Source organism: Pseudomonas sp. GW456-12-10-14-LB2 (assembly GCF_002884345.1).
Classification (GTDB): Bacteria; Pseudomonadota; Gammaproteobacteria; order Pseudomonadales; family Pseudomonadaceae; genus Aquipseudomonas; species Aquipseudomonas paraglycinae.
In genome coordinates this window covers 225,415-280,114 of record NZ_POHV01000001.1, presented here as the reverse complement: position 1 = coordinate 280,114, position 54,700 = coordinate 225,415, and the positions used below count along the sequence as shown (strand labels likewise).

At 59.5% G+C, this 54,700-nt stretch carries 63 protein-coding genes (2 of these 63 running past the window's edge); 42 read left to right on the top strand and 21 right to left on the bottom strand.

Annotation, left to right across the window (positions count from 1 at the left end):
- From fusA to bfr, 32 genes are all read left to right on the top strand, one after another.
- Positions 1–419, top strand: partial view of an elongation factor G gene (gene fusA / locus C1X29_RS01410; RefSeq protein WP_011336173.1) — the 3' portion only. 1,687 nt of this gene lie to the left of the window's left edge; 419 of the gene's 2,106 nt are visible here — the last part of the coding sequence; the start codon falls outside the window, past its left edge; the stop codon is at positions 417–419.
- Between the two features lie 31 nt (positions 420–450).
- Entirely contained in the window at positions 451–1,644 is a 1,194-nt protein-coding gene (gene tuf, locus C1X29_RS01405) for an elongation factor Tu (RefSeq protein WP_102716685.1), read from the top strand.
- A 157-nt stretch (positions 1,645–1,801) separates the two neighbouring features.
- On the top strand, positions 1,802–2,113 hold the full coding sequence (gene rpsJ, locus C1X29_RS01400) for a 30S ribosomal protein S10 (protein ID WP_003186070.1): 312 nt from the start codon (positions 1,802–1,804) through the stop codon (positions 2,111–2,113).
- Positions 2,114–2,193: 80 nt separating this feature from the next.
- Positions 2,194–2,829 (top strand): 50S ribosomal protein L3, encoded by a 636-nt coding sequence (gene rplC / locus C1X29_RS01395; RefSeq protein WP_007955641.1) that lies wholly within the window; start codon positions 2,194–2,196, stop codon positions 2,827–2,829.
- A 12-nt stretch (positions 2,830–2,841) separates the two neighbouring features.
- Positions 2,842–3,444 carry a 50S ribosomal protein L4 gene (gene rplD, locus C1X29_RS01390; protein ID WP_003228735.1) on the top strand — a complete coding sequence of 201 codons (603 nt, stop codon included), beginning with the start codon at positions 2,842–2,844 and terminating at the stop codon, positions 3,442–3,444.
- Complete coding sequence (rplW, locus tag C1X29_RS01385) at positions 3,441–3,740, top strand: 50S ribosomal protein L23 (RefSeq protein ID WP_002555488.1); 300 nt, start codon at positions 3,441–3,443, stop codon at positions 3,738–3,740. The genes rplD and rplW overlap by 4 nt, the downstream gene beginning before the upstream one ends.
- A gap of 14 nt (positions 3,741–3,754) precedes the next feature.
- Positions 3,755–4,579: a 50S ribosomal protein L2 gene (gene rplB / locus C1X29_RS01380; RefSeq protein ID WP_008018194.1), complete on the top strand. Its 825-nt coding sequence runs from the start codon at positions 3,755–3,757 to the stop codon at positions 4,577–4,579.
- A gap of 16 nt (positions 4,580–4,595) precedes the next feature.
- A complete protein-coding gene (gene rpsS, locus C1X29_RS01375; RefSeq protein WP_003228731.1) occupies positions 4,596–4,871 on the top strand; it encodes a 30S ribosomal protein S19 in 276 nt (91 codons plus the stop codon).
- 11 nt (positions 4,872–4,882) lie between these two features.
- Positions 4,883–5,215, top strand: a complete 333-nt coding sequence (gene rplV, locus C1X29_RS01370) for a 50S ribosomal protein L22 (RefSeq protein ID WP_003103908.1) — start codon at positions 4,883–4,885, stop codon at positions 5,213–5,215.
- 13 nt (positions 5,216–5,228) lie between these two features.
- Positions 5,229–5,915, top strand: a complete 687-nt coding sequence (gene rpsC, locus C1X29_RS01365; protein ID WP_003176422.1) for a 30S ribosomal protein S3 — start codon at positions 5,229–5,231, stop codon at positions 5,913–5,915.
- Positions 5,916–5,927: 12 nt separating this feature from the next.
- Positions 5,928–6,341, top strand: coding sequence for a 50S ribosomal protein L16 (rplP, locus tag C1X29_RS01360; RefSeq protein WP_003228729.1), 414 nt, complete (start codon positions 5,928–5,930; stop codon positions 6,339–6,341).
- Positions 6,341–6,532: a 50S ribosomal protein L29 gene (rpmC, locus tag C1X29_RS01355; protein WP_002555481.1), complete on the top strand. Its 192-nt coding sequence runs from the start codon at positions 6,341–6,343 to the stop codon at positions 6,530–6,532. The genes rplP and rpmC overlap by 1 nt, the downstream gene beginning before the upstream one ends.
- Positions 6,533–6,534: 2 nt before the next feature.
- A complete protein-coding gene (gene rpsQ, locus C1X29_RS01350; protein ID WP_003194644.1) occupies positions 6,535–6,801 on the top strand; it encodes a 30S ribosomal protein S17 in 267 nt (88 codons plus the stop codon).
- Between the two features lie 23 nt (positions 6,802–6,824).
- Positions 6,825–7,193: a 50S ribosomal protein L14 gene (gene rplN, locus C1X29_RS01345; RefSeq protein WP_002555479.1), complete on the top strand. Its 369-nt coding sequence runs from the start codon at positions 6,825–6,827 to the stop codon at positions 7,191–7,193.
- A gap of 11 nt (positions 7,194–7,204) precedes the next feature.
- Positions 7,205–7,519 (top strand): 50S ribosomal protein L24, encoded by a 315-nt coding sequence (gene rplX, locus C1X29_RS01340; RefSeq protein WP_003186046.1) that lies wholly within the window; start codon positions 7,205–7,207, stop codon positions 7,517–7,519.
- Positions 7,520–7,539: 20 nt separating this feature from the next.
- A complete protein-coding gene (rplE, locus tag C1X29_RS01335) occupies positions 7,540–8,079 on the top strand; it encodes a 50S ribosomal protein L5 (RefSeq protein WP_003210069.1) in 540 nt (179 codons plus the stop codon).
- Positions 8,080–8,092: 13 nt separating this feature from the next.
- The gene (rpsN, locus tag C1X29_RS01330) at positions 8,093–8,398 is read left to right on the top strand and encodes a 30S ribosomal protein S14 (RefSeq protein WP_007955639.1); all 306 of its coding nucleotides are present in this window, start codon (positions 8,093–8,095) and stop codon (positions 8,396–8,398) included.
- A gap of 209 nt (positions 8,399–8,607) precedes the next feature.
- Entirely contained in the window at positions 8,608–9,000 is a 393-nt protein-coding gene (gene rpsH, locus C1X29_RS01325) for a 30S ribosomal protein S8 (protein WP_011336171.1), read from the top strand.
- Positions 9,001–9,012: 12 nt separating this feature from the next.
- Positions 9,013–9,546 carry a 50S ribosomal protein L6 gene (gene rplF / locus C1X29_RS01320; protein ID WP_011336170.1) on the top strand — a complete coding sequence of 178 codons (534 nt, stop codon included), beginning with the start codon at positions 9,013–9,015 and terminating at the stop codon, positions 9,544–9,546.
- A gap of 10 nt (positions 9,547–9,556) precedes the next feature.
- A complete protein-coding gene (gene rplR, locus C1X29_RS01315; protein WP_003186037.1) occupies positions 9,557–9,907 on the top strand; it encodes a 50S ribosomal protein L18 in 351 nt (116 codons plus the stop codon).
- Between the two features lie 3 nt (positions 9,908–9,910).
- Entirely contained in the window at positions 9,911–10,411 is a 501-nt protein-coding gene (gene rpsE, locus C1X29_RS01310; RefSeq protein WP_007955637.1) for a 30S ribosomal protein S5, read from the top strand.
- A 2-nt stretch (positions 10,412–10,413) separates the two neighbouring features.
- Positions 10,414–10,590 carry a 50S ribosomal protein L30 gene (rpmD, locus tag C1X29_RS01305; RefSeq protein WP_003176408.1) on the top strand — a complete coding sequence of 59 codons (177 nt, stop codon included), beginning with the start codon at positions 10,414–10,416 and terminating at the stop codon, positions 10,588–10,590.
- A 3-nt stretch (positions 10,591–10,593) separates the two neighbouring features.
- Positions 10,594–11,031 (top strand): 50S ribosomal protein L15, encoded by a 438-nt coding sequence (gene rplO / locus C1X29_RS01300; RefSeq protein ID WP_003228720.1) that lies wholly within the window; start codon positions 10,594–10,596, stop codon positions 11,029–11,031.
- A complete protein-coding gene (gene secY, locus C1X29_RS01295) occupies positions 11,032–12,360 on the top strand; it encodes a preprotein translocase subunit SecY (protein WP_003228718.1) in 1,329 nt (442 codons plus the stop codon).
- A 27-nt stretch (positions 12,361–12,387) separates the two neighbouring features.
- Positions 12,388–12,504, top strand: a complete 117-nt coding sequence (rpmJ, locus tag C1X29_RS01290; RefSeq protein ID WP_002555468.1) for a 50S ribosomal protein L36 — start codon at positions 12,388–12,390, stop codon at positions 12,502–12,504.
- Between the two features lie 130 nt (positions 12,505–12,634).
- Entirely contained in the window at positions 12,635–12,991 is a 357-nt protein-coding gene (gene rpsM / locus C1X29_RS01285; RefSeq protein ID WP_009045849.1) for a 30S ribosomal protein S13, read from the top strand.
- A gap of 30 nt (positions 12,992–13,021) precedes the next feature.
- Positions 13,022–13,411, top strand: a complete 390-nt coding sequence (gene rpsK, locus C1X29_RS01280) for a 30S ribosomal protein S11 (RefSeq protein ID WP_002555466.1) — start codon at positions 13,022–13,024, stop codon at positions 13,409–13,411.
- Between the two features lie 18 nt (positions 13,412–13,429).
- A complete protein-coding gene (gene rpsD, locus C1X29_RS01275; RefSeq protein WP_003176404.1) occupies positions 13,430–14,050 on the top strand; it encodes a 30S ribosomal protein S4 in 621 nt (206 codons plus the stop codon).
- A 22-nt stretch (positions 14,051–14,072) separates the two neighbouring features.
- Positions 14,073–15,074 carry a DNA-directed RNA polymerase subunit alpha gene (gene rpoA / locus C1X29_RS01270; protein ID WP_003186012.1) on the top strand — a complete coding sequence of 334 codons (1,002 nt, stop codon included), beginning with the start codon at positions 14,073–14,075 and terminating at the stop codon, positions 15,072–15,074.
- Positions 15,075–15,116: 42 nt separating this feature from the next.
- Positions 15,117–15,503, top strand: a complete 387-nt coding sequence (rplQ, locus tag C1X29_RS01265; RefSeq protein WP_007955635.1) for a 50S ribosomal protein L17 — start codon at positions 15,117–15,119, stop codon at positions 15,501–15,503.
- Positions 15,504–15,741: 238 nt separating this feature from the next.
- Entirely contained in the window at positions 15,742–17,196 is a 1,455-nt protein-coding gene (locus tag C1X29_RS01260) for a catalase (protein WP_102686411.1), read from the top strand.
- Positions 17,197–17,345: 149 nt separating this feature from the next.
- Positions 17,346–17,813 (top strand): bacterioferritin, encoded by a 468-nt coding sequence (gene bfr / locus C1X29_RS01255; protein WP_102686410.1) that lies wholly within the window; start codon positions 17,346–17,348, stop codon positions 17,811–17,813.
- A 65-nt stretch (positions 17,814–17,878) separates the two neighbouring features.
- Here the strand turns inward: bfr and uvrA are convergent, their stop codons facing one another.
- Positions 17,879–20,713 carry an excinuclease ABC subunit UvrA gene (uvrA, locus tag C1X29_RS01250; RefSeq protein WP_085747593.1) on the bottom strand — a complete coding sequence of 945 codons (2,835 nt, stop codon included), beginning with the start codon at positions 20,711–20,713 and terminating at the stop codon, positions 17,879–17,881.
- Between the two features lie 191 nt (positions 20,714–20,904).
- On the opposite strand from uvrA, the gene C1X29_RS01245 reads away from it, so the two are divergent.
- Together C1X29_RS01245 and C1X29_RS01240 are read left to right on the top strand one after the other, a co-directional pair.
- Positions 20,905–22,302 carry an MFS transporter gene (locus C1X29_RS01245; protein ID WP_102716684.1) on the top strand — a complete coding sequence of 466 codons (1,398 nt, stop codon included), beginning with the start codon at positions 20,905–20,907 and terminating at the stop codon, positions 22,300–22,302.
- Between the two features lie 9 nt (positions 22,303–22,311).
- On the top strand, positions 22,312–22,830 hold the full coding sequence (locus tag C1X29_RS01240; RefSeq protein WP_003228709.1) for a single-stranded DNA-binding protein: 519 nt from the start codon (positions 22,312–22,314) through the stop codon (positions 22,828–22,830).
- Positions 22,831–22,906: 76 nt separating this feature from the next.
- Here C1X29_RS01240 and C1X29_RS01235 read toward each other — a convergent pair whose 3' ends face one another.
- From C1X29_RS01235 to C1X29_RS01205, 7 genes are all read right to left on the bottom strand, one after another.
- Positions 22,907–24,064, bottom strand: a complete 1,158-nt coding sequence (locus C1X29_RS01235) for a glutathionylspermidine synthase family protein (RefSeq protein WP_085747595.1) — start codon at positions 24,062–24,064, stop codon at positions 22,907–22,909.
- A gap of 2 nt (positions 24,065–24,066) precedes the next feature.
- The gene (locus tag C1X29_RS01230; RefSeq protein WP_085609134.1) at positions 24,067–24,759 is read right to left on the bottom strand and encodes a DUF1190 domain-containing protein; all 693 of its coding nucleotides are present in this window, start codon (positions 24,757–24,759) and stop codon (positions 24,067–24,069) included.
- 17 nt (positions 24,760–24,776) lie between these two features.
- Entirely contained in the window at positions 24,777–25,202 is a 426-nt protein-coding gene (locus tag C1X29_RS01225) for a DUF350 domain-containing protein (RefSeq protein WP_007955627.1), read from the bottom strand.
- Between the two features lie 13 nt (positions 25,203–25,215).
- A complete protein-coding gene (locus tag C1X29_RS01220; protein WP_085747596.1) occupies positions 25,216–25,866 on the bottom strand; it encodes a DUF2491 family protein in 651 nt (216 codons plus the stop codon).
- Between the two features lie 125 nt (positions 25,867–25,991).
- Positions 25,992–26,690, bottom strand: a complete 699-nt coding sequence (locus C1X29_RS01215) for a PspA/IM30 family protein (RefSeq protein ID WP_102716683.1) — start codon at positions 26,688–26,690, stop codon at positions 25,992–25,994.
- A gap of 17 nt (positions 26,691–26,707) precedes the next feature.
- Positions 26,708–27,376: a YjfI family protein gene (locus C1X29_RS01210; RefSeq protein WP_085747598.1), complete on the bottom strand. Its 669-nt coding sequence runs from the start codon at positions 27,374–27,376 to the stop codon at positions 26,708–26,710.
- Between the two features lie 153 nt (positions 27,377–27,529).
- Entirely contained in the window at positions 27,530–28,084 is a 555-nt protein-coding gene (locus C1X29_RS01205; RefSeq protein WP_102686406.1) for a cysteine hydrolase family protein, read from the bottom strand.
- A 101-nt stretch (positions 28,085–28,185) separates the two neighbouring features.
- On the opposite strand from C1X29_RS01205, the gene C1X29_RS01200 reads away from it, so the two are divergent.
- The 4 genes from C1X29_RS01200 (at position 28,186) to C1X29_RS01185 (ending at position 34,764) form a co-directional block, all read left to right on the top strand.
- Positions 28,186–29,160: a GlxA family transcriptional regulator gene (locus tag C1X29_RS01200; protein WP_102716682.1), complete on the top strand. Its 975-nt coding sequence runs from the start codon at positions 28,186–28,188 to the stop codon at positions 29,158–29,160.
- Positions 29,161–29,231: 71 nt separating this feature from the next.
- Positions 29,232–32,639: a hypothetical protein gene (locus tag C1X29_RS01195; RefSeq protein ID WP_102716681.1), complete on the top strand. Its 3,408-nt coding sequence runs from the start codon at positions 29,232–29,234 to the stop codon at positions 32,637–32,639.
- A 270-nt stretch (positions 32,640–32,909) separates the two neighbouring features.
- Positions 32,910–34,016 (top strand): DUF3182 family protein, encoded by a 1,107-nt coding sequence (locus C1X29_RS01190; RefSeq protein ID WP_102716680.1) that lies wholly within the window; start codon positions 32,910–32,912, stop codon positions 34,014–34,016.
- The gene (locus C1X29_RS01185; protein ID WP_007955615.1) at positions 34,006–34,764 is read left to right on the top strand and encodes a S9 family peptidase; all 759 of its coding nucleotides are present in this window, start codon (positions 34,006–34,008) and stop codon (positions 34,762–34,764) included. The genes C1X29_RS01190 and C1X29_RS01185 overlap by 11 nt, the downstream gene beginning before the upstream one ends.
- Here the strand turns inward: C1X29_RS01185 and C1X29_RS01180 are convergent.
- From C1X29_RS01180 to C1X29_RS01160, 5 genes are all read right to left on the bottom strand, one after another.
- Complete coding sequence (locus C1X29_RS01180) at positions 34,752–35,753, bottom strand: lysylphosphatidylglycerol synthase domain-containing protein (protein ID WP_102716679.1); 1,002 nt, start codon at positions 35,751–35,753, stop codon at positions 34,752–34,754. The two genes, C1X29_RS01185 and C1X29_RS01180, sit on opposite strands and share 13 nt — an antisense overlap.
- The gene (gene clsB, locus C1X29_RS01175; protein WP_085747603.1) at positions 35,750–37,036 is read right to left on the bottom strand and encodes a cardiolipin synthase ClsB; all 1,287 of its coding nucleotides are present in this window, start codon (positions 37,034–37,036) and stop codon (positions 35,750–35,752) included. Before clsB ends, C1X29_RS01180 begins: the two co-directional genes overlap by 4 nt.
- Positions 37,033–37,830: an endonuclease/exonuclease/phosphatase family protein gene (locus tag C1X29_RS01170; RefSeq protein WP_102716678.1), complete on the bottom strand. Its 798-nt coding sequence runs from the start codon at positions 37,828–37,830 to the stop codon at positions 37,033–37,035. Before C1X29_RS01170 ends, clsB begins: the two co-directional genes overlap by 4 nt.
- Complete coding sequence (locus C1X29_RS01165; RefSeq protein ID WP_102716677.1) at positions 37,827–38,753, bottom strand: DUF72 domain-containing protein; 927 nt, start codon at positions 38,751–38,753, stop codon at positions 37,827–37,829. Before C1X29_RS01165 ends, C1X29_RS01170 begins: the two co-directional genes overlap by 4 nt.
- A 100-nt stretch (positions 38,754–38,853) precedes the next feature.
- Complete coding sequence (locus C1X29_RS01160) at positions 38,854–40,065, bottom strand: MFS transporter (RefSeq protein ID WP_102716676.1); 1,212 nt, start codon at positions 40,063–40,065, stop codon at positions 38,854–38,856.
- Positions 40,066–40,458: 393 nt separating this feature from the next.
- Here C1X29_RS01160 and C1X29_RS01155 point away from each other — a divergent pair, with 393 nt between their 5' ends.
- Positions 40,459–42,564, top strand: coding sequence for a mechanosensitive ion channel family protein (locus C1X29_RS01155; RefSeq protein WP_102716675.1), 2,106 nt, complete (start codon positions 40,459–40,461; stop codon positions 42,562–42,564).
- On the opposite strand, the gene C1X29_RS01150 is transcribed toward C1X29_RS01155, so the two are convergent.
- The gene (locus C1X29_RS01150) at positions 42,558–46,853 is read right to left on the bottom strand and encodes a DEAD/DEAH box helicase (RefSeq protein WP_102716674.1); all 4,296 of its coding nucleotides are present in this window, start codon (positions 46,851–46,853) and stop codon (positions 42,558–42,560) included. The two genes, C1X29_RS01155 and C1X29_RS01150, sit on opposite strands and share 7 nt — an antisense overlap.
- A 178-nt stretch (positions 46,854–47,031) precedes the next feature.
- Here C1X29_RS01150 and C1X29_RS01145 point away from each other — a divergent pair, with 178 nt between their 5' ends.
- Both C1X29_RS01145 and C1X29_RS01140 read left to right on the top strand, forming a co-directional pair.
- Complete coding sequence (locus tag C1X29_RS01145; RefSeq protein WP_011336149.1) at positions 47,032–47,916, top strand: sugar nucleotide-binding protein; 885 nt, start codon at positions 47,032–47,034, stop codon at positions 47,914–47,916.
- On the top strand, positions 47,909–48,838 hold the full coding sequence (locus C1X29_RS01140; protein ID WP_102716673.1) for an NAD-dependent epimerase/dehydratase family protein: 930 nt from the start codon (positions 47,909–47,911) through the stop codon (positions 48,836–48,838). The genes C1X29_RS01145 and C1X29_RS01140 overlap by 8 nt, the downstream gene beginning before the upstream one ends.
- Before the next feature lie 177 nt (positions 48,839–49,015).
- Here the strand turns inward: C1X29_RS01140 and C1X29_RS01135 are convergent, their stop codons facing one another.
- The 5 genes from C1X29_RS01135 to C1X29_RS01115 form a co-directional block, all read right to left on the bottom strand.
- Positions 49,016–49,714 (bottom strand): OmpW family protein, encoded by a 699-nt coding sequence (locus tag C1X29_RS01135; RefSeq protein ID WP_074691639.1) that lies wholly within the window; start codon positions 49,712–49,714, stop codon positions 49,016–49,018.
- A gap of 158 nt (positions 49,715–49,872) precedes the next feature.
- Positions 49,873–50,391 (bottom strand): DUF3299 domain-containing protein, encoded by a 519-nt coding sequence (locus tag C1X29_RS01130; protein WP_064384123.1) that lies wholly within the window; start codon positions 50,389–50,391, stop codon positions 49,873–49,875.
- An 11-nt stretch (positions 50,392–50,402) separates the two neighbouring features.
- Positions 50,403–51,668 (bottom strand): ABC transporter permease, encoded by a 1,266-nt coding sequence (locus C1X29_RS01125; protein WP_064599744.1) that lies wholly within the window; start codon positions 51,666–51,668, stop codon positions 50,403–50,405.
- Between the two features lies 1 nt (position 51,669).
- Positions 51,670–52,380 carry an ABC transporter ATP-binding protein gene (locus C1X29_RS01120; protein WP_011336144.1) on the bottom strand — a complete coding sequence of 237 codons (711 nt, stop codon included), beginning with the start codon at positions 52,378–52,380 and terminating at the stop codon, positions 51,670–51,672.
- A 14-nt stretch (positions 52,381–52,394) separates the two neighbouring features.
- Complete coding sequence (locus C1X29_RS01115) at positions 52,395–52,988, bottom strand: DUF2796 domain-containing protein (RefSeq protein WP_007955585.1); 594 nt, start codon at positions 52,986–52,988, stop codon at positions 52,395–52,397.
- A gap of 135 nt (positions 52,989–53,123) precedes the next feature.
- Between C1X29_RS01115 and C1X29_RS01110 the strand changes: the two genes are divergently transcribed.
- Entirely contained in the window at positions 53,124–53,483 is a 360-nt protein-coding gene (locus C1X29_RS01110; RefSeq protein ID WP_102716672.1) for a hypothetical protein, read from the top strand.
- A 4-nt stretch (positions 53,484–53,487) separates the two neighbouring features.
- Here C1X29_RS01110 and trxA read toward each other — a convergent pair whose 3' ends face one another.
- Positions 53,488–54,360: a thioredoxin gene (gene trxA, locus C1X29_RS01105; RefSeq protein WP_102716671.1), complete on the bottom strand. Its 873-nt coding sequence runs from the start codon at positions 54,358–54,360 to the stop codon at positions 53,488–53,490.
- Between the two features lie 39 nt (positions 54,361–54,399).
- Positions 54,400–54,700, bottom strand: partial view of a methyltransferase gene (locus C1X29_RS01100; protein WP_085747612.1) — the final stretch only. The gene runs 356 nt beyond the window's last position; 301 of the gene's 657 nt are visible here — the last part of the coding sequence; the start codon falls outside the window, past its right edge; it ends in the stop codon at positions 54,400–54,402.

Sequence of the window (54,700 nt, the reverse complement as noted above, 5' to 3'; positions counted from 1 at the left end):
TTGTTGCCGGCTATCCGCTGATCGGCCTGAAGGCTACCGTGTTCGATGGTTCTTACCACGACGTCGACTCCAACGAGATGGCGTTTAAAGTGGCTGCTTCCATGGCGACCAAGCAACTGGCCCAGAAGGGCGGTGGTGAGTTGCTCGAGCCGATCATGGCGGTAGAGGTTGTTACGCCTGAAGACTATATGGGTGATGTGATGGGCGACCTTAACCGTCGTCGCGGCATGATCCAGGGTATGGAAGACACAGTGTCCGGCAAGGTTATCCGTGCCGAAGTTCCACTGGGTGAGATGTTCGGTTATGCGACCGACGTTCGTTCCATGTCTCAGGGTCGCGCAAGCTACTCTATGGAATTCAAAAAATACGATACGGCTCCGTCGCACATCGTCGAATCCGTTACCAAAAAACAAGGCTGATTCAGCCCCTTTAGGCTAGGAGTTAATTGTCGTGGCTAAAGAAAAATTTGATCGTTCCCTACCGCACGTAAACGTTGGCACCATCGGCCACGTTGACCACGGTAAAACCACTCTGACCGCTGCTCTGACTCGCGTCTGCTCCGAAGTTTTCGGTTCGGCCGTAGTTGAGTTCGACAAGATCGACAGCGCTCCAGAAGAAAAAGCTCGCGGTATCACCATCAACACCGCGCACGTTGAGTACAACTCGAACATTCGTCACTACGCTCACGTTGACTGCCCAGGTCACGCTGACTACGTGAAGAACATGATCACTGGTGCTGCGCAGATGGACGGCGCGATCCTGGTTTGCTCGGCCGCTGATGGTCCGATGCCACAAACCCGTGAGCACATCCTGCTGTCCCGTCAGGTAGGCGTTCCGTACATCGTGGTTTTCCTGAACAAGGCTGACCTGGTAGACGACGCTGAGCTGCTGGAACTGGTTGAGATGGAAGTTCGCGACCTGCTGTCCACCTACGACTTCCCAGGCGACGACACTCCGATCATCATCGGTTCGGCTCGTATGGCGCTGGAAGGCAAAGACGACAACGAAATGGGCACCACCGCTGTCAAGAAGCTGGTGGAAACTCTGGACAGCTACATCCCAGAGCCAGAGCGTGCTATCGACAAGCCTTTCCTGATGCCAATCGAAGACGTGTTCTCGATCTCGGGTCGCGGTACTGTTGTGACCGGTCGTATCGAGCGCGGTATTGTTCGCGTTCAAGACGCCCTGGAAATCGTTGGTCTGCGTGACACCACCACCACCACCTGCACCGGTGTTGAGATGTTCCGCAAGCTGCTGGACGAAGGTCGTGCTGGCGAGAACTGCGGCGTTCTGCTGTGTGGCACCAAGCGTGACGACGTTGAGCGTGGTCAGGTTCTGGTTAAGCCGGGTTCGGTTAAGCCGCACACCAAGTTCACCGCAGAAGTTTACGTTCTGAGCAAGGAAGAAGGCGGCCGTCACACTCCGTTCTTCAAAGGCTACCGTCCACAGTTCTACTTCCGTACTACTGACGTGACTGGTAACTGCGAGCTGCCAGAAGGCGTTGAAATGGTAATGCCAGGTGACAACATTCAGATGACTGTTACCCTGATCAAAACCATCGCGATGGAAGACGGCCTGCGTTTCGCAATCCGTGAAGGCGGCCGTACCGTTGGTGCTGGTGTCGTAGCTAAAATCATCGAGTGATCTCTTTATTGAGTCAGCTTTGATGAGTTGAAAAAGCCCCCGCTTAGCGGGGGCTTTTTTATTGGGTTGACACCTATCTGGGGCGTCTATAGAATTGCGCCTCCTTTTAACGGGCGTATTGCGCCCGGTGGGAATAGCAGCCGGAGTCTGAAATCCAATGCAAAATCAGCAAATCCGTATCAGGTTGAAGGCTTTTGACCATCGCCTGATCGACCAATCAACCCAGGAAATCGTGGAAACCGCGAAACGTACTGGTGCTCAAGTGCGTGGTCCAATTCCACTGCCTACCCGTAAAGAGCGGTTCACCGTTCTGGTTTCCCCGCACGTCAACAAAGACGCGCGTGACCAGTACGAGATCCGCACTCATAAGCGCGTTCTGGACATCGTCCAGCCAACGGATAAAACCGTTGATGCACTTATGAAGCTTGATCTTGCGGCCGGTGTGGAAGTGCAGATCAGCCTCGGCTAAGACTCGGTCTTGGTCGTGTAACGCTCTGAAATGGGCGGCCATAGCGGGTGAAAGCCCCGTACACTCATGAGGTTTACAACATGACTATTGGTGTAGTCGGTCGTAAAGCGGGTATGACCCGTATTTTCACCGAAGAAGGTGTCTCCATTCCGGTCACGGTCATTGAGATCGAGCCGAATCGCGTCACCCAGTTCAAAACTGAAGAAACCGATGGCTATCGTGCAGTGCAAGTCACTGTCGGCGAGCGTCGTGCTTCCCGTGTAACAGCTGCTCAGGCTGGCCACTTCGCCAAAGCGAACGTTGCCGCTGGTCGTACCGTAATGGAATTCCGCCTTGAAGAAGGCGAGTACCAGGCCGGCGATCTGATCAACGCTGAAATCTTCGCTGCTGGTCAACTGGTTGATGTAACCGGTCAGTCCAAAGGTAAAGGCTTCCAGGGTACGATCAAGCGTTGGAATTTCCGCGGGCAAGATAACACCCACGGTAACTCCGTATCCCACCGCGTCCCAGGCTCTATCGGCCAGTGCCAGACTCCTGGTCGTGTATTCAAGGGCAAAAAAATGTCCGGTCATATGGGCGCTGAGCGCGTGACCGTGCAGTCCCTGGAAGTAGTGCGCGTGGACGCTGAACGCAATCTGTTGCTGGTCAAGGGTGCTGTTCCTGGCGCTACTGGCGGCAACCTGGTTGTACGTCCAGCAGCCAAGGCTCGCGGTTAAGGGGAAGCTGACATGCAATTAAATGTAAATGACGCTCAAGCGATCGAAGTTTCCGAACTGACATTTGGCGGCGAATTCAACGAGACGCTGGTTCACCAAGCAGTCGTGGCCTACATGGCCGGCGGCCGTCAAGGTAGCAAGCAGCAAAAGACCCGTTCCGACGTTCGTGGTGGCGGTAAGCGCCCATGGCGTCAGAAAGGTACTGGCCGTGCTCGTGCCGGTACTATCCGTAGCCCAATCTGGCGCGGCGGCGGCACCACTTTCGCAGCTCGTCCACAGGATCACTCGCAGAAGCTGAACAAGAAGATGTATCGCGCAGCAATGCGTTCCATCCTTGCTGAGCTGGTGCGTACTGATCGTCTGGTCGTGGTTCAGGATTTCGCAGTTGAAACTCCGAAAACCAAAGACCTGCTGGGCAAACTGAACAACATGAGCCTGACCGACGTTCTGATCGTGTCGGACGCTGTTGATCAGAACCTGTACCTGGCTGCTCGCAACCTGCCACACGTAGATGTACGTGACGTGCAAGGTTCCGATCCAGTTAGTCTGATCGCATACGACAAGGTGTTGATCACCGTGTCGGCCGTGAAGAAATTCGAGGAGCTGCTGGGATGAACCAGGAACGCGTATTTAAAGTTCTGCTTGGCCCGCACGTTTCCGAGAAGGCTACGGTTCTGGCAGACAAGAAAGGCCAGTTCGTTTTCAAGGTTGCTACTGACGCAACCAAGCTGGAAATCAAGAAGGCCGTCGAAAGCCTGTTCAGCGTGAAAGTTGAGCGTGTTACTACCCTGAACGTTCTGGGTAAGAGCAAGCGCACCGCTCGCGGTCTGGGCAAGCGTAATGACTGGAAGAAGGCAGTTATCTCCCTTCAGCCAGGCCAAGATCTCGATTTCAGCAGCAGTGCTGAGTAAGGAAGGGGTGCATCATGGCAATCGTTAAATGCAAACCGACTTCCCCTGGCCGCCGTTTTGTGGTCAAGGTGGTCAACCAGGAGCTGCATAAAGGCGCTCCTCACGCACCGCTGCTCGAGAAAAAATCGAAGACTGGTGGTCGTAACAACAATGGCCGTATTACCACTCGTCACATCGGTGGTGGTCATAAGCAGCATTACCGTATGGTCGATTTCCGTCGCAACGACAAAGATGGCATCGTCGCCACTGTTGAGCGTATCGAATACGATCCAAACCGTACTGCTCACATCGCACTGCTCTGCTACGCAGACGGCGAGCGCCGCTACATCATCGCCCCTAAAGGCGTGAGTGCTGGCGACACGCTGATCGCAGGTGCCCTGGCTCCAATCAAGCCAGGTAACGCTCTGCAACTGCGCAACATTCCAGTCGGTTCTACCGTACACGGCATCGAACTGAAGCCAGGTAAAGGCGCACAGATCGCTCGTTCCGCTGGTGCTTCGGCTCAGCTGATCGCTCGTGAAGGCGTTTACGTGACCCTGCGTCTGCGTTCCGGTGAAATGCGTAAAGTATTGGCTGAGTGCCGTGCGACCCTGGGCGAAGTCTCGAACTCCGAGCACAGCCTGCGTTCGCTGGGTAAAGCTGGTGCCAAGCGCTGGCGTGGCGTTCGCCCAACCGTTCGTGGTGTTGCCATGAACCCGGTTGACCACCCACATGGTGGTGGTGAAGGTCGTACCTCTGGTGGTCGTCATCCGGTATCGCCATGGGGCTTCCCGACTAAGGGCGCGAAGACTCGTGGTAATAAGCGTACCGACAAAATGATCGTCCGTCGTCGCAAGTAAATAGAGGGATACGACAGTGCCACGTTCTCTGAAAAAAGGTCCTTTTATTGATCTTCACCTACTGAAGAAGATCGAAGTGGCGGCGGAAAAGAACGATCGCAAACCAATTAAGACTTGGTCGCGTCGTTCGATGATCCTGCCACAAATGGTCGGTTTGACCATCGCTGTACACAACGGTCGTCAGCACGTCCCAGTTCTCGTAAACGAAGACATGGTCGGCCACAAACTGGGCGAGTTCGCCGGTACCCGCACTTATCGCGGGCACGTGGCAGACAAGAAAGCCAAGCGTTAAGGGGTAAGGAAATGGAAGTAGCCGCTAAGTTGTCGGGCGCTCGAATCTCCGCCCAGAAAGCCCGCTTGGTCGCCGACCAGATCCGCGGGAAGAAGGTGGGCGAAGCGCTCAACCTGTTGGCTTTCAGCAGTAAGAAAGCCGCCGAGATCATGAAAAAAGTGCTGGAGTCGGCCGTAGCCAACGCCGAGCATAACGAAGGCGCAGACGTTGATGACCTGAAGGTCAGCACCGTTTTCGTCAACGAAGGGCGTTCGCTGAAGCGCATCATGCCACGTGCCAAAGGCCGTGCTGATCGCATCGTCAAGCGGTCTTGCCATATCACTGTCAAGGTTGCTGACAAGTAACGGAGTCGAAGAGATGGGTCAGAAAGTACATCCCATTGGCATTCGCCTGGGAATCGTCAAGGAGCACACCTCCGTCTGGTACGCAGACGGTCGGACTTATGCGGACTACTTGTTCGCTGATCTGAAGGTGCGTGAATACCTCCAAGACAAACTAAAAAGCGCGTCCGTAAGCCGTATCGATATCCATCGTCCGGCCCAAACTGCACGCATCACCATCCACACCGCTCGTCCAGGTATCGTTATCGGGAAGAAAGGTGAAGATGTTGAGAAGCTGCGTCAGGACCTGACCAAGCAAATGGGTGTGCCTGTGCACATCAATATCGAAGAGATCCGCAAGCCGGAACTCGACGGTATGCTGGTTGCGCAGAGCGTAGCTCAGCAGCTGGAGCGTCGTGTAATGTTCCGTCGCGCCATGAAGCGCGCTGTACAGAACGCCATGCGCATTGGTGCCAAAGGCATCAAAATCCAAGTGAGCGGTCGTCTCGGCGGTGCTGAAATCGCACGTACTGAATGGTATCGCGAAGGTCGTGTGCCACTGCACACCCTGCGTGCCGACATCGACTATGCCAACTACGAAGCTCACACCACTTACGGTGTGATCGGTGTAAAGGTTTGGATCTTCAAAGGCGAAGTAATTGGTGGTCGCCAAGAAGAGCTGAAGCCACAAGCACCAGCGCCTCGTAAAAAAGCTGCTAAGTAAGGGGTACGCCAAATGTTGCAACCTAAGCGTACGAAGTTCCGCAAGCAGATGACCGGCCACAACCGTGGTCTGGCACTGCGCGGTAGCAAAGTCAGCTTCGGCGAGTTCGCGCTGAAGTCTGTAGCTCGTGGTCGTCTCACCGCTCGTCAGATCGAGTCAGCGCGTCGTGCTCTGACCCGTCACGTAAAACGTGGCGGCAAGATCTGGATCCGTGTATTCCCGGACAAGCCGATCTCCAAGAAGCCTCTCGAGGTTCGTATGGGTAAAGGTAAGGGTAACGTGGAGTACTGGGTTGCCCAGATTCAGCCAGGCAAAGTCCTGTATGAAATCGAGGGTGTTTCTGAAGAGCTGGCGCGTGAGGCTTTCGCCCTGGCTGCTGCAAAGCTGCCGCTCGCCACCTCCTTTGTTAAACGGACGGTGATGTGATGAAAGCGAATGAACTTCGTGAAAAATCCGCACAGCAGCTGAACGAGCAACTGCTCGGCTTGCTGCGCGACCAGTTCAATCTGCGCATGCAGAAAGCAACTGGCCAGTTGGGGCAGTCTCATCTGCTCTCGCAAGTTAAGCGTGACATCGCTCGCGTGAAGACTGTGCTCAACCAGCAGGCAGGTAAGTGATCATGGCTGAAGCCGAAAAAACTGTCCGTACGCTGACTGGCCGTGTTGTCAGCGACAAGATGGACAAAACCATCACCGTTCTGATCGAGCGTCGCGTTAAGCACCCGATCTACGGTAAATACGTTAAGCGTTCGACTAAGCTGCACGCGCACGACGAAACCAATCAGTGCCACATCGGCGACAAAGTCACTATTCGTGAAACTCGTCCGATGGCCAAGACCAAGTCTTGGGCGCTGGTTGATGTTCTCGAACGCGCTGTGGAAGTCTAAGGGCTAGGGGTCGGAGAAATTATATGATTCAGACTCAATCCATGCTCGATGTGGCCGATAACAGCGGCGCTCGCCGCGTTATGTGCATCAAGGTGCTGGGTGGCTCCCATCGTCGTTACGCTGGTATCGGTGACATCATCAAAGTTACCGTGAAGGAAGCAATTCCTCGCGGTAAGGTGAAAAAAGGCCAAGTGATGACTGCTGTTGTAGTCCGCACTCGTCACGGCGTACGTCGTGCTGATGGCTCCATTATCCGCTTTGATGGCAACGCTGCTGTTCTTCTGAACAACAAGCAAGAGCCGATCGGCACCCGTATCTTTGGGCCAGTGACCCGTGAACTTCGTACTGAGAAGTTCATGAAGATCGTCTCGCTCGCCCCAGAAGTGCTGTAAGGAGATCCGACATGCAAAAGATTCGTCGTGACGACGAGATCATCGTGATCGCCGGCAAAGACAAAGGTAAGCGCGGTAAGGTGCTGAAGGTTCTTGCTGACAACCGTCTGGTTGTTGGTGGTCTGAACCTGGTCAAGCGTCATACCAAGCCTAACCCGATGTCGGGCGTACAGGGCGGTATCGTCGAGAAAGAAGCGCCACTGCACGCTTCCAACGTCGCCATCTTCAACGGCGAAACCAACAAGGCTGACCGCGTTGGTTTCAAAGTAGAAGACGGTAAGAAAATTCGTGTCTTCAAGTCGACCCAAAAAGCGGTTGATGCTTGAACACTGCTAGGTAGAAGACCATGGCACGACTAAAAGAGATTTACCGGAAGGAAATCGCTCCGAAACTTAAGGAAGAACTTAAGCTTTCGAACGTGATGGAAGTTCCGCGCGTTACCAAAATCACCCTGAACATGGGTCTGGGCGAAGCGATCGGCGACAAAAAAGTCATCGAGCACGCTGTTGCTGACCTGGAAAAGATCACCGGCCAGAAAGTCGTTGTGACCTACGCTCGCAAATCCATCGCTGGCTTTAAAGTCCGTGAAGGTTGGCCGATCGGCGTCAAAGTGACCCTGCGCCGTGAGCGTATGTACGAGTTCCTGGATCGTCTGCTGTCGATCTCCCTGCCTCGGGTTCGCGACTTCCGCGGCCTGAATGCCAAGTCCTTCGATGGTCGTGGCAACTACAGCATGGGCGTGAAAGAGCAGATCATTTTCCCGGAAATCGACTACGACAAGATCGATGCTCTCCGCGGTCTGGACATTACCCTGACCACCACTGCCAAGAACGATGATGAAGGCCGCGCTCTGCTGCGTGCTTTCAAATTCCCGTTCCGCAACTGATTGGAGTAGGAAAATGGCCAAGAAGAGCATGAAAAACCGTGAGCTGAAGCGTCAGCTCACCGTTGCCAAGTACGCCGTCAAGCGTGCAGCGCTGAAAGCTATCATCGTTGATCTGAACGCAAGTCCAGAAGCACGTTGGGAAGCTACCGTAGCTCTGCAGAAGCAGCCACGTGACGCAAGCGCCTCGCGCATGCGTAACCGTTGCCGTCTGACCGGTCGTCCGCACGGCGTTTACCGCAAGTTCGGCCTCGGCCGTAACAAATTGCGTGAAGCGGCAATGCGTGGTGACGTACCAGGTCTGGTTAAAGCCAGCTGGTAATTGCTGTCAAAGCCTTGATGGTCTGGGTCGCAAGAACCTGACCATCGGTGGCCTTGAACTTGAATCAAGCCCCTTTTGGGGCTTGATTCATTTCTGGGGTATGTCTAGAATGACCGGCTCGCCTGAGCCCGTGTTTTTTATGCCCGGAATTTCTCGGCGACAAGTAGTAGCCGCAAGGCTAATTTTTCTGTATTAGGAGCGTCTAGCCCATGAGTATGCAGGACCCGTTAGCGGACATGCTAACTCGAATCCGTAATGCCCAGATGGCTGAAAAGTCCGTCGTAAGCATGCCGTCTTCCACGTTGAAGGTGGCTGTAGCAAAAGTCCTGAAGGACGAAGGTTACATCGCGGGTTATCAGATCAGCAGCGAAACCAAACCACTGCTGTCCATCGAGCTGAAATACTTCGAAGGCCGTCCGGTCATCGAGGAAGTGAAGCGCGTTAGCCGTCCAGGCCTGCGTCAGTACAAGTCCGTCGAAGAACTGCCAAAAGTACGTGGCGGTCTCGGTGTGTCTATCGTCTCCACCAACAAAGGTGTGATGACTGATCGTGCTGCGCGCGCTGCCGGTGTCGGCGGCGAAGTTCTTTGCACTGTGTTCTAAGGGGGGATAAGCATGTCTCGCGTCGCTAAGAACCCCGTTAAGCTGCCAGCCGGTGTCGAAGTAAAATTCGCAGGCCAACAGCTTTCGGTGAAGGGTGCCAAGGGTACTCTTGAACTGAACGTCCATTCGTCCGTTGAAGTCGTTGAAGAAGCCGGTGAGCTGCGTTTTGCTGCTCGCAATGGCGATCAACAGACTCGCGCAATGGCCGGTACCACTCGTGCGTTGGTAAACAACATGGTCCAGGGCGTAAGCCAAGGCTTCGAGCGTAAGCTCCAGCTGGTCGGTGTTGGTTACAAAGCGCAAGCAAAAGGTCAGGTGCTGAACCTGGCTCTTGGCTTCTCGCACCCAGTGGATTACGAACTGCCGGAAGGCATCACCGCTGAGACTCCTAGCCAGACCGATATCCTGATCAAGGGCATCGACAAGCAGCTGGTAGGTCAAGTGGCCGCCGAGATCCGCGACTTCCGTCCACCAGAGCCGTACAAAGGCAAAGGTGTGCGCTACGCGGACGAAGTCGTCCGTCGTAAAGAAGCCAAGAAGAAGTAGGGCATAGCAAATGACCGACAAAAAAGTTACTCGACTGCGTCGCGCTCGCAAAGCACGCCTGAAAATGCACGAACTCGAAGTCGTGCGTCTCTGCGTGTTCCGCTCTTCGCAGCACATCTACGCCCAGGTCATTTCGGCCGACGGCAACAAAGTCCTGGCAAGCGCCTCGACTTTGGATAAAGAACTGCGTGATGGCGCCACTGGCAACATCGACGCGGCCACTAAGGTTGGCCAGCTGGTCGCTACGCGTGCTAAGGCCGCTGGCGTCTCGCAGGTGGCTTTCGACCGCTCTGGCTTCAAGTACCACGGCCGCGTTAAAGCGCTGGCTGATGCTGCTCGTGAAGCTGGGCTGGAGTTCTAAGTTATGTCAAATAACGACCAAAAGCGCGACGAAGGCTACATCGAGAAGCTGGTTCAAGTTAACCGCGTAGCCAAAACCGTTAAAGGCGGCCGTATCTTCACTTTCACCGCGTTGACCGTGGTTGGTGATGGTAAAGGGCGTGTTGGCTTCGGCCGTGGCAAGTCGCGTGAAGTGCCTGCTGCGATCCAAAAGGCAATGGAAGCTGCTCGCCGCAACATGATCCAGGTTGATCTGAACGGCACCACTCTGCAGTACGCAATGAAGTCCGCCCATGGCGCTTCGAAGGTGTACATGCAGCCTGCTTCTGAAGGTACCGGTATCATCGCTGGCGGCGCTATGCGTGCTGTCCTCGAAGTTGCTGGCGTTCAGAACGTTCTGGCCAAGTGCTACGGCTCGACTAACCCTGTAAACGTGGTTCACGCCACTTTCAAGGGTCTGAAGGCTATGCAGTCTCCTGAATCCATTGCAGCCAAACGTGGCCTGCGTGTTGAGGAGATCAAGTAATCATGGCTACCGTTAAAGTTACGCTGATCAAAAGCATGACCGGCCGCATCCCTAACCACAAACTGTGCGTTAAGGGTCTGGGTCTGCGTCGCATCGGTCACACTGTAGAAGTCCAGGATACTCCCGAGAATCGCGGGATGATCAACAAGGCTTACTACATGCTGCGTGTCGAGGGTTAATCGATGAAACTCAATGATCTGAGTCCAGCGCCGGGTTCCCGTCGCGAAAAGCATCGTCCGGGCCGTGGTATCGGTAGTGGTTTGGGTAAGACTGGTGGCCGTGGTCACAAAGGTCAGACTTCCCGCTCCGGTGGCACCATTGCTCCAGGCTTTGAAGGCGGTCAACAGCCGCTGCATCGTCGCCTGCCGAAGTTCGGTTTCGTTTCCCTGAAAGCCATGGACCGCGCAGAAGTGCGTCTGTCCGAGCTGGCTAAAGTGGAAGGCGACATCGTCACCGTGCAGTCCCTGAAAGATGCCAACGTGATCAACGTCAACGTACAGCGTGTGAAAATCATGCTGTCCGGTGAAGTGACTCGCGCTGTCACTATCGGCAAGGGAATCGGCGCCACCAAAGGTGCGCGTGCGGCTATCGAAGCAGCTGGCGGCAAGTTCGAGGAATAAATGGCTAAGCAAGGTGCTCTCTCTGCGCTCGGCAAAGGCGGTATGTCTGAACTCTGGGCTCGTCTGCGTTTTCTGTTCCTGGCGATTATCGTCTACCGAATAGGCGCACACATCCCGGTTCCAGGTATCAACCCGGACCGACTCGCAGACCTGTTTCGACAGAATGAGGGGACCATTCTTAGCTTGTTCAACATGTTTTCCGGCGGCGCGCTGGAGCGGATGAGCATCTTTGCACTGGGGATCATGCCGTACATTTCGGCATCGATCATCATGCAGTTGATGACCGCCGTCAGCCCGCAGCTGGAGCAGTTGAAGAAGGAAGGTGAAGCTGGCCGTCGCAAGATCAGCCAGTACACCCGCTACGGCACCGTCGTCCTCGCTCTCGTTCAGGCCATTGGCATGTCCATTGGTCTGGCGGGGCAGGGCGTTGCGTTCACTGGTGACTTTGGCTTCCATTTCGTCGCGGTCTCCACGTTTGTGGCTGGCGCGATGTTCATGATGTGGCTGGGTGAGCAGATTACTGAGCGTGGTGTAGGCAACGGTATCTCGATGTTGATTTTTTCGGGTATCGTCGCCGGTCTTCCGAGAGCAATCGGGCAGTCTTTCGAGTCTGCGCGTCAGGGCGATATCAACATCTTCGCTTTGGTTGCCATCGGTTTGCTGGCAGTAGCGATTATCGGTTTCGTGGTGTTCATTGAGCGTGGTCAGCGTCGTATCGCTGTTCACTACGCCAAGCGTCAGCAGGGCCGCAAGGTTTTTGCTGCGCAGACAAGCCACTTGCCGCTGAAGGTGAACATGGCCGGTGTTATTCCGGCTATTTTCGCGAGCAGCATTTTGCTGTTCCCGGCTTCGTTGGGTGCCTGGTTTGGTCAGTCTGAAGGTATGGGCTGGTTGCAGGACATCTCGCAGTCGATCGCTCCTGGTCAGCCGTTGAATATTCTGCTGTTTAGTGCAGGGATTATTTTCTTCTGCTTCTTCTATACGGCGTTGATGTTCAATCCGAAAGACGTAGCGGAAAACCTGAAGAAGTCCGGTGCCTTTATTCCGGGCATCCGTCCAGGTGAGCAGTCCGCACGCTATATTGATGGCGTTTTGACTCGCTTGACCATGTTCGGTGCTCTTTACATGACGGCCGTGTGCTTGTTGCCCCAGTTCCTGGTGGTTGCAGCAAACGTTCCGTTCTACCTTGGCGGGACCTCGTTGCTGATCGTGGTCGTGGTTGTGATGGACTTCATGTCCCAAGTACAATCGCACCTCGTTTCGCACCAGTACGAATCCCTGATGAAGAAAGCCAACCTGAAGGGTTACGGCAGCGGCATGTTGCGCTGAGTACCCATAAGGTTCGAGGAGTTGGTGATGAAAGTTCGTGCATCGGTGAAAAAGCTGTGCCGTAACTGCAAGATTATTCGCCGCGAAGGTGTTGTTCGAGTAATTTGCAGCGCGGAACCGCGTCACAAACAGCGCCAAGGCTGAGTGTGATTGTGCTTCAAGCCCGGTAGCTAGTGCGCTACCGGGTTGATTATTTGTTATTACAGCGATATTATCTCGCGCCCTATTTCTTGGCTTCCGGGGCGTAGGTAGCTGTCAATTGGAGTCCCACTGAATGGCCCGTATTGCAGGCGTCAACATTCCAGATAACAAGCATACTGTTATCTCGCTGACCTACATCTATGGTGTTGGTCGCACTACTGCACAGAAGATCTGTGCAGAGACTGGGGTAAACCCAGCCGCAAAGATCAAGGATCTGAGCGACGAGCAGATTGAACAGCTGCGTGGCGAAGTGGCGAAGTTCACCACTGAAGGTGACCTGCGTCGCGAAATCAACATGAAAATCAAGCGCTTGATGGACCTCGGTTGCTATCGCGGTCTGCGTCATCGTCGTGGTCTGCCAGTACGCGGTCAGCGTACCAAGACCAACGCGCGTACCCGTAAAGGTCCGCGTAAGCCGATCCGCAAGTAATCGCCCCAGCGAATCGACAGGAATTTAATCATGGCAAAACCTGCTGCTCGTCCTCGTAAAAAAGTTAAAAAGACAGTGGTTGATGGCATCGCCCACATCCATGCTTCTTTTAACAACACCATCGTGACCATCACCGACCGTCAAGGTAACGCTCTTTCCTGGGCTACCTCCGGTGGTTCGGGTTTCCGCGGTTCCCGCAAGTCCACCCCGTTCGCTGCTCAAGTAGCTGCTGAGCGTGCTGGTCAAGCTGCGCTGGAATACGGCCTGAAAAACCTCGACGTGAACGTCAAGGGTCCAGGTCCAGGTCGTGAATCCGCAGTCCGCGCTTTGAACGGCTGTGGCTACAAGATCGCCAGCATCACCGACGTGACGCCAATCCCGCACAACGGGTGCCGTCCGCCGAAGAAGCGCCGCGTGTAATCCAGGAGATTGTAAAGAATGGCTCGTTACATTGGTCCAAAATGCAAACTCGCTCGTCGCGAAGGCACCGATCTCTTCCTGAAGAGCGGCGTGCGCGCGATCGAATCGAAGTGCAACATTGAAGCAGCACCTGGTATCCACGGCCAACGCCGCGGTCGCCAGTCCGACTACGGCACCCAACTGCGTGAAAAGCAGAAGGTCCGTCGTATCTACGGCGTTCTCGAGCGTCAGTTCAGCGGCTACTACAAAGAAGCTGCTGGCAAGAAAGGTGCAACTGGTGAAAACCTGCTGCAACTGCTCGAATGCCGTCTGGACAACGTTGTATACCGTATGGGCTTTGGTTCGACTCGTGCCGAATCCCGTCAGCTGGTATCGCACAAGTCGATCAGCGTTAACGGTCAGACCGTAAACGTTCCGTCCTACCAGGTTCGTGCTGGTGACGTGGTTGCTGTTCGCGAGAAAGCAAAAAACCAACTTCGCATTGTCCAAGCTCTCGATCTGTGTGCCCAACGTGGCCGCGTAGAATGGGTAGAAGTAGACACTGAGAAGAAGTCGGGCGTTTTCAAGAACGTTCCTGCTCGCAGTGATCTGTCCGCCGACATCAACGAAAGCCTGATTGTCGAGCTCTACTCCAAGTAAGGGCTAGAAAATAGGTGCATCCATGCAGATTTCGGTAAATGAGTTCCTGACACCCCGCCACATTGATGTGCAGGTTGTCAGTCCAACCCGCGCCAAGATCACTCTCGAGCCTCTCGAGCGTGGTTTTGGCCACACCCTGGGCAACGCGCTGCGCCGCATCCTGTTGTCCTCAATGCCCGGCTGCGCAGTAGTCGAGGCCGAGATTGACGGTGTGCTCCACGAGTACAGCGCCATCGAAGGTGTACAGGAAGACGTAATTGAAATCCTGTTGAACCTTAAAGGTCTGGCCATCAAGCTGCACGGTCGTGACGAAGTTACGCTGACCTTGTCGAAGAAGGGTTCGGGGGTGGTTACCGCTGCCGATATTCAGCTGGATCATGATGTCGAGATCGTTAATCCCGATCACGTAATCGCTAACCTGGCGTCTAACGGCGCCCTGAACATGAAGCTCACCGTAGCTCGTGGTCGTGGTTATGAACCAGCAGACTCGCGTCAGAGCGATGAAGACGAAAGCCGCAGCATCGGTCGCTTGCAGCTTGACTCTTCGTTCAGCCCGGTTCGCCGTATCGCATACGTGGTGGAAAACGCCCGTGTCGAGCAGCGCACCAACCTGGACAAGCTGGTTATTGATCTGGAAACCAACGGTACTCTGGATCCTGAAGAGGCTATCCGCCGCGCTGCAACCATTCTGCAACAGCAGTTGGCTGCGTTCGTCGACCTCAAAGGTGACAGTGAGCCAGTGGTTGTCGAGCAGGAAGACGAGATCGATCCGATCCTGCTTCGCCCGGTTGACGATCTGGAACTGACTGTACGTTCGGCTAACTGCCTTAAGGCGGAAAACATCTACTACATCGGTGACCTGATTCAGCGTACCGAAGTAGAGCTGTTGAAGACTCCGAACCTGGGCAAGAAATCCTTGACTGAAATCAAGGACGTTCTGGCCTCCCGCGGTCTGTCCCTCGGCATGCGCCTCGACAACTGGCCGCCTGCAAGTCTTAAGAAGGACGACAAGGCGACTGCCTGATCGTCGTAATCACCGAACGTAGTGTTTGGTAAGGAATGAACCATGCGTCATCGTAAAAGTGGGCGTCACCTGAGCCGCACCAGCTCGCACCGCAAGGCCATGTTCCAGAACATGGCGGTGTCGCTGTTCGAGCACGAGCTGATCAAAACTACTCTGCCAAAAGCCAAAGAACTGCGCCGCGTTGCCGAGCCGCTGATCACTCTGGCCAAGACAGACAGCGTTGCTAACCGTCGTCTGGCTTTCGACCGTACTCGTTCGAAAGCTATCGTTGGTAAGCTCTTCAACGACCTGGGCAAGCGTTACGCTACCCGTGAGGGTGGCTACCTGCGCATCCTCAAGTGCGGTTTCCGCGCTGGCGACAACGCGCCTATGGCGTACGTCGAACTGGTTGATCGTGCTGTCGGCGGTGAAGCTGTATCCGCTGAGTAAGACATCAGTCTGAAACAAGGAACCGGGCCTAGTGCCCGGTTTTTTGTGCCTGTAAGAAATGCGCTATTCGTACAAGCTTCTACCCTGTTTGGTTCTGCACTATATGCCAGGATTTATCGTTAGTTTTTCTCTATTGATAGTCATGAGTTAATGAATTTGTGGCTGTCATATTGATGGTCGATACTCCCTAACAAGCCGATTAGCCGGCAGTTCAAGACCGATAGAGGATGAAGATCGCATGAGCCAGAACAAGACGCTTACGACCGCCAGTGGCGCACCTGTCGCTGATAACCAGAATTCTCGCTCCGCTGGCCCTCGTGGCCCGTTGCTGCTCGATGATTTCCATCTGATCGAGAAGCTTGCTCACTTCAACCGGGAAAACATTCCTGAGCGTCGTGTACACGCCAAGGGTTCGGGCGCATACGGTACTTTCACGGTCACTCGCGACATTACGCAGTACACCAGCGCCAAGCTGTTCTCCGCTGTCGGCAAACAGACGCCGACCTTCCTGCGTTTTTCAACGGTCGGTGGCGAGCGTGGCTCGGCCGACACCGAGCGCGATCCACGTGGCTTCGCCCTCAAGTTCTATACCGAAGAAGGCAACTGGGACATCGTCGGCAACAACACGCCGGTGTTCTTCATTCGTGATCCGCTGAAATTCCCTGACTTTATCCACACCCAGAAACGCCTGCCGCAAAGCAACCTGAAAAGCGCGCAGATGATGTGGGACTTCTGGTCGCATTCTCCTGAAGCGCTGCACCAGGTCACGATCCTGTTCTCCGATCGCGGCATTCCGGACGGCTATCGCCACATGCACGGCTTCGGCAGCCACACCTACAGCCTGATCAACGCTCAAGGCGAGCGCCACTGGGTGAAGTGGCATTACAAGACCAAGCAAGGAATCAAGAACCTGGCGCCGGCAGACGCGGCACGTTTGGCAGGCACAGATCCCGACTACGCCCAGCGCGATCTGTTCGAGGCCATCGAACGTGGTGACTTCCCGAAATGGAGCGTGTGCATCCAGATCATGACCGAGGCCCAGGCCGCTGCGCACTACGAGAACCCGTTCGACGTGACCAAGACTTGGTCGCAGAAGGAGTTTCCACTGATTGAAGTGGGTGAGCTGGAACTGAACCGTAATCCGCTCAACTACTTTGCTGAAGTCGAGCAAGCTGCGTTCGGTCCCAGCAACATGGTGCCTGGCGTAGGTCTGTCGCCGGATCGCATGCTGCAAGGTCGTGTGTTCGCATACGCCGACGCTCACCGCTACCGTGTAGGCACCAACCACCAGCAACTGCCGGTGAATGCCCCACGCAGCCCGGTGAATACTTACCAGCGTGATGGTTCGATGGCTTTTGGCAGCAATGGTGGCGCAGCGCCTAACTACGAGCCGAACAGCTATGTAGAGTCGCCGAAGCAAGCGCCGCACTATGCCGAGCCTGCACTGGCCCTGAGCGGCGCGGCTGATCGCTACGATCATCGTGAAGACAGCGACTACTACAGCCACGCAGGTGCGCTGTTCCGTTTGATGAGCGACGAGCAGAAAGCATTGCTGGTCAGCAACATCGCCGGCGCGATGGCGGGTGTATCGAGTGATGTCGTCGACCGTCAGTTGCAGCATTTCCACAAGGCCGATCCGGCGTACGGAGAAGCAATCGCAAAGCTGCTCAACGTACAGCTTAACGAAGTCTAAACGAGAAGCAGAACCGCCCTCATTAGGGCGGTTTTTGCGTTATTTAGGCTGCTTTTCTCAGAATATCTTCGCTTTTATTGCGCGAAGTGAGTGACCTTCCAGTCAGGTTGGTTCAAACTACAGACTTTCAAGCAGGGAGATGTAGGGCGATGCAAGGCCACCCAGACGTTATCGATTACCTCAACACGTTGCTGACCGGCGAACTGGCCGCGCGTGACCAATATTTCGTTCACTCGCGGATGTATGAGGACTGGGGATTCACCAAGCTCTACGAACGAATCAACCACGAGATGGAAGAAGAGGCCGGTCACGCCGATGCGCTGATGCGCCGGATTCTGATGCTCGAAGGCACTCCGCGCATGCGCCCGGATGACCTGGATGTTGGTACCACGGTCGAGACCATGCTCGAAGCGGATTTGCGTCTTGAGTACAAAGTGCGCGCCGCGCTGTGCAAGGGCATCGAACTGTGCGAACAGCACGGCGACTATGTCAGCCGCGAGATCCTGCGGGTTCAGCTCAATGACACCGAAGAAGATCACACCTACTGGCTTGAAAAGCAGTTGGGCCTGATCAAACTGATCGGTATCCAGAACTACCTGCAGTCCCACGCGTCCTGATTGTAGCCGATACAAAAAAGCCCCTGTCACTGATGAAGTGGCAGGGGCTTTTTCATGCCCGGCGATCAGGCCCGATCGCGGAGCAACAGCGGCTTGAGGTAATGGCCGGTGTGAGACTGTTTCATCTCGGCCACTTCCTCCGGCGTGCCGGTGGCGATGATCTGCCCACCTTTCGAGCCACCCTCGGGGCCGAGATCCACTAGCCAGTCGGCGGTCTTGATCACGTCGAGGTTGTGCTCGATCACCACCACGGTGTTGCCGTGGTCGCGCAGGCGATGCAGTACGTCGAGCAATTGCTGGATATCCGCGAAGTGCAGACCGGTGGTCGGCTCGTCGAGGATATACAGAGTCTTGCCGGTATCGCGCTTGGACAGCTCGCGGGACAACTTGACCCGCTGGGCCTCACCGCCGGACAGCGTGGTCGCCGACTGCCCGAGCTTGATGTACGAAAGCCCCACGTCCATCAGCGTTTGCAGTTTGCGCGCGAGCGCCGGCACCGCGTCGAAGAACTCCCGCGCTTCCTCGATGGTCATCTCGAGGGTTTCGTGGATGCTCTTGCCCTTGTATTTGATCTCCAGTGTTTCGCGGTTGTAGCGCTTGCTCTTGCACACGTCGCACGGAACGTAGATGTCCGGCAGGAAGTGCATTTCCACCTTGATCAGACCGTCGCCCTGGCAGGCTTCGCAACGACCACCCTTCACGTTGAACGAGAAACGCCCCGGGCCGTAACCACGGGAGCGGGACTCTGGCACGCCGGCGAACAGTTCGCGGATTGGCGTGAACAGCCCGGTATAGGTTGCCGGGTTGGAGCGTGGTGTACGGCCGATTGGGCTCTGGTCGATGTCGACAACCTTGTCCAGATGTTCCAGGCCTTTGATGCTGTCGTGGGCTGCGGCTTCCAGGGTGGTCGCGCCATTGAGTGCCGTTGCGCTCAGCGGGAACAGCGTGTTGTTGATCAGCGTCGATTTGCCGGAGCCGGAAACGCCGGTCACGCAGGTCAGCAGGCCGATCGGGATTTCCAGGTCAACGTTGCGCAGGTTGTTGCCACGCGCACCCTTGAGCGCCAGCACCTGTTTCTTGTTGCGCGGCGTGCGCTTGGCCGGCACTTCAATCTTCACCCGACCCGACAGGTATTTACCGGTCAGCGAGTCCGGGTGTGCCATGACTTCGTCCGGCGTGCCTTCGGCGACGATCTGCCCGCCATGAACCCCGGCGCCCGGCCCGATATCCACTACGTAGTCAGCGAGACGAATCGCGTCTTCGTCATGCTCGACCACGATCACCGTATTGCCGATGTCGCGCAGGTGCTTGAGGGTGCCGAGCAGGCGGTCATTGTCGCGCTGGTGCAGGCCAATGGACGGCTCGTCGAGGATGTACAGAACACCCACCAGGCCCGCGCCGATCTGGCTGGCCAGACGAATCCGCTGTGCCTCGCCGCCAGATAGCGTGTCGGCACTGCGATCCAGCGACAGATAGTCGAGACCGACATTGACCAGGAATTGCAGGCGCTCGCGGATTTCCTTGAGAATCTTGTCGGCGATCTCGCCACGGCGCCCGGTCATCTTCAGCGCGCCGAAGTAATCGCAAGCGTCGCCGATCGGCAGGTTGGTCACCGCCGGCAGGGTTTTCTCGCCGACCCACACGTGTCGCGCTTCGCGACGCAGGCGGGTGCCACGGCAATCCGGGCAGGACTGGGTGCTGAGGAACTTCGCCAGTTCTTCGCGAACGCTCGCCGATTCGGTTTCGCGGTAGCGGCGTTCGAGATTCGGCACGATGCCTTCGAACGGGTGCGAGCGCTTGACGATGTCGCCCCGGTCGTTGAGGTATTTGAAATCGACGTTCTGCGAGCCGCTGCCGTGCAGGATGTACTTCTGCTGGTCGGCCGGCAGCTCGTTGAACGGCTGCTCCAGGCTGAAGCCGTAATGCGCGGCCAGCGAGCCGAGCATCTGGAAGTAATAGACGTTGCGCCGATCCCAGCCACGAATCGCGCCCTCGGCCAGCGTGAGTTCACCGTTGACCAGTCGCTTGATGTCGAAGAACTGCTTCACGCCCAGACCGTCGCAGGTCGGGCAGGCGCCGGCCGGGTTGTTGAAGGAAAACAGCTTGGGTTCCAGCTCGCTGATCGCGTGGCCGCAGATCGGGCAGGCGAAGCGCGCGGAGAAAATCATCTCTTCGCCTGGCTCGTCGTCCATCGGCGCCACCAGCGCGATGCCGTCCGCCAGCTTCAGCGCGGTCTCGAAGGATTCCGCCAGACGCTGCTGCAGGTCGGCGCGAACCTTGAAACGGTCGACCACGACTTCAATCGTGTGCTTCTTCTGTTTATCCAGTTTCGGCAGTTCGTCCAACTCGCAGAGCCGGCCGTTGACCCGGGCCCGGACGAAGCCCTGGGCGCGCAGTTCTTCGAACACCGACAGATGCTCGCCCTTGCGCTCGCGAATCACCGGCGCCAGCAGCATCAGCTTGCTGCCTTCCGGCTGGGCCAGCACCAGGTCGACCATCTGGCTGACGGTCTGGGCTTCCAGCGGAATGTCGTGATCCGGGCAGCGCGGCGTACCGACGCGTGCATAAAGCAGACGCAGGTAGTCGTAGATTTCAGTGATGGTGCCGACCGTGGAACGCGGGTTGTGCGAGGTCGACTTCTGTTCGATGGAGATCGCCGGCGACAGGCCTTCGATGGTGTCGACGTCGGGTTTTTCCATCATCGATAGGAACTGCCGGGCATAGGCCGACAGGGATTCGACATAGCGGCGCTGACCTTCGGCGTACAGCGTGTCGAAGGCCAGGGACGACTTGCCGGATCCGGACAGGCCGGTGATGACGATCAGCTTGTCCCGTGGCAGGGTCAGGTCGATGTTCTTCAGGTTGTGGGTGCGGGCCCCACGAATCAGGATCTTGTCCAAAATGGCCTCGCTCGGCGGGCGTCGAAAACACAGGAGTATACGGCCAAATACTGGATGGATGCACACTATCAAGTGATGGGTTTTTTGCCTTACATGAAGAGAGTTTCATCTGTACGCGTCAAAGCGTCGCGATATACCCCGTCTCTCGATGGGACTGGTAGAATCGCCGCCGGTTCACACGAGGTTTTTCCATGCACGATCCCCACAGCGAACGCATGAGTGGCAGCGAGACCCGCGCGGCGAGCGGTCTGGCCCTGGTGTTCGCCTTCCGTATGCTTGGCATGTTCATGGTGTTGCCGGTACTGGCGACCTACGGCATGGATCTGGCGGGAGCGACCCCGGCCCTGATCGGGCTGGCGATCGGCGCTTACGGCCTGACCCAGGCGATTTTCCAGATTCCGTTCGGGATCATTTCCGACCGCATCGGTCGCCGTCCGGTGATTTACCTGGGGCTGATCGTCTTCGCCCTCGGCAGCGTGCTGGCGGCTCAGGCCGATTCGATCTGGGGCGTGATTGCCGGGCGGATCCTGCAGGGCGCCGGCGCTATTTCTGCGGCGGTCATGGCCTTGCTCTCCGACCTGACCCGCGAGCAGCACCGCACCAAGGCCATGGCCATGATCGGCATGACCATCGGCCTGTCGTTCGCCGTGGCGATGGTGGTCGGCCCGCTGCTGACCCGTGCATTCGGCTTGTCCGGCCTGTTCCTCGCCACCTGTGGCATGGCACTGGTCGGGATCGTGATCGTGATGTTCATGGTGCCGAAATCCACCGGGCCGTTGAGCCACCGCGAGTCTGGCGTTGCACGTCAGGCGTTGATGCCGACGCTCAAGCACCCGGACCTGCTGCGGCTGGACCTGGGCATTTTTGTGTTACATGCGATGTTGATGTCGAGCTTCGTCGCACTGCCTTTGGCGTTGGTTGAAAAGGCCGGTCTGCCCAAGGAACAGCACTGGTGGGTCTACCTCACCGCACTGCTGATTTCTTTCTTCGCCATGATCCCGTTCATTATCTACGGCGAGAAGAAACGCAAAATGAAACGAGTTTTGCTCGGCGCCGTGATGACGCTGATGCTCACTGAGCTATTCTTCTGGCAGTTCGGTGACAGCCTGCGGGCTCTGGTGATCGGGACTGTGGTGTTCTTCACCGCGTTCAATCTGCTGGAAGCTTCGCTGCCGTCGCTGATCAGCAAGGTTTCACCGGCAGGTGGCAAAGGCACGGCCATGGGCGTGTACTCCACCAGTCAGTTCCTCGGTTCGGCACTCGGCGGTATTCTCGGCGGCTGGATGTTCCAGCATGGCGGTCTGTCGGTTGTGTTCCTCGGATGTGCCGGGCTGGCTGCACTTTGGCTGGCCTTTGCTGTTACCATGCGCGAACCTCCCTACGTGACGAGCCTGCGCCTGCCGTTGTCGCCCGAAGCGATCCGCGAAGCGGGTCTGGTCGAGCGTCTCAAGGCCCTCGTAGGGGTAACTGATGCAGTGATAGTCGCTGATGAAGCGGCGATCTACATCAAACTGGACACCGAATTAATGGATCGCACCACTCTCGAACGCCTGGTGAACAACCCGGCGCAGACTGCGTGCGAAGCCTAGGAGAACGTTATGGCCCGTGGGGTTAACAAAGTCATTCTGGTCGGTACTTGCGGCCAGGATCCCGAAGTACGCTACCTGCCCAACGGTAACGCCGTGACCAACCTGAGTCTGGCGACCAGCGAGCAGTGGACCGACAAGCAGACCGGTCAGAAGGTCGAGAAGACCGAGTGGCACCGCGTATCGATGTTCGGCAAGGTTGCCGAAATCGCCGGCGAATACCTGCGCAAGGGTTCGCAGGTTTACATCGAAGGCAAGCTGCAGACCCGTGAGTGGGAAAAAGACGGTATCAAGCGTTATACCACTGAAATCGTGGTCGACATGCAAGGCACCATGCAACTGCTCGGCGGCCGTCCACAACAGGGCGACCAACAAGGCGGTGGCAACAACTACCAGCAGCAGGCGCCACGCCAGCAGGCTCCGCGTCCGCAGCAGTCGGCACCTCAGCAGCGTTCGGCCCCGGCTCCACAGCAGGCCGCACCGCAACCGGCTCCGGATTTCGACAGCTTCGATGACGACATTCCGTTCTGATTCGCTGCTGTATCCGCGCTAAACAAAAAAGGCCCGTCGCTGAATGCGACGGGCCTTTTTCATGCACGCAGGTTTTTCAATCAAGGATCAGATGTGGCAGAAACCGGCTCGAATCCTTGGTGATAAGGCTGTTGTCTTCGCGTACGCCAATCCCCGCCGCCTGATCACCGATTACCCATGAACCGATCAACGTGTAGCTGTCGTCGAACTTCGGCAAAGGGGCAAACTCCTGCAGGATGAAGGGCGCGTCGGTGTAGGGCCCATCCTCTTTGACGATCAGACCTTCGGCGGTCTGCAGCTCGATGTTGGCGCCTTCCCGAGAGAAGTACGGTTTGCGTACCCAACCCTTTGGCACCGCGCTGCCCGGGTTCGGGTCGAGGTGCGCGGCGAGCAGATTCGGGTGGCCCTTGTGAAACTCCCATAGCAGGGGCAGGGCGCCCTTGTTGGAGAGGATCGACTTCCACGCCGGTTCGAAAAACTGCGTGTCGCACTCGGCAATCGCCGCGCCGAACGGCTCGTGGAAGATGAATTCCCAGGCGTGCAGTTTAAACAGGTGCGGGATCCAGCGATCTTCGAGATCCACGAAGCGGCCGTCAGCGCTCAGGCCGATGTCTTCAATATCGATGTGCCGCGATTCGATGCCGACCTTCTCTGCGATCAGCCGCAGATAATCCGTGGTGCCCTTGTCTTCGACCGAGTCTTTCATCGAGGCGAAGTAAAACGGCCGCTTCAGTTTCAGTTGAGCAAAGGCTTCGTGCAGCCGGGTGTCGATGCTGTTGAACTGGTCGGCATGGCGCGGCAGCATTCCGCGCTCGATGCATTGCTCCAGCCAGCCCCACTGGAACGCCGCCGCTTCATAAAGGCTGGTGGGCGTGTCGTAGTTGAGTTCGAGCAGCTTCGCAGGGCCGTTGCCGCTGTAGGAGAAGTCCATGCGCCCGTACAGATGCGGATGACCTTCCAGCCAGGACGTTCGGATCATGTCGTAGTACGGTGCCGGAATGCTCAGACGATCCAGCAGTTCTTCGCTGTGCACGACGCGGTCGACCAGATCCATGCACATCTCGTGCAACTCGGTGGTCGGATCCTCCAGATCGTTTTCGATCTGCGCGAGCGTGAACTGGTAGTAGGCGCGCTCGTCCCAGTACGGCTCGTCGTCGATGGTATGAAACAGAAAACCGAGGCTTTCAGCGGTCTGTTTCCAGTCGTGGCGCTCGGCGCAGTGGATCTTCTTCATGGTCAGCTGCTCGAACGGCCCCAGCCGCCCCAACCGCTGCGTGCGCTGGACTGGCTGCCGAAACCGCCACGGGAAGTGGACGAGGCGACGTTGACCGGTTTGCGGTAATCGCTGTCGTAGTCCCGCTGGCTGCGGCTCGGTGCCGACTCGATTCGACGGTTCAGCGTCGAGGTGTCGTAGGTCTGGCGGGTATTGCGCTCACGATAAACCGGCCGCGAGTCGCTCGCGCGGTTGTTGCTCATGGCATTGCCGATCAGCCATCCGGTGAGCCAGCCGTTGCCTGCACCGCTGGATGAGTGCGAGGTACTTGTCTGATTGCTCTGCACGGCAGCCGCATCACCCGCCGGCATCTGTGCATTGGCGATCGCATCGAGGTTCTGCGCCGGCTCACCGTCCTGCGGCACCTTGAAGCCACCGAGTTTCGGCACGAAACGGCCGGCGGAATTTTTCTGACACCAGTCAGCAGCAAAGTCCGCGTCGCAGGCAGCCTTGTCGTCGTAGGCCGGGGAGATCCGCCGGTGTTCGGCCAGGGCGGCGACGTAGGCATTCGAGCAGACATCCGGCGCCAGTTCGGCGTCGACGCATTGTTCGACACTCTGGAAGTTGCGTTGCTGTTCCTGGGCGGCCACTTCACCGGAAATCGCCAGGGCCACCGAAGCGGCCAGCGACAGTTGAACGTACTTGCTTCGTTTCATCTCAGGCTTCCTGCCGATCAGTAGGACGGGGTCATGCACGCGGCGTTGAGCATGCCGACGCTGATTGCCACCGCCGCCACATAAATGCCCGCGGCGATTTCACCGTTGGCGATGCGTTGGGACGTGCCTTTGAGCACCAGCCCGGTCGCCAGGAAGGCCAGCAATTGCACCACAGCCGCGATCACCGCCCAGAGCACGAAGTCGAGCACGTTGATCGAATGGGCGATCACGTTGCTCGCCGGAATCGCGAAGCCGATGATCGCGCCGGACAGGGCAATGGCGGCGGCGACGTTGCCGGAACGAATCAGCTCGAATTCCTTGTGCGGCGTGACGCGGGTGTAGACGAACTGAAACAGCATGAACAGCAGCACGGCGCCGATCAGGTAGGCAACGAAACCGACCAGCGCGGCTTTGTTCAGGGAAATGGACAACGCTTCCAGCATGGAAAACTTCCTTTTAGATAGTGCTCAAATCGGTGGTGTACAGCGAGATGCCCAGCGAGGTGCTCAGGCTGACGGTGCCTTCTTCGTCCTGTTCGACGGAGAACAGCAAGAGCTCGCGGCGATCGGTCAGGCCGGTCTCGCGGGCGTAGAGCATCGAGTGATGGTTGATGGTGTAGGACTCGTCGGGGTTGATCACCTGTTCGGTGAGCGGCACCAGTTCGGTCTGGCCACGTTCGGTGCCCCATTCACGAGTGTATTCGACACCTTCGTGGCGGTAGGTCGGCAGGCCGATCAGGCTGTTCGGGCCGGCCAGGCGCTGCAGTTCGGCGTCACTGTTGACCGTCACATAGCTGACGTAATTGAACAGCGTCACCGACTCGATCTGGTCGTCGCCGGTGACATGGACTTGTACCCAGAATTCTTCATCGTTCAGATAGTAGCGATGCAGTTTGTTCGACTGACCGAGGTCGATCCAGCCGGCGCTCCAGATGGCCTGGGCGTCGGGAACACGTACCGAGGTGCTGCCGTCGAGCAACAGGCCGAGGGTCGTGTCGAAGCGGATCGCCTTGCCCTGCGCCAGTCCGAGCGGGCCACCGGCAGACTCGGAGGTCGACGCCGCCGACTGCCGGTTGCTGGTGCCGAGCAAATCTTTGAACCATCCCATGGGTACATTCCTTGAAGCGGGTGGAGGTATTCGTTGGCAAAACGCCGCTAGTGTACCGGGCCGCGCGGCGAACGAGCAGGCAAAAAAAAGAAGGGCACGCGGTGCCCTTCTTTTTCTGGCCGCCGTTACTGGGCGGACTTCTGCTTCAGACGCTCGAGGATGGCGTTGGCGCTGCCTTCGTTCGGCGTGATGCCGGCTTCGCGCAGCTTGCGGTCCAGGTCGTTGCCGGTCGTGGCATCGGCCAGTTCGTCCTGAGCATTCAGCTCGGCGGCACGTTGCTTTTGCTTTTCCTGCAGACGGTTCAGGGTGCCGACGGCGGTTTCCAGTTTGCCGTTGGCGCCGCCGCTGGCGATCGAAGCGCTGACCTGAGCCTTCTGCACGCTTTCGCGGGCCTTGGCCATGTCCACTTGCTGGCGCAGGCTCTTGATCCGCGCTTCGGCCTTGTTGATGTCCTTGCGCATGTTGTCGGCGTAGGTGCCGAACTCGTCGCTCTGGGCCTTCTCGGTGGTCAGGTCGTTGGTCAGGGTCGAAATTGCTTCGGCCACTTCCATCGCCAGATCTTCGCGGCCGGCGTTCAGGGCGAAAACAGCCTTGGCTTCCAGGTCCTTGATCTTGGCGTCGTACTCGCTCACGCGGTCGGCGGACAGCTTGTGCTTGGCCATGATGGTGACCAGTTCGCGACGGGCGTTGGACAGGGCGCTGTCGGCGTCACGGATTTCCTGATCGAGGATGCGCAGGGCCTGTTGGTCAACGATCGCTTCGCCGACTTCATTGGCGCCGCCGCGCAGCGCGGTGAACAACTTGTTCCAGATGGACTGAGTCATTGGATTTTCCCTGTTGATTACTTGAAGAAGTGTTCGAAGGCTTCGCTGGCGCGCTGCACGTTGTCGACCAGGGTTTTCACCTCGGTGACTACGTTGGTCAGGCTCGAATCGGCACTCAGTGCACCGAACATGTTGTAGACGGTCTGGCCATTGGGCATGGTTTCGATGCCGATCGACGACAGCGGGAACATTTCCCGGCTGCGCAGCACGGCGTCGTTGAACGCGCGTACGTCGGTGATCGAATCAATGTCCACCAGCACGGTGTCGACGATGATCTGCTGGCCGGCGATGGCGATGTGAATCGGCAGACCGCCGAATTCGTTCATTTCCAGCTTGAGGCTGGGTTCGGAGCTCTGGATCAGAGACAGCGTGATTTCTTGCGAAGCCACCTCGTCCAGCGCCTTGAAAGCGTTGTAGAGGCTATCGATGTTCCAGTTGTTGCCTGCGCTCATGTAATTCTCCGACATGAAAGAGCCAGCCAGAATCGGTTGGCGTAGCTGTTGCTCCATTTGCTTGAGCAAGCTTCGGTTTTCCGGAAGCACCCAAGTTTCGTGTTTCACATAACCGGCGGCAGCCAGGCCCGCGCGCATCTGCTTCATGTAGAAGCTCGACGGTTTTTTCGCGGACGGTGTCGAGCGCACTCCCTTTGGGCTCTCTGACGCTGTAGCGGGGGAGCGGCTTTTCATGGCGATGACTCCGTTATGAACATCTCACGCGTGAGCAACACTACAACCAAATCAAAATGCCATCAATGGCTCACGCGTGAGATTTTCATGACACGCGAAAAAACGCCCGCAACGAGGCGGGCGCAGGTTTTTCTGGTTGTATCAGAGCAGGGCTCAGTGGCTGGCGACGAGGAACTCGTCGGTGGACACCACGCTGGCGTAGGCAAACCCCAGCGCCGACATGAACGCCGCATGCACGTGGGCGGCGGGAACGGTCAGGCCGTTGAATTCCAGATCGCGGCTTGCGCAGGCATCGTGGATCACCGTGACGGTGTAACCCAGATCTGCCGCTGCGCGGGTGATGCCGTCGACGCACATGTGGCTCATGCTACCGACCACTACCAACTCTTTGATGCCTTGTTCATCGAGGATCGATTGCAGCTCTGTTTCGCGGAATGAATTGACGAAGTGCTTGAGCACTACCGGCTCATCGGCGCGGTTGAGCACTTTCGGATGCAGTTTCGCGCCTTCGGAGCCCGGGGTGAAAAACGGTGCTTCGGGCGAAGTGAATTCGTGGCGGATGTGCACCACCGAATCACCGGCCTCGCGGAACGCCGCGATCAACCGGGCGGCGTTGTCCGCTGCGGCGTCGGCACCGGCCAGCGGCCACTTGCCTTGGGGGAAGTAGTCGTTCTGGATATCGACTACGATGAGCGCTTGCTTGGCCATGGGTGTGTCCTCGAAGTGAACGTTGGGTGTGGGCTCAGTATTGGCGCTGGCCACGTTTTCGAGGATTGGCCGCACCGACAATACACAGGGGAAAACTGACAATGGACGCGAAACCGGCGGTCGTCGAACTGGGTGTGCTGATCTATCCCGGCGCGCAGATGGCGGCGGTGCATGGTTTGACTGACCTGTTCGCGGTGGCCAACCGGGTCGCTGCCGAGCACCAGAGTGCGCAGTTGCCGCGCTTGCGCGTCAGCCATTGGCAGGTTGAGGGCGATCAGCCGCCGGTACGGGTCCACGACAGCGACCCCGGCGCCGAAGCGGGTCTGGTGGCGGTCGTGATTCCGCCGTCCATTGGTGGTTTCTCGGCGGCCCAGGTGTCCGCCGGGTTGATTCACTGGCTGCGCGAGCAACACGCCCGCGGCGCCACCCTCGGCGGGGTGTGCGTGGGTTCTCTGCTGCTGGCCGAAAGCGGTCTGCTCGACGGTCGCAGCGCCACCACGCACTGGACGTCAGCCAAGGCGTTCGCCGAGCGTTATCCGCACATCAAACTCAAGGCCGACACACCGATTGTCGATGACGGCGACCTGATCACCACGGCCGGATTGATGGCCTGGTCGGAGCTGGGATTGCGGCTGGTCGATCGTCTGCTCGGGCCGAGCATCGCCAGCGCGACCGCGCGGTTCCTGGTGGTGGAACACAGCGACAGCGCCAGTGCCTGCGGCAGCAATTTCGCCCCGATCCTCAATCATGGCGACGCGGCGATTCTCAAGGTTCAGCACTGGCTGCAAGGCAATGGCGCGACCGATGTCTCACTGACGGCGATGGCCGAGCGCGCGGGCCTGGAAGAACGTACTTTCCTGCGCCGTTTCCGCGCGGCGACCGGCCTGAAACCCACCGAATACTGCCAGCACCTGCGGGTCGGCAAGGCCCGGGAAATGCTCGAGTTCACCAACGGCACCATCGACCACATTGCGTGGACGGTGGGCTATCAGGATCCGGGAGCCTTTCGCGCGACGTTCAAGAAAATCACCGGGCTGGCGCCGAGTGAATACCGCACGCGATTTGGTAGCATGTAGCTATCAGTAAGGCACTAACTCTGGTTTTCCGGCCTGCCCTCGCCTTTCAGGCAATGCCAACAAGGACGTAAATGAACAACTCCTTCGACAACAATTCGCGCGGTTCTGCTGGCGGCGCTGCCAGCACGGTAGGCGCCGTCTATGCAGGCTCGGTTGGCGCATGGTGCGCAGTTCAACTATTACTCGGCAAGGGGGTGTCGCTGCCTTGGAAGTTGAGCGACGAGCATAGTCTTGCCTCCATCACATGCGAGAGCTCGACTCATGTCGATGATCTTGTCTTGCAGCTCTTGCCTGAGGGTACTGTTTACATTCAGATCAAGCATGGGCTGAAGCTCGGCCCTGAGTTCGACAAGGCCATGGCTCAATTGGTCCGGCAGTTCTGGAGCGACAGCTTTTCCTGTACGAGAGATCGGCTCGTAATCGCTACCGACCAGTCAGCTTCTGACACGGTCAGGGTAGCGGTACGCAACATTTTGCGTACTTGCCACGATTTGGCGAGTGGTGCGGATCTTGAAGGCAGCGCTACGAGTGAAGTTACGAAAAAGGCTTTAAAGCGGCTCCGCACGTGTTTCGAAAATGAGTCGAAAGTACTTCAGAAGTCCGCGCAAGACATCACCCGTCGGTTCCGCGATTTTCTGGGCTGCACCCATCTCAGCATCTTTGAAACACTCGATGGATCTCAGGAATACCAAGCAATCGAAAGCCTGCGGCAGGTCGTCAATCCGCAGCAGGCCCGACAGGCCTGGACGTTATTGAATTCAACCTGTCTGGATATTGCGACGCTCAGAAAATCTTTGGACCGCTGGGGATTCTGGAGCGTTCTAGGACGTCATCAGATTGAGGTGTCTCATCGCCGTCTATCGCTGGCGGGCGTGCAGGTGCAACTTGAAGATGTCCTCAGGGGCATGACCGGGCAGCGGGTCGACGAGTTAACGGCGTTAGGGCACTTTGTTCCCGATCTGTATGTGCCGCGCGTGGAGCTCGACCAGCATTTTGTGGATTTTCGCGTCTCCTCAAGCAAATTGATGGTGATCAGTGGCGGTTCGGGCCAGGGAAAAAGCTGTTGGTGTGCACACCGTGGCAAAACGGCAGTGGACCGGCCGACATTGCTGATTGCCGCAGAAAGCCTTGAAGGCAGCGATGCGAGTCTGAATGCGACGCTGATTCGACTTGTCGGCCAGTACATTCGAGAACATGGCGGCCACCCATTGCCTACGGTCGAGCTTGTCGAGTGGCTCAACCACACAGACATTCTGGTCATCCTTGATGGCCTGGATCGGGCGCCTTCGTTCAGTCAGAGTTTAAGCCGATGGATGGACGCCACTCTTGCGCAACTGACGCAATCCAGGCTGCAAGTCATATTGACCGGGCGCCCGGAAACCATGATACGGCTCAGGTCCACTCTGGAGTTGTCGCCTTGTGTCTATCATCCGCAGAAGGATTTCTGGCAGGTGCAGCTCAAGGATTTTACCGGCGAGGAGGCTCGTACCGCTGCCGACCGTTTGGGTGATCCCGCGCTGGCTCAATACCCTCATCCGAGCATGATGTCGTTCTGCGCACAAATTCAGGAGCGCGGTGACGTTTTGCTGTCTGAGGTGCAAATTGTCGAGCGGTTTATCCTGCGGCGCATCAGCGAGGTGAATATCCGAGCGGACCTTCTCGATGAGCACCTGAGCCTTTTCATCGAGCTGTTGTCCAGAGCGCTGGCAGATTCGGAGCAGGGTGTGCTGAGTCGTAACGAAGTGCTCGCTATGCCTGGTTTCGACAGATTGGCCTATGAGGCACTCCGGCGCGGCAATTTTATCGTCGAGACGCAGGGTGTGCTGCGTGTCGAACCGGACAAGATTTCCGAGCGTCTGCAAGGCCGGTATTTGGATGTAAAACAAGCCATTACGGATATGGAGCAGCTGAAAGCCTTCCCGTTGAAAATGGGAGCGTTACGGTTTGCGTTGCTGGATTTGGCAATGCGCGATGAACATCAGGCCATCGAGCAATTGAAGCGACTGATCGAATATTCGAAGAGTCTGCAGATGTACATGGCTCGCGGTCTGGCCTGCTCGTTGTTTGAGGCACTGCCGGATTGGAGCTCGCTGGAACCTTTGGCGAGAGCGTTGGGGGAGGGCTCTGGCGGCAACAGTGTTCTGTTGTATCTCGGCTCCGGTAATGCCTTGATTGATCTATTGGGATCCGAGCGCTGGAGTGGTGAGCAAAGGCTTCGGCTGCTGTGGACACTGGCACCTACGGAGTCAGGCTATGACTGGCGCCCGAAACATTGGGAAAAGCGTTTCCGGGCTTCGCATTTTCATGTAACGCCTTGGCGTAAGCGAATGTTGGTTGTCTTGCAGGAACCTGAAGTTGATGCCTGGCATTTTCTAGTGGAGCGATTCGATTCGCAGCAGCCCTTCGAGGATTGCAATGAAGCGAATATGGGAGATCTCGCTCAAGGCTTGTTCTTCCTTGGGGCCGAAACTCGAATCTGGCCTGCGCTGCAGGCATTGGCACACTCCGAAAGTCGCAAGCAATTGCTGATGTTGCGGTTGATTGCCAGAGATTACAGCGATCAAGTGGCAGCCAGGATGGGACAGATATTGTCCTCTGGGTTGTTTAGTTTGAAGGACAAATACGAGTTGGCTCTCGGTCTTCAAGACAACGCGTCTACACCTGCAATCACGGCTGCGATGAACGACCTGTTGGCTGACAACGAGGATTCTGAGTTACAAGCAGTTTGCTTGCGAGGCGTGGGACGTGGTGGTGACATCGCTGCAATGCTGAAGTTGATCAATAGCCCACGCTTATGTGATTTCGATGTGGCTGTGTGCATGAGCTATTCGGGTGTGCAATTCCAGGCTTTTGCCCTCCGTATTTTCGAAAGGGCGTTGCAGCGTGAAGTCCCTGCACAGGTATTGAGCGGCTTTCACTATGGGTTGGGTAATCAAGATCAAGTGCTGGCTCAGTTCAAAGTGCTGGAACCTTTGTTCATGCAGGCTTTGCAGCAGTTACCCGAGGCAGTGATATCAATCTCTCCGATCGTTGAAACCTTCATTCGAATCGCGATTGACAGTCCCTTGGAATGGCACGGTTTGTTTGAGTTGACCGAGGCGGTCCTGCGCTCTACAGATGAGGGCGCGCGCAGGTACATCGTGTATGCATGTACATCGGAGGAGCTTGAGGCGCAGAGCGTGGAGGGTTTATGCCTGCGAACCCGGATCATCCAGACGCTGATAGAGCGAGAGACCGACGAGGAGAATCTGGAGCTTCTTGAGTTCAAACTCCTGACGGCTCTGATTGATAACCCGAGAGTGCCAGAGTGGCTCGGCGGATTGATGAGTAAACGTCCTGACATGCCTAGTGAACGTACGGTGATCCGTGCCGAACTTAGTGGAGTCGACGAACAAAGGATTGAGCGGATTTTAGAGAGGGCTCGATCCTTCGCCGGTACTTCCTCCGCTGTGCACACTGTTGGCGTGATTGACCAATAGCCACGTGTCAACCTGGCGGGTCTTCCTATGCAAGGGTGGACCCGCTCGTCAATCCGCAACGCCAGTCGAAAAGCATGGGCCACAGCTGTCCTTGATTGAATTCGTGCAAAATGCAGGACATATCAGGGCAGTCGTGCAAAACAGACAAGGCCAGATGCCATCGCCTATCCCTCAATCTACTGATTACATATATCTTTTTTCATCAGCGACCGTTGGCCTGATCTCTGCACTCTCTGACCTACACTCATCGAGCCGTTGGAAGGGGGACGCATGGCCCCGACACCTCGCAACAAAATAGTGGTCGCCCACTCGGTTCGACCCGGCGCGCCACAGCATGAAGTGCAGACCAACAAGGCCCTCGCGCGATGGCTTGCGCAGATCCTCGGCCTCAAGTTCGGCGGCAGTTACGACGCTGAAAAACATCGAGGCCGAGACATTTACCTGTTGCCGACCCAGACCCTCGTCGGCGCCGCGGCCCGCGAATTGGGTGTGAGCGGCCCGGATGATCTGTGGGGCGGTTTCGTCGAGCACGATTTCATCTGCACCAAAGCCATCAGCCACGGTTTGCGCAGCCATCAGGCCCATGCGCCGCAAGGCTGGTCGCCACTGTTTTCCGAGCGGGTGCGCACCGTGGTGCTGGACGGGCTCAGCGTCTTTGCGCTGGAGGATGCGCGGCCCGCCGCCGAACATCTGTTGTACAGCGGACCGATCCGGATCAAGCCGATTCACGCCTGCGCCGGGCGCGGTCAGGAAGTGATCAAGAGCCTGGATGCATTCGACGAAATTCTCGCCCGACCCGAGGCCGGAGCACTGTTCGGCGATGGCGTGGTGCTGGAGCAGGATTTGAGTCAGGTGGTTACCCACAGCGTCGGTCAGTCGTTCATCGGCGACCTGGTGCTGAGTTACTGCGGTGATCAATACTTGACCGAGGACGCCCATGGCGAAGAGGTGTACGGCGGCTCGAATCTGCTGGTGGTGCAGGGCGGTTACGAGGATCTGCTGGCGCTGGATCTGCCCGACGACGTGCGTCTGGCCATTCAGCAGGCGCAGGTGTTCGACCGGGCGGCGGACGAAGCCTATCCGCGTTTCTATGCCTCGCGGCGCAATTACGACATCGCCCAGGGCCTGGACAGCGAAGGCCGGCCGCGCAGTGGCGTTCTCGAACAGTCCTGGCGCATGGGCGGCGCCAGCAGCGCGGAAGTGGCGGCGCTGCAAAGCTTCGTCAACGATCCTTCGATGCGCGCGATCCGCGTGTCATCGGTGGAAACCTATACCGATCAGGCCCTGCCAGCGGATGCCATCGAGGTGTATCGCGGGCCGGCCGAGAACAGCGACTTTCTCCTCAAATACGTAACGGTCAAATCCTATGACGGCTAGAAGCGAAAGCATTCAAATCGACATTGATGATGAACAGATGAGCGGGACGTTCCTCAGTCCCAAATCGAAAGTCCCCGGCGTGTTGTTCGTGCACGGCTGGGGCGGCAGTCAGGAGCGGGATCTGGAACGGGCCAAAGGCATCGCCGGCCTGGGTTGTGTGTGCCTGACGTTCGACCTGCGCGGGCACACCGGCGGCACCGGCATTCCGCTGAGCCGGGTCACCCGCGAAGACAATCTGCGTGACTTGCTGGCGGCCTACGACCGGCTGCTCGCCCATCCGGCGCTGGACACCTCGGCCATAGCGGTAGTGGGCACCAGCTACGGCGGTTATCTCGCCTCGATCCTCACCTCGCTGCGCCCGGTGCGCTGGCTGGCGCTGCGGGTGCCGGCGCTGTACCGCGACGAACAATGGCATACGCCAAAGCGCGATCTGGACAAGGCCGACCTGCGCGATTATCGCGGCACCTTGGTGCGCGCCGACAGCAACCGCGCCTTGCACGCCTGCTCGCAATTCACCGGGGACGTGCTGCTGGTGCAGTCGGAAACCGATGACTACGTGCCCCATGCGACGATCATGAGTTACCGCGCCGCATGCCAGCAGACCCATTCGCTGACCCACCGCATCATCGACGGCGCCGACCATGCCCTGAGCGATCCGACCTCGCAGCAGGCCTACACCTCGATCCTGGTCGACTGGATCACCGAGATGGTGGTGGGCGAGCGGTTGAGCATCATTCAGTCGCGCTGATCAGATTTGGGTTTCTTCTCGATCCGCAACGCCTTGGCCTTGGCTTCCACCACCAGGTACATCAGCACGGTAATCAGCAGCGGCAGCAGGAAATAGATCGCCCGATACGCCAGCAACCCCGCCACCAGACTGCCGCGCGAAGCCTCGTGTTGCAGCAGCGCCACGAACACCGCTTCCAGCACGCCGAGCCCGGCGGGAATGTGGGTGATGACCCCGGCAATCGCGCTGATCAACAGCACTCCGAGCACCAGCGGATAGTCGAGTTTGCTCGGCAGCAAGGTGAAAATCACGGCTGCCATGAGCGACCAGTTCAACGCCCCGAGCAGCAGTTGCAGGACCGCCATGCGCAGCGACGGCAGGTTGATTTCCACCCCGCGAATCGACCACTCGCGCCGCCGGGAAAACTGGCAGGCGACCAGATAGCCGACACTGACCAACAGCAGCAACACGCCAATGCCCTGCAACGCACCGCTGCTGATTTTCCAGCCCGGTGGCATGCGCACCAGCCCGCTGGCGAACACCACGCCGGCGATGGTCATGTAGCCGAACCAGTTGGTCGCCAGGCTCAGGCCGAGGATCTTGGCGATGTTGCTTTTGCTCACCCCGAGCCTCGAATACAACCGATAACGCATGGCGATCCCGCCGACCCACGCGCTCAAATTGAGGTTGAACGCATAGCTGATGACGCCCACCGGCAGGATCTGTTTCCACGTCAGGTCCTGATGAATGTAGGTGCGGCCGATCAGGTCGAAACTGGCGTACACCAGAAAGCTCAGCAGGGTCAGGCTGGAGGCGATGATCAGCGTGCGCACCTTGAAGTCGGCGAGAGTTTGCAGCACCTCGGCCCATTCGATGCGGCTGGCGAACATCGTCAGCAGCACGATCAGCGCGAGGAAAAACAGCAGGGTCAGCGGACGTTTCCAGCGGCTCCAGCGGGACTTGCCCGCCGGTGCCGGATGCACCGCCGCGTGGGCTTCGGAATGGCTCATGACGGATCGCTCCCGGCGGCGTGGGTGAAGGGTTTGAGCCGTGGCTTGTGCGCCGGCAGCCAGCCGGCCATCGCCGGGAAATGCCGCAGGAAGTGAAACACGAGAAAGCCCACGGTCATGTGCCAGATCCGCCCGCGCGGCGACTTCGCGGCGTCCATCGCCTTGCAGTGGTTGTGGCTGAGGTCTTCGAGGCGTTCGAACAAGTGGCGATTGAAGGCGCGGTCTCGGATCAGCACGTTGGCTTCCAGGTTCAGCGACAGGCTCAGCGGGTCGAGATTGCTCGAGCCGACGGTGCTCCATTCCTCGTCCACCAGCGCCACCTTGCCGTGCAGCGGCCGCTCGCAATATTCGTGAATCTGCACCCCGGCCTTGAGCAGGTAGTCGTAGGTCATGCGCGCGGCGAGTTTGGCCACTAGCATGTCCGGCTGCCCCTGCAGAATCAGCCGCACCTCAACCCCGCGCCGGGCTGCGTTGCGAATCTCGCGCAGCAGGCGATAGCCGGGAAAGAAGTAGGCGTTGGCGATCACCACCCGCCGTTGGGCGCGGCGCAGTACCTGCAAATAAACGTCTTCGATATCCGTGTGGTGCCGGTCGTTGTCGCGGAACACCAGACGCACCTGACCGTCGTGATCGTCGAACGCCATCTCGGCACGCCGTTGCCGGCGACGCTGCCACCAGAATCTCGCCCGTCCCGGTCGGCCGCTTTGCAGCAAAGCGAAATGATGGATGTCGGCCACTGCCGGGCCCTGAATTTCCACCGAATAATCCTGCTTCGCTTCAGGACCGAAATCGGCCAGGTGATCGCCGGAAAAATTGATCCCGCCAATGAATGCGACCAACCCGTCGACCACCACAATCTTGCGATGCAACCGCCGGAACCAGTTGGTGCGAATCCCCAGATGCTTGGGGGCCGGATCGAAGATTTGCAGATGCACGCCGGCTTCACTCAGCGCGGCGAGATAGCCGGTGCTCAGTTCGCCACAACCGAAGCCGTCGAGGCTGACGGTGGTGCGCACGCCACGCCGGGCGGCATCGATCAGGATCTCCTGCAATTCCTTGCCGACCTTGTCTTCGAAGACGATGAAGGTCTCCAGCAGGATTTCGCTTTTCGCCGCGCGCATCGCTTCGAACACCCGGGGGAAATATTCCTCGCCGTTTTCCAGCAGCTCGATCCGGTTGTTGCCCTGCCAGCGATACTCGACATCGACGGTGCCCGGCTCGCGCACGGGCGGGGTGATGCTGACGGGCTCCACAGCAGATTTCTCCAACGGTGCACTGCTCATAGTTCAATCTCCACCGATAGCGGTGCGTGGTCGGAAAGGTGTGACCAGGGACGGTTCGCCAGCACTTTTGGCTGACTGGCCTTGAGGTTGCGCACGTAGATCCGGTCCAGGCGCAGCAATGGCAGACGTGCGGGAAAGCTGCGCGCCGACCGGCCGTGATGCGCCGCAAATACTTCACGCAGGCCACAGGGTTCAAGCAAGGCATCGGCGCGCTGGCGCCAGTCGTTGAAATCACCGGCGACGATCACCGGCGCGTCATCAGGCAGTTCGGCCAGACGTTCTCGCAGCAGGCGCAGTTGATCGTTGCGATGGCTTTCGCGCAGGCCCAGATGGACGCAGATCGCATGCACTTCACGGTCATCTCCCGGCAGGCGCAGCACGCAGTGCAACAGGCCACGGTTTTCGTGGCCGCTGATCGAAACGTCGAGGTTGTCATGGCGCACGATCTGGAATTTCGACAGCACTGCATTGCCATGATCGCCCTCCGGATACACGGCGTTGCGCCCGTAGGCGAACTGCGGCCAGAGACTGTCCGCGAGAAATTCGTACTGCGGCATCGTCGGCCAATTGTTGTAGCGCTTGGGATGATGTTCGTGGGTGCCGTGGACTTCCTGGAGAAACACTACATCGGCGGACACGCTGCGCACCGCTTCGCGCAATTCCGGCAGGATGAAGCGCCGGTTCAGCGCGGTGAAACCCTTGTGGGTGTTGACCGTCAGCACGGTGAAACGGCGCACCGTGGTGATGACTGTGGACTGCTCGTCGGTGAAGCCGAGCGGCTCGGGAATGCTCATGCGAGTACCCCTTCGGCGGCTGGCTCACCGGGCACGGTTTCAAGGTTTTTATCCAGATCGAAACGCTGCAGGAGACTGCGGGCATCGAACGGCGCGCGGACCTTGATGTCGTTGTCGAAGTAGCAGAACACCTCGCGGGATTTACGGGTCCGAGGCTTCAGGCGCGGCGCGATCAAATGGGCGTCGCCCGGTTGCCGGCCGTGGTGCCAGGCGTCGATCCGCTCGGCCCAGCGTTGCAGGGCGGCACGGGTGTAACCGCTGGCGTAAAGTTCTTCGGCACCGTGCAGGCGCAGGTAGACGAAATCGCTGGTGAGGTCTTCGCGGTACGGCCATTTCCCGGCGGTGTCGGCGATCACCAGCGCGGTGTTGTAGCGTTTGAGCAGGCGCACGAAGTCGGGGTCGATGAAACTGTCGTTGCGGATTTCCACGGCATGGCGCAGCGGTTTTTTGCCGTAGGCCTTCAGGCTCGCGTGGCCGTGCAGGTGTGAGTCGTGCTGGCGGGCGAGGGCGGCGGCAGCCTGGGTGTCGTTGGGCAACTGGTCGAGAAAGGCTTCGAAACGCTCGGGGTCGAATGTGAAGTTGGGCGGGAACTGCCAGAGGATCGGGCCGAATTTTTCCTTCAATTCCAGCACCCCGGAGGCAAAGAAATTGGCCAGGGGTTTTTCGATATCGCGCAGGCGGCGGATGTGGGTGATGAAGCGCGGCGCCTTGATGCTGAACACGAAGTCATCCGGCGTTTCGGCGTACCACTGGGCGTAGCGTTCCGGCCGTTGCAGGGCGTAGAACGATCCGTTGATTTCGATGCTGTTGACCGCCCGTGAGGCGAACTGCAATTCGCGTTTCTGCGCCAGCCCCTTCGGGTAAAAGTCCCCGCGCCACGGGGCGTAACGCCAGCCTGAAATACCGATGTGAATCGTAGCCATGCCGCCTCCCGTCGAAAGTCCCCATACGGCCTCTGTCTGTGGATGACTGTGGGCGGTTCGGGAAAGTTTCGACGGGATTACGGACGGTCGGGCTGCCGGATCAGTGCCCAGTGACAATCCGGGCCGAGCCTTCGGCGGGTTCGGCGTACACCGGGCCCAGGCGATCGAGGCGACCGCTCCAGGCGGTCAGGGCCAGCGCCACCAGCACCACCAGGCCGCCAATCCACGCGGTATGGATCAGGCCGATGTGCTCGACGATCAAACCACCACCCCACGCGCCACCGGCAATTCCGAGGTTGAACGCGGCAATGTTCAGCCCCGAGGCCACGTCCACGGCGTGCGGTGTGTGATGTTCAGCCTGACGCACCACATACACCTGCAAGCCCGGCACGTTGCCGAAGGCGACCGCACCCCAGACCAGCACGGTGGCCAGCGCCAGCCATGGATTTCCTGCGGTGAAAGTAAGCACGAACAGCACGGCGGCGAGCAGGGCGAAGATGATTTTCAGCGCGCTGATCGGCCCGCGTTTGTCCGCCAGTTTGCCGCCCCAGAGGTTGCCGACCGCCACCGACACGCCGTACACCAGCAACACCAGGCTGACGGTGCCGGCGCTGAAGCCGGAGATGTCTTGAAGGATCGGCGCCAGGAATGTGAAGGCGATGAACGAACCGCCGTAACCGATGGCCGTCATGGCGTACACCAGCAACAGGCGCGGTTGCTTGAGCACCTGCAATTGCTGCAACAGCGAGGCTGGTTTGCTGTGGGCGATGTTTTTCGGCACGTACAGCAAGCTGCCGATGAACGCGATCACGCCGAGTGCCGACACGGCGAGGAAGGTTTCACGCCAGCCGAAATGCTGACCGATGAACGTGCCCAGCGGTACGCCGGTGACCAGCGCCACGGTCAGACCGGTGAACATGATCGCAATCGCGCTGGCGGCTTTTTCCTTGGGCACCAGGCTGGTCGCGATGGTCGAGCCGATGGAGAAGAACACGCCATGGGCCAGACCCGTGACGATCCGCGCCAGCACCAGCGATTCATAACTCGGCGCCAGCCAGGCCAGCAGGTTGCCGAGGGTGAACAGCACCATCAGCGACAGCAGCAACAGTTTGCGCGGGACTTTGCCGGTGAGGGCGGTCAGCACCGGCGCACCGATGGCTACGCCGAGGGCATAGAGACTGACCAGCAGACCGGCGGACGGCAGGCTGACGCCGAGATCGGCGCCGATGGTAGGAAGCAGGCCAACGATGACGAACTCGGTCGTCCCGATGGCGAAAGCGCTGAGGGTCAGCGCGAGCAGGGCAATGGGCATCACGGCACTCCGGTGGGGGATTGAATGAAGCGCAGTGTCGGGGTTTGGTGGGGGTGAAAAAATACAGGGATGGGCATTTGATATTTGACCTGAGAGCAAAGATCAAAAGCACGCCCTCACCCTAACCCTCTCCCGAGGGGAGAGGGGACTGATCGATGTGTCCTTTTGAGTTACGCCGACGTGATACACCGAGCCGTACTCAGGTTCCGACGCAGCATAAGCCGGCTCTCGGACTTGAGATCAAAACGAACCTTTCAGGTCGATGTAACTATTGAAAACAACTCAGTCGGCTCCCTCTCCCTCTGAGAGAGGGCTGGGGTGAGGGGGCTCTTGAACTTTGCCGGCCAAATGTCGATCAGTTCCATACAGGTTCAACCAAGGGAGCTCTGCGTTTTGACCAGGTTCAGGATCGCGATTCTATTGGGGGCATTGCTGTTGTTCGGCGGCAATGCAGTGCAAGCCGCCAGCTTGCCGGGCGTTCCGGCGGCCAGTGAAGAGCCGGCAAAACCGGAGCCGATCGTGCAGGGAGGACTGCTCGGCGCCATCAGTTCCGGCATCGACGACGTGCAGGACAAACTCGATCTCAACGAGCATCTAGTCGACGCCTGGCGCCTGCGCGCCGACCGGGCGGCGGATGAAGTCGACAGGCTGGTCAACCAACCCTCGAACCGCTCGGGCTGGAGCGTGGCGGGGGATTTCCTGATGCTCTCCGGCGTGTGGCTGGGCACCTTTGCCGTGTTGACCGTGCTCGGCAGCGTGCTGGGCAAACGCCTGCGGGAAGGGCGCTGGCTGCGCACCCGCCAGCGCAGTCAGGACCTGCTCGGTTACCTGTTGCCCTACACGCTGCCCGCACTGATCTGTCTGCCGCTGACCCTGTACGTCAGCCATTTTCTGTCGGCCTCGGTCGGTCGGGCGCTGGCGCTGTGTTTTGCCTACGCCACCAGCAGCGGGATATTTTCCACGTCGATGCTGTTGTGTGTGGTGGTGATGTTCAACACCGGCCACAAGCGCCGCGCCGTGCAGATCATTCGCGACTACTGCCCGAAACCGCTGTTCCTGATCGGTTTTCTCGCCGCGTTGAGTGATGCCCTGACCAGCCCGCAGATCGCCCGCCAACTGGGCGGCAACATCACCAGCAGCATCGCGGTGTTCACCGGTCTTCTGGCGTCGATCATCTTCGGTCTGCTGGTGATTCGCCTGCGTCGGCCGGTGGCGCACCTGATCCGCAATCGCCCGCTGGCCCAGCGTCTGAAACAGCCGTCGCTGCAGGAGTCGCTACGGATTTTTTCCGGGCTCTGGTACTGGCCGATCGTGCTGATGGTGCTGGTCTCGGCGGTCAATCTGATCGGCATCGGCGAGGACAACCAGAAAGCCCTGCGCTGCGCGTTGCTCACCACGGTGCTGCTGATCGGCACGGTGTTTCTCAGCACTGTGCTGCAACACCTGTTCAAGTCGCGCAGGGCCGAGGCGATCCAGCGCAGCAGTGCCTACAAGGAACGTTTCCTCAGCCTGTTGCACGCCTTGCTGCGGATCGTCGTTGCGATTGCGTTCATCGATATCCTCGGGCGGATCTGGGGTGTGTCGCTGCTCGACTTCGCGCAAAGCAGCACGGTCGGTCGGGCGATCAGCAATGCCCTGAGCAGCATCGGCCTGATCTTCCTCGTGACGTGGTTGTTGTGGGTGGTGCTCGACACGGCGATTCAGGAAGCGTTGAAGCCGCCAGTCAGCAAACGCTCTGCGCGCCAGCCCAGCACCCGGGTGAAAACCATCCTGCCGCTGCTGCGCAACGCGATCAAAATCATCCTGGTGGTGATCTGCGCGATCACCACCATGGCCAATCTTGGGATCAACGTCGCGCCGCTGCTGGCCGGTGCCGGGGTGGTCGGTCTGGCCATCGGTTTCGGCTCGCAGCAACTGGTGCAGGACGTGATCACCGGGCTGTTCATCATCATCGAAGACACCCTCTCGATCGGCGACTGGGTGGTGCTCGATTCCGGGCATGCCGGCACGGTCGAGGGCCTGACCATTCGCACCCTGCGCCTGCGTGACGGCAAGGGCTTCGTGCACTCGGTGCCGTTCGGTCAGATCAAGGCCGTGACCAATCAATCGCGGCAGTTTGCGTTCGCGTTTTTCTCGGTGCAGTTCACCTACGACACCGATGTCGACAAGGCCATCGAGCTGATCCGCGAGGCGGGAGATTCGATCCGCGAAGATCCATTCCTCAAGTACAACCTGCAAGGGCCGCTGGATGTGTTCGGTGTGGACAAGATGGACCTGAACGGCGTGGTGCTGACCGCGCAATTTCGCACGGTTTCCGGCGGGCAATATGCGGTGAGCCGCGCATTCAACCAGCGTCTGAAAAAGCTTGTGGATAACAGCCCGTGGGTGCATTTCGCGCAGACTTATCCACAGCAGGTTTTGCTGCCCAAGCGACAGGAAGAAGAGGTGGCGCCGGCGCATTCGTCGGTGGTGTTGCCGGAGCAGGCGCGCACTCAGTGACGGGTCAGCTTGTTGCGGATTTCACTCATGGCGGCGGAGTCCAGTTCCACCCAGAATTGTTGCTTGCCCGCGACCTCGGCAGCGACCGGCAATCCGTCGCGATACACCAGCCGATTGCTCGCCAGAGCCGGCACCTTCGCCCCCGGTAACAAGGTGCCGGCGAGGTTCAGCGGATCGACGCCGCACACCGCGATCAGGTTGCCGTCATGGGGGCGACGGCGCACTTCGCGCAGCAGCGGAATCGCCTCGGGCAGGGCGAATTGCTCGCCGGCCAGACCGCTGACAAAGCGTCCGCCGCGAATCTCGCCCCGCGCTTCCAGTCGATGGAACGTGCGCAGCAGTTCGCGCCAGCTCGGCAGCCAGTCGGCCTCACGTTCCAGCAGGCGCCAGAACACCACGCCATAGCGGCGCAACAAGGTCATGGCGATGTGTTCGAGGGTTTCGGGCGACGCCGTTTGACGGTTTTCCACCACCGGCCCGCGACGCAAAAGCGCCCAGCGCCCGGCATCGTCCATGCCACCGACAAACGCCCCGCGCCCGCGTCGACTGCTACGCTGCTGGCGCTTGCTCGCCGGGGTGATCAGCGCCCGCAATCCGGCAAAGCTGTCGGCATTCACCAGCCCGGCGCCGACCAGTTCCTGCAAGGCGATTTCCAGCTCGGTGCGCAGCAGGTGCGCTTCATGCATCAGCTCATCGAAAAACAGCGCGCCGTGCTGGCTGAGTGCGTCGAAAACCTTGCGGGTTTTGGGCGACAGTTCGCTGACTGGCGTCTGTTCGGCCAGTGCACTCCACAAGCCAACCTGACTGCGCGGCAGCAACACGATCGGTGTGCTGCGCAACGCCGTGCCGCTGGTGTTTTGTCGGGCGCTTAGGCGCGTCCATACCAGCTTGCCGCTGCGACACAGATCGTCCAGCCAGGTCGGTGAATAGTCCTTGAGCCGCGCGGGAAGGAGGTCGCTGTCCCACGCCGAAGCGGCAGCCGGGTAGCCTTCGAACTGACCGACAATCGCTGGCAAGACGGTGTTGCCCTGACCACGGGTAGACGGAGACAAGTGCTGCCAGTCGAACAGAAACCGCATGAAATCCTGCAACGCCACCGGCTCGATTTCCCGGCGCAGACGCTTGACCGTGTAGCGGTGAATGCGCGCCAGCAGATGGCGTTCGCACCATTCCTCAACGGGCGATCCCGGCGTGAACTGGCCGCGCAGTACATAACCTTCGCGCTCCAGATGAGCGAGGGCTTGATGAACAGAGGCCGGCATCAAGGCCAGCGGCTCGGCAATCGCCGCCAGCGGTAGCGGGCCGAATGCGCCGAGCCGAGCGCGGATCACTTCGATCAGTGCCTCATCGGCCGTCCATGTTTCGTCGAAACCGGGCAGCGCGGGGAGTGCCGACTGCGCCTGTGGATAAAGCGCTTGCAGACAGGTCAGGCGTTCTCTCGCCAGCCACAGTGAGTGCTCGGGATCGATCTGCAATCGGCAGGCTCGCCCGGTTTCGGCCAAAGCATTCAGCCACTCGCGCCATTGCGGATTGGCCGCGACTTCGCGGTCGCTGATGCAGGCCAGGCTCATCAGCGCTTCGTGCATTTCATCGGCACTGTTCGGCGTCGGCCACGCTTCTTCGCGCACGGCGTTGATCGCGTCAGCGTCCAGCGCGCCGAGGTCATCGGTGGATTGCGGATCGCTCCAGCGGCGGTTGAGTACGGCCTGGGTTCGACGCTCTTCCAGCGGTGCATCGTCGAGAAAGGTGTAGGGCCGGGCACTGAGGATTTCCGCCGCCAGCGGCGAGGGCGCCGGAAGGTCACGGGCGATCAGGCGCACTTCGCCGCGCTCCATGCGCCGCAGCAGTTCGAGCCAGCCCTCGCTGTCCATCGCTTCGTGCAGGCAATCGTCGAGGGTCTGTTCCACCAGCGGATGCGCGGGGATTTCCCGTTCGCCGGCGAGGTTTTCCAGGCAGGCGATCTGATCGGGAAACACACTGGCGATCAGGTCTTCGCTTTTCATCCGCTGCAATTGCGGCGCGACTTTGCGTCCGCCGGTGTAGCGCGGCAAGGCCAGCGCCACGCCGGCATTCCAGCGCCAGCGCACACCGAACAGCGGCGCATCCAGCACCGCTTGAATGAGGATGTGCTCGGCGCTGTTGCTGTGCAGGTAACGCCAGACCTCGTCGAGTTCGAAACTGTGACTGGTGGACAGCGACAGCACGATCGCGTCTTCGCTGGCGGCGGCCTGCAATTCAAAGTTGAAGGTGCGGCAGAAACGCTTGCGCAGGGCCAGGCCCCAGGCGCGATTGATTCGGCTGCCGAATGGCGAATGAATGATCAGCTGGGTGCCGCCGGACTCGTCGAAAAAACGCTCCATCAGCAGTGTGTCCTGGGACGGCAAGGCGCCGAGGGCGAGGCGGGCGCGGGCCAGATAATCCACAAGCTGTTCGGCGCTGGCCAGATCCAGACCGAGGGTTTCGGTCAGCCAGTCGGTGGCCGGTTGCAGGTTGCCGGGGCTGGCGCTCAGCAGTTGATCGAGCTGCGCGTGCAAGCGCGCCACGGCCGCCGACAACTCATCGCTGCGCCCCGGCGCCTCGCCGAGCCAGAACGGAATGGTCGGCGACTGACCCTGGGCGTCCTCGACCCGAACCTTGCCGGTTTCCACCCGCAGGATGCGATAGGAGGCGTTGCCGAGCTGGAACACGTCGCCGGCAATGCTTTCCACGGCGAAGTCTTCGTTGACGCTGCCGATGTTCAGGCCCTGGGGTTCGAGCAATACGCTGTAGTCGGCGTTGTCGGGGATGGTGCCGCCGCTGGTGACGGCGGTCAGCCGAGCGCCGCGTCGTCCGCGCAGGGTTCGGCTGACGGCGTCGCGGTGCAGGTAGGCGCTGCGGATGCCCTGGCGGCCGTTGTAGCCCTCGGCGAGCATGCTCAGCAGCGCCTGATAATGTGTTTCGTCGAGGTGGGCGTAGGGCTCGGCCCGGCGGAACAGTGCGAGCAAATTGTCCTCGGCCCACTCCTGGCAACTGACCTCGGCGATGATCTGCTGCGCCAGCACATCCAGCGGCGCCTCGGGGATGTGCAGCGTATCGAGTTCACCCCGGCGCACGCAGTCGAGCAGGGCGGCGCATTCGATCAGATCGTCGCGGGTGGTGGCGAACAGGCGCCCCTTGGGCGTGCCGCCGACCTGGTGCCCGGAACGACCGACCCGTTGCAGAAAGCCGGCGATCGAACGTGGCGAGGCGATTTGACACACGAGGTCGACTTCGCCGATGTCGATCCCCAGTTCCAGCGACGCGGTGGCGATCAGCACTTGCAGCTCGCCGCGTTTAAGCCTTTGCTCGGCGTCGAGGCGAAACTCCTTCGCCAGACTGCCGTGGTGCGCGGCCACCGCGTGTTTGCCGAGGCGTTCGCTCAGGTGCCGGCTCAGGCGTTCGGCCAGGCGTCGGGTGTTGACGAAAATCAGCGTGGTGCGGTGTTCACGGGCCAGTGCGGCGAGGCGGTCGTAGACCAGTTCCCAGACGTCATTGGCCATCACCGCCGACAACGGCACCGGCGGCACTTCGATGCCCAGATCCCGCGGGCGGGCGTGGCCGATGTCGATGATTTCGCACGGGCGCTCATGGCCGACCAGAAAACGCGCAACCGCATCGATCGGTTTTTGCGTGGCTGACAGACCGATGCGGGTCAGTGGTTCAGGACACAGCGCCTGCAAGCGTTCGAGGCTCAAGGCCAGGTGACTGCCGCGTTTGCCGGCGGCGATGGCATGGATTTCATCGACGATCACCGTGCGCGTGGTGCCGAGCATTTTTCGGCCGGATTCCGAGCCGAGCAGCACGTAGAGCGATTCCGGGGTGGTCACCAGAATGTGCGGCGCGCTCTTGCGCATGGCGGCGCGGTCTTTCTGCGGGGTGTCGCCGGTGCGCACGGCGGTGGTGATTTCCAGCGCCGGCAGATTCATTTGGCGCAGCTGGTCGGTAATCCCGGCCAGCGGATTCTGCAGGTTGATGCGGATGTCGTTGGACAACGCTTTGAGCGGCGAAACGTAGACCACCAGGGTTTCGTCCGGCAGACCGTCCGGGGTTTCCAGGCCACGGTGGACCAGTTCGTCGAGCACCGCGAGGAACGCGGTGAGGGTCTTGCCGGAGCCGGTGGGCGCGGCGATCAGCGTCGAGCGGCGTTGGCGGATCAACGGCCATGCGCGGGCCTGGGCGGCGGTCACCGTCGGGAATGTGCTGCTGAACCAGGCGCTGACGGCGGGGTGGAAGCCTGCCAGGGCCGCGTCCTTGGGGAGGGGCAGATTCATGGCTTCAGTTATGCGGGTGGGCGGGCGAAGTTGCAAGTACCGCTCGGGATCTACACTTTACGGGTGACGGTTGCGCACTAAACCCGCAAAATGCAACGATTCCGGCAATTATCGACGACGCTGCCACGAGCATCGTCGCCAAAGCCATCGTTCCAATCAGACTGGGCCTGCTGACTCTATGCGAATGCGCCTTATGTTACTGGGCGGCGGAAATGCCCTTGGGCAGGCGCTGATTCGCCTCGGTGCGGAGGAAGACATCGGTTTCCTCGCCCCCCGCCCGCCCGAAGACGGCTGGGATGCCGCGAGCCTGACCCAATTGCTCGACGACACCCGTCCCGATGCATTGATCAACCTTGCCTACTATTTCGACTGGTTCCAGGCCGAGGCCGTCAGCGAAAGCCGTCTGGCCGGACAGGAACGCGCGATCGAGCGTCTGGCCGAACTGTGCCAGCACCACAACATCGTGCTGGTGCAGCCGTCCAGTTATCGGGTGTTCGACGGCTCCCGCGCCACTGCCTACAGCGAAAAAGACGAGCCAGTGCCGCTGGGCCTGCGCGGTCAGGCGCTGTGGCGGATCGAGCAGAGCGTACGTGCCACCTGTCCGCAACACGTGCTGCTGCGCTTCGGCTGGCTGCTCGACGACAGCCCGGAGGGGATCCTCGGGCGCTTCCTGGCCCGTGCCGAACAGCCGGAAGAACTTCTGCTGGCCGATGACCGGCGTGGCAATCCAACCCCGGTCGACGATGCGGCACGGGTGATCATTTCGGTGCTCAAGCAACTCGATTGCGCCGCGCCGCTGTGGGGCACTTACCACTACGCCGGCCACGAGGCGACCACGCCGCTGGCGCTGGGCCAGGCGATTCTCTCCGAGGCGCGCAGTCTGCACCCGCTGGCCATCGAAGCGCCGACCGCCCAGGCCCACGCCGCGCGGCCGGATGCCGCTGAAGAACCGCAACACGCGGTACTCGCCTGCAAGAAAATTCTGCACACCTTCGGGATCAAGCCGCGCGCCTGGCGTGCGGCGCTCCCGGGCTTACTGGATAGGTTTTATCGTCATGGCTGAAGGCCCTGTTCTCATCACCGGCGGCGCCGGTTTCATCGGCTCGCACCTGACTGACGCGCTGCTTGCCAAGGGTCATTCGGTGCGGATCCTCGATGATCTGTCGACCGGCAAGCGCAGCAATCTGCCGCTGGATAATCCCAGGGTCGAACTGATCGTTGGCGATGTGGCCGATGCAGCTCTAGTCGCACAGGCAATGCAGGGTTGCAGCGCTGTCGCCCATCTGGCCGCCGTAGCGTCGGTGCAGGCGTCGGTGGATGATCCGGTGAAAACCCACCAGAGCAATTTCATCGGCACGCTGAACGTCTGCGAAGCCATGCGCGAGGCTGGCGTGAAACGTGTGCTGTACGCATCCAGTGCGGCGGTCTACGGCAACAATGGCGAAGGCGAGTCGATTGACGAAGACACGCCCAAGGCGCCGTTGACGCCTTACGCGTCGGACAAACTGGCCGGCGAGCAGTACTTCGATTTCTACCGTCGCCAGCACGGTCTGGAACCGGCGATCTTCCGCTTCTTCAACATCTTCGGCCCGCGTCAGGATCCGTCCTCGCCGTACTCCGGGGTGATCAGCATTTTCAGCGAACGCGCGCAGAAAGGCCTGCCGATCACCGTGTTCGGCGATGGCGAGCAGACCCGGGATTTCATGTACGTCGAAGACCTGGTCGACGTCCTGGTGCAGGCGCTCGAGAAGCCGCAAGTGGACGTCGGTGCGGTGAACGTCGGCTGGAATCAGGCGACCAATCTGAAGCAGATGCTGGCCGCGCTCGAGGCGGTGGTCGGCGAGTTGCCGCCCGTCAGCTACGGCCCGGCGCGCTCCGGTGACATCCGTCATTCGCGGGCGAACAACCGCCGGTTGCTTGAGCGATTCAAGTGCCCGACGCCAACACCGATGAACGTCGGCCTGGCCCGTCTGCTCGGCCGCTGAGCTTCTCGCAGGCATGAAAAAGGCGCCTTTTGACAGGCGCCTTTTTCACGGCCGGAATTCGGCTTTCAAACCGGTTTCCTGTAGCGAGGGAGCTTGCTCCCCGGTCGATGGCGTAACATCGCCGCCAGTTCTGAGCTGCCCGCCACCAAGCCTCATTCACCACCACGTGAACGTTCTTTAGAACTTGTAGCCTAGACCAACCATGTAGATGAAGGGATCAACGTCCACATTCACCCGTGCACGGGTGCCCGGGGCCACGGCGTTGTTTTCGACGGTGGCGCGGGTGTCGATGTCGATGTAGCGCACCTGGGCGTTGAGCATGATGTTGTCGGTCAGCATGTAGTCGGCGCCGACCTGCCAGGCCAGGCCCCAGGAGTTTTTCGCCTTGAAGTTGCTGAAACCGTTGGACTGGGCTTCGCTGCCGACGTGCTCGTCGTAGATCCAGGTGTAGTTGATGCCGCCGCCGATGTACGGCTGGAACGGCGACTTCGCGTCCAGCGGGTAGTAGACGACGCTCAGGGTCGGCGGCAGGTGTTTCAGGGTGCCGAGCTTGCCGTTGGCGGCTGGCAGGGCAGTGCCCTTGAGCTTCACGTCATGTTCGAACGGGGACGCGGCCAACAGCTCGATACCGATGTTGTTGGTCAGCATGTAGGCGAAGTTCAGACCCAGTTGGGTGTCGCTGCTCATGGTCGCCTTGCCGCCCAGGTTGGTGCCGCTCAACGGACCCTGATCGACCTTGACGCTGGAGCTGTCGGCCTTCGGGTTGACGGTGATCGCACCGGCACGAACGATGATGTCGCCGGCTTCGTGGGCGTGGGCGAGCGGGGCTGCGAGCGCGAGGGCAAACAGCGAGGCGCTGAGCAAGGACTTGTTCATGGAAGCTCCCAAAGGACGTTAAAAATGTTTGATGTCCTATGGTACGAATCCGTCTGATACGGTCTTTTGACTCAGCTCAATGAAATAGTGATGGGCAGTTTTTTTGTGGAACCTTTGCTCGCAAAGCCAGTGGAGAGGGCTATAACTGACTGCCGGACTTACTCCGGCAGCTCGTACACATAAATCTTGTCCGCTTCCATCTGATACCCGGCGTCTGCCAGTTCGCTGGTGGACTGCTTGACCTGCAACGGACCCTCCACCCAGTACGGCTGATACAGCTCGTCGAGCTTCACGCCGAGTTCGCTTTTCACGTGCACGATCTGGTTCGACGGCGGTGGCGGCACGTGGATGCAGGCGCCGAAGTACGGCACCAGCAGGAAGTCCGTGGTGCGACCTTCCTCGCTGACTTCCAGCGGCACGATGTAGCCCGGCAGGCGGATATTCTGGCCATCGAGGCTTTGCACCACGGGGGCGTTGGGCATGTCCTGCTTGGCCGCTGGCGCGGACTCGGCAGACAGTGCATCGCTCATCTTCGAGAGGTCGTGCAGCGGCGTCATGTTCGGCACTTCCGGCGCCGCGTCCGGCGGGATCATCTCCGACCAGGTCAGGTCTTTCGGCGCCGCAGCCCACACGGGCAGGGCGACCAGCAACAGCAGCGCAAGGACAGCGCGGGGCATGGTGAACATCCTCATAAACGGATCGACAGGCCATCGGCCAGAGATTGGCGATACGCGCGCCAGGCCGGCACGCTGCCCATCAGCAGCGCGGCAGCCAGAATGCCACCGAGCAGCGTCCATTCATACTCGCTTGGCCAGGCCAGCGGCAGATACAGACCGTAATTGGCCTGCACATAACCCTGAGCAGCGGCGATGCCGATATACAACAACGCCAGCCCGGCGATCACCCCGGTCAATGCCAGAGCAAAGGCTTCCAGCACCAGCAGGCTCGCGATGTGCCACGGCCGCGCGCCCACCGAACGCAGGATCGCCATCTCGCGGCGGCGTTCGTTGAGGCTGGTGAGAATCGCCGTGAGCATGCCGATCAATCCGGTCAGCACCACGAACAGCGAGACCACGAACAGCGCTTTTTCGGCGGTGCTCATCAGGCTCCACAACTCCTGCAAGGCCACACCCGGCAGAATCGCCAGCATCGGCTCGCCACGGAATTCGTTGATTTCCCGTTGCAGGGCGAAGGTCGAAATCTTGCTGTTGAGGCCGAGCATGAACGCGGTGATCGCTTGCGGCGTCAGGTCCATGTTGCGCGCCTGATCGGCGCTGATCCGTCCGTTGCCACGGGCCGGCACACCGTTGTGCCAGTCGATGTGGATCGCCTCCATGCCGCCGAGGCTGATGTGCAACGTGCGGTCCACCGGAGTGCCGGTGCGCTTGAGAATGCCGACCACGGTGAACGGTTTGTCATCGTGCTTGACCAGACTGATCGCCGCCACACCGTGGGCCAGCACCAGTTTGTCGCCGAGCTTGTAATGCAACGCTTCGGCCACTTCGGCACCGAGCACCACTTCGAACGGATCGGTGGCGAAGGCGCGGCCGTCCGCCAGTTCCAGGTGCTGCTGGCGACCGTACTGGTAATGCTCGAAATAGGCTTCGGTGGTGCCCATCACCCGGTAGCCGCGATGGGAATCGCCGAGAGACATCGGGATCGCCCACTTCACCTTCGGGTTGCTGGCGAAGTGTTCGAAGCTGTCCCAGCGGATGTTGTTGGTGGCGTTGCCGATGCGAAACACCGAATACAGCAGCAGGTTCACCGAGCCCGAGCGGGCACCGACGATCAGGTCGGTGCCGCTGATGGTGCTGGCGAAACTGGCCTTTGCTTCGGTGCGCACCCGTTCAACCGCCAGCAGCAGGCAGACGGAAAGCGCGATGGCGAAAGCGGTGAGCAGGGCGGTGAAACGCCGGTTGGCGAGGCTGGCCATGGCCAGACGGAACAGATACATCTCAGACCTCGGCAGACGTGGCGGCGCGATTGAGTTCGGCCAGGGACAGGTGACGGTCGAACAGCGGCGCCAGACTCTGGTCGTGGCTGACGAACAACAGGCTCGAGCCGGCTTCGCGGCACTCGGCGAACAGCAGGCGAATGAAGTTTTCCCGGGCGTCGTAATCCAGTGCCGAGGTCGGTTCGTCGGCGATCACCAGTTCCGGTTGCCCGATCAATGCGCGCGCTGCGGCGACCCGCTGTTGCTGACCGATCGACAGCGAATCGGCGCGGCGACTCAGGATGCTTTCGTCCTTCAAGCCCAAGTGGGCGAGCAGGGTGGCGGCAGCCTGATCGACGCTACCGTGGCGTTGCTTCGCACGTTCGGCGCGCAGCTTCGAGAAATGGCACGGCAGCTCGACGTTCTCGCGCACCGAGAGAAACGGCAGCAGGTTGAACTGCTGGAAAATGTAGCCGGTGTGATCGACGCGAAAACGATCACGAGCGCCGGCACCCAGGTCGGTCAGTTCCTGGCCGAGCAGGCGAATGCTGCCGCGACCGGGTTTCTGCACCCCGCCGAGCAGGCCGAGCAGGGTGGTCTTGCCGCTGCCGCTGGGGCCCTTGAGGAACAGGGTTTCGCCGGCTTCCAGACGAAACGCCGGGATGTCCAGCAGCGGCGGGTGACCGGGCCAGTTGAAGCCCAGGTCGGACAGTTCGATGAGTGCTTGGGTCATGGCGCCGTTTCGTGTCAGAACTTCAGGGCGGCGGCCTTGGCCGTCACTTCCGTGCCTTGCTGGCCGCTCGGGCTGATCAGTTGTACCTGAATTTTCTGGGTGGCCGGGAAGGTATTGAACAGGTTCGCCAGATCCAGGGTTTTCAACGCACCTGGCGCCGCGCAGCTGAACTGGTAGTGGGCGTGGATTTCGCTGTGGTCGTGATGATGCTCGTGACCGTCCTTGCCGGCTTCCTCTTCGTCGTGGTCGTCGGCATCCGGTTTGTCGCCGAACAGCGGGCTTTCCAGTTCCTGGCTGGTGACCTTGCAACCGGCGGCGGCCGGCAGGCTGAACAGCGCCAGCGGTTTTTCCAGCTGAGCACGCGCGGCTGCGACCTTGGCCTTGTCGGCATCGCTGGTGGCGACGTGTTCGAAACCGACGAGGTTCATCGCCGGGCTTTCCAGCTCCAGTTCCAGAGTCTGCCCGTCGAGGGCGGCGTTCAGGCGACCGACGCCATGTTCGTGGGCACCGAGGCTGCCGTGCTCATGGTCGTGATCATGCTCATCGGCGGCATGGGCGATGGCCAGCGGCAACAGGGCAAACGGCAAAGCGAGCAGCAGACGACGCATGGCGGTCTCCGGGAAGTAAAGTGAAGAGTTTGTTATGTAATCTTATAACGAAAGTGCGCAGAGTTTGCCCGCCCGCTTGGCGTTACACAAGTCCCATGGGAGCATGCAGGTCAGAAATGTGCGGGAGCGAAGCTTATGTTGCGGATACGCGGAACCGTCGGCGAGTTGCCGGTGGATTTGACCCTGGAACTGGATGAAAGCGACTGGGCGCGACTCGGTGCGCAGTTTGGCGTGCAGGTGCAGACGGCCCAGCCGCAGACAGCAGCGGCGGCGCCGGTGGCGAAACCGGTGAATCAGGATGACTCGTTGTGGCAGGTCGCTAGGGATCTGTTGCGCAAGGCCGGACAACTCAGCGGCCCGGAGTTGCTGGATCAGCTCGAAGGGCTGACCGGCAGCGCAGCGGCGGGCAAGCGCTTGCTGGTGCGCCTGCGTCATTCATCCGATGTGAAAGTGGCGAGCGGCGGGGACACGCCGCTCTACAGCTGGGTCGAGTAAGCGCTTAGTACAGCGCGGCAAACACCTTGCGCCGGTAAGCGGTCACCAGCGGGTGATCGTTGCCCAGCAGTTCGAACACTTGCAGCAAGGTCTTGTGCGGCAGGCCTTCGCCGTAGCTGCGGTTGCGGATGAACAGCTTGAGCAGCGCGTCCAGCGCCGCTTCGTATTGCTGACGGGCCAGTTGCTGGATCGCCAGTTGATACACCGCTTCATCGTCCTGCGGGTTTTGCGCCAGACGGCTCTTCAGGTCGGCGGCGTCCGGCAGGTCGCGGGCCAGACCAAGGAACTTGGTCTGCGCCTTGGCGCCGGCCAGTGCGGCTTTGTGCTCGTCGCTCTTGACCGCGTCGAGCACGGTTTGCGCTTCGCCCAGCTCACCGCGTTCGGTCAGGCAGCGAGCGTAGAGGATCAGCGCCTTGGCGTTGGTGTTGTCTTCGCCCAGCAGCGTAACCAGTGCCGCTTCCGCGTCGGCGTAACGGCCTTCATCGAACAGTGCCTGAGCCTGTTCGAACGGATCGGCGGCGGACGGCGCCGGCATCTGCACATGCGGTTCGAGCAGGGCGCGCACGGCGGATTCCGGTTGCGCACCGGCAAAGCCGTCCACCGGTTGACCGTCCTTGAACAGCACCACGGTCGGCAGGCTACGGATGCCGAAACGGGCGACGATGTCCTGCTCGATATCGCAATTGACCTTGGCCAGCAGCAACTCGCCCTGATAGCTCTCGGCGATCCCTTGCAACATCGGCATCAGCGCTTTGCACGGTGCACACCATTCGGCCCAGAAATCCACCAGCACCGGTTTTTGAAAGGAAGCCTCGATCACCGACTGGTCGAAGTCGGCCGTCGTGGCGTCGAAGATGTACGGCGTTTGCTGACTCATGGGGTATCTCGTAAAAGCGTGAATGGGGCAACTATACGGTCAGGCGCGGGCCGCATGGTAGAGGCTGACATGGCGAAACTCTTCGGGCTCGGCCAGATCCGGCAGAGTCATGGCTTCGAGCATTTCGATGCGCCGGTACAACGGATGACGGAAATCCCGAACCCGCGAATCCGCCACCAGCGCTTCGCGGCCACGGCTCAGGAAGGCGTCGAGCAGCGGCAGGTTTTCCCGGTCGTAAAGAACGTCGGCCACCAGGATCAGATCGAAGCGATCCGCCTCGGCGAAGAAATCCGTGGAATAGCTCATCTGCACATCATTGAGTTCGGCATTCGCCCGACAG

Bases quoted from the DNA above. Each gene is read 5' to 3' on its own strand.
- rpsJ (WP_003186070.1), top strand. From the start codon at position 1,802: ATGCAAAATCAGCAAATCCGTATCAGGTTGAAGGCTTTTGACCATCGC.
- rplC (WP_007955641.1), top strand. From the start codon at position 2,194: ATGACTATTGGTGTAGTCGGTCGTAAAGCGGGTATGACCCGTATTTTC.
- rplD (WP_003228735.1), top strand. From the start codon at position 2,842: ATGCAATTAAATGTAAATGACGCTCAAGCGATCGAAGTTTCCGAACTG.
- rplW (WP_002555488.1), top strand. From the start codon at position 3,441: ATGAACCAGGAACGCGTATTTAAAGTTCTGCTTGGCCCGCACGTTTCC.
- rplB (WP_008018194.1), top strand. From the start codon at position 3,755: ATGGCAATCGTTAAATGCAAACCGACTTCCCCTGGCCGCCGTTTTGTG.
- rplV (WP_003103908.1), top strand. From the start codon at position 4,883: ATGGAAGTAGCCGCTAAGTTGTCGGGCGCTCGAATCTCCGCCCAGAAA.
- rpsC (WP_003176422.1), top strand. From the start codon at position 5,229: ATGGGTCAGAAAGTACATCCCATTGGCATTCGCCTGGGAATCGTCAAG.
- rplP (WP_003228729.1), top strand. From the start codon at position 5,928: ATGTTGCAACCTAAGCGTACGAAGTTCCGCAAGCAGATGACCGGCCAC.
- rpmC (WP_002555481.1), top strand. From the start codon at position 6,341: ATGAAAGCGAATGAACTTCGTGAAAAATCCGCACAGCAGCTGAACGAG.
- rpsQ (WP_003194644.1), top strand. From the start codon at position 6,535: ATGGCTGAAGCCGAAAAAACTGTCCGTACGCTGACTGGCCGTGTTGTC.
- rplN (WP_002555479.1), top strand. From the start codon at position 6,825: ATGATTCAGACTCAATCCATGCTCGATGTGGCCGATAACAGCGGCGCT.
- rplX (WP_003186046.1), top strand. From the start codon at position 7,205: ATGCAAAAGATTCGTCGTGACGACGAGATCATCGTGATCGCCGGCAAA.
- rplE (WP_003210069.1), top strand. From the start codon at position 7,540: ATGGCACGACTAAAAGAGATTTACCGGAAGGAAATCGCTCCGAAACTT.
- rpsN (WP_007955639.1), top strand. From the start codon at position 8,093: ATGGCCAAGAAGAGCATGAAAAACCGTGAGCTGAAGCGTCAGCTCACC.
- rpsH (WP_011336171.1), top strand. From the start codon at position 8,608: ATGAGTATGCAGGACCCGTTAGCGGACATGCTAACTCGAATCCGTAAT.
- rplF (WP_011336170.1), top strand. From the start codon at position 9,013: ATGTCTCGCGTCGCTAAGAACCCCGTTAAGCTGCCAGCCGGTGTCGAA.
- rplR (WP_003186037.1), top strand. From the start codon at position 9,557: ATGACCGACAAAAAAGTTACTCGACTGCGTCGCGCTCGCAAAGCACGC.
- rpsE (WP_007955637.1), top strand. From the start codon at position 9,911: ATGTCAAATAACGACCAAAAGCGCGACGAAGGCTACATCGAGAAGCTG.
- rpmD (WP_003176408.1), top strand. From the start codon at position 10,414: ATGGCTACCGTTAAAGTTACGCTGATCAAAAGCATGACCGGCCGCATC.
- rplO (WP_003228720.1), top strand. From the start codon at position 10,594: ATGAAACTCAATGATCTGAGTCCAGCGCCGGGTTCCCGTCGCGAAAAG.
- secY (WP_003228718.1), top strand. From the start codon at position 11,032: ATGGCTAAGCAAGGTGCTCTCTCTGCGCTCGGCAAAGGCGGTATGTCT.
- rpmJ (WP_002555468.1), top strand. From the start codon at position 12,388: ATGAAAGTTCGTGCATCGGTGAAAAAGCTGTGCCGTAACTGCAAGATT.
- rpsM (WP_009045849.1), top strand. From the start codon at position 12,635: ATGGCCCGTATTGCAGGCGTCAACATTCCAGATAACAAGCATACTGTT.
- rpsK (WP_002555466.1), top strand. From the start codon at position 13,022: ATGGCAAAACCTGCTGCTCGTCCTCGTAAAAAAGTTAAAAAGACAGTG.
- rpsD (WP_003176404.1), top strand. From the start codon at position 13,430: ATGGCTCGTTACATTGGTCCAAAATGCAAACTCGCTCGTCGCGAAGGC.
- rpoA (WP_003186012.1), top strand. From the start codon at position 14,073: ATGCAGATTTCGGTAAATGAGTTCCTGACACCCCGCCACATTGATGTG.
- rplQ (WP_007955635.1), top strand. From the start codon at position 15,117: ATGCGTCATCGTAAAAGTGGGCGTCACCTGAGCCGCACCAGCTCGCAC.
- C1X29_RS01260 (WP_102686411.1), top strand. From the start codon at position 15,742: ATGAGCCAGAACAAGACGCTTACGACCGCCAGTGGCGCACCTGTCGCT.
- bfr (WP_102686410.1), top strand. From the start codon at position 17,346: ATGCAAGGCCACCCAGACGTTATCGATTACCTCAACACGTTGCTGACC.
- C1X29_RS01245 (WP_102716684.1), top strand. From the start codon at position 20,905: ATGCACGATCCCCACAGCGAACGCATGAGTGGCAGCGAGACCCGCGCG.
- C1X29_RS01240 (WP_003228709.1), top strand. From the start codon at position 22,312: ATGGCCCGTGGGGTTAACAAAGTCATTCTGGTCGGTACTTGCGGCCAG.
- C1X29_RS01235 (WP_085747595.1), bottom strand. From the start codon at position 24,064: ATGAAGAAGATCCACTGCGCCGAGCGCCACGACTGGAAACAGACCGCT.
- C1X29_RS01230 (WP_085609134.1), bottom strand. From the start codon at position 24,759: ATGAAACGAAGCAAGTACGTTCAACTGTCGCTGGCCGCTTCGGTGGCC.
- C1X29_RS01225 (WP_007955627.1), bottom strand. From the start codon at position 25,202: ATGCTGGAAGCGTTGTCCATTTCCCTGAACAAAGCCGCGCTGGTCGGT.
- C1X29_RS01220 (WP_085747596.1), bottom strand. From the start codon at position 25,866: ATGGGATGGTTCAAAGATTTGCTCGGCACCAGCAACCGGCAGTCGGCG.
- C1X29_RS01215 (WP_102716683.1), bottom strand. From the start codon at position 26,690: ATGACTCAGTCCATCTGGAACAAGTTGTTCACCGCGCTGCGCGGCGGC.
- C1X29_RS01210 (WP_085747598.1), bottom strand. From the start codon at position 27,376: ATGAAAAGCCGCTCCCCCGCTACAGCGTCAGAGAGCCCAAAGGGAGTG.
- C1X29_RS01205 (WP_102686406.1), bottom strand. From the start codon at position 28,084: ATGGCCAAGCAAGCGCTCATCGTAGTCGATATCCAGAACGACTACTTC.
- C1X29_RS01200 (WP_102716682.1), top strand. From the start codon at position 28,186: ATGGACGCGAAACCGGCGGTCGTCGAACTGGGTGTGCTGATCTATCCC.
- C1X29_RS01195 (WP_102716681.1), top strand. From the start codon at position 29,232: ATGAACAACTCCTTCGACAACAATTCGCGCGGTTCTGCTGGCGGCGCT.
- C1X29_RS01190 (WP_102716680.1), top strand. From the start codon at position 32,910: ATGGCCCCGACACCTCGCAACAAAATAGTGGTCGCCCACTCGGTTCGA.
- C1X29_RS01185 (WP_007955615.1), top strand. From the start codon at position 34,006: ATGACGGCTAGAAGCGAAAGCATTCAAATCGACATTGATGATGAACAG.
- C1X29_RS01180 (WP_102716679.1), bottom strand. From the start codon at position 35,753: ATGAGCCATTCCGAAGCCCACGCGGCGGTGCATCCGGCACCGGCGGGC.
- clsB (WP_085747603.1), bottom strand. From the start codon at position 37,036: ATGAGCAGTGCACCGTTGGAGAAATCTGCTGTGGAGCCCGTCAGCATC.
- C1X29_RS01170 (WP_102716678.1), bottom strand. From the start codon at position 37,830: ATGAGCATTCCCGAGCCGCTCGGCTTCACCGACGAGCAGTCCACAGTC.
- C1X29_RS01165 (WP_102716677.1), bottom strand. From the start codon at position 38,753: ATGGCTACGATTCACATCGGTATTTCAGGCTGGCGTTACGCCCCGTGG.
- C1X29_RS01160 (WP_102716676.1), bottom strand. From the start codon at position 40,065: ATGCCCATTGCCCTGCTCGCGCTGACCCTCAGCGCTTTCGCCATCGGG.
- C1X29_RS01150 (WP_102716674.1), bottom strand. From the start codon at position 46,853: ATGAATCTGCCCCTCCCCAAGGACGCGGCCCTGGCAGGCTTCCACCCC.
- C1X29_RS01145 (WP_011336149.1), top strand. From the start codon at position 47,032: ATGCGAATGCGCCTTATGTTACTGGGCGGCGGAAATGCCCTTGGGCAG.
- C1X29_RS01140 (WP_102716673.1), top strand. From the start codon at position 47,909: ATGGCTGAAGGCCCTGTTCTCATCACCGGCGGCGCCGGTTTCATCGGC.
- C1X29_RS01135 (WP_074691639.1), bottom strand. From the start codon at position 49,714: ATGAACAAGTCCTTGCTCAGCGCCTCGCTGTTTGCCCTCGCGCTCGCA.
- C1X29_RS01130 (WP_064384123.1), bottom strand. From the start codon at position 50,391: ATGCCCCGCGCTGTCCTTGCGCTGCTGTTGCTGGTCGCCCTGCCCGTG.
- C1X29_RS01125 (WP_064599744.1), bottom strand. From the start codon at position 51,668: ATGTATCTGTTCCGTCTGGCCATGGCCAGCCTCGCCAACCGGCGTTTC.
- C1X29_RS01120 (WP_011336144.1), bottom strand. From the start codon at position 52,380: ATGACCCAAGCACTCATCGAACTGTCCGACCTGGGCTTCAACTGGCCC.
- C1X29_RS01115 (WP_007955585.1), bottom strand. From the start codon at position 52,988: ATGCGTCGTCTGCTGCTCGCTTTGCCGTTTGCCCTGTTGCCGCTGGCC.
- C1X29_RS01110 (WP_102716672.1), top strand. From the start codon at position 53,124: ATGTTGCGGATACGCGGAACCGTCGGCGAGTTGCCGGTGGATTTGACC.
- trxA (WP_102716671.1), bottom strand. From the start codon at position 54,360: ATGAGTCAGCAAACGCCGTACATCTTCGACGCCACGACGGCCGACTTC.